At 47.4% G+C, this 56,767-nt stretch carries 63 protein-coding genes and 1 riboswitch (2 of these 64 running past the window's edge); of the genes, 49 read left to right on the top strand and 14 right to left on the bottom strand.

What is annotated here, in order from left to right; translation table 11 throughout:
- A protein-coding gene (locus AB447_RS09230; protein WP_048353253.1) for a hypothetical protein crosses the window boundary here: on the bottom strand, positions 1-186 show its 5' portion. The gene continues 30 nt to the left of window position 1, outside the view; the window shows 186 of its 216 coding nt (coding positions 1-186); its start codon is at positions 184-186; its stop codon lies beyond the left edge, outside the window.
- Between the two features lie 447 nt (positions 187-633).
- Here AB447_RS09230 and AB447_RS09220 point away from each other — a divergent pair, with 447 nt between their 5' ends.
- The 7 genes from AB447_RS09220 to liaR all read left to right on the top strand — a co-directional run bounded on the left by AB447_RS09220 (position 634) and on the right by liaR (position 6,310).
- Positions 634-1,608 carry a pectinesterase family protein gene (locus AB447_RS09220; protein WP_048353251.1) on the top strand — a complete coding sequence of 325 codons (975 nt, stop codon included), beginning with the start codon at positions 634-636 and terminating at the stop codon, positions 1,606-1,608.
- Positions 1,609-1,760: 152 nt separating this feature from the next.
- Positions 1,761-2,147 carry a protein liaI gene (locus AB447_RS09215; protein ID WP_048353250.1) on the top strand — a complete coding sequence of 129 codons (387 nt, stop codon included), beginning with the start codon at positions 1,761-1,763 and terminating at the stop codon, positions 2,145-2,147.
- A gap of 20 nt (positions 2,148-2,167) precedes the next feature.
- Positions 2,168-2,851, top strand: a complete 684-nt coding sequence (gene liaH, locus AB447_RS09210) for a stress responsive protein LiaH (RefSeq protein WP_048353249.1) — start codon at positions 2,168-2,170, stop codon at positions 2,849-2,851.
- A 144-nt stretch (positions 2,852-2,995) separates the two neighbouring features.
- Positions 2,996-3,853 carry a LiaG family protein gene (gene liaG, locus AB447_RS09205; protein ID WP_048353248.1) on the top strand — a complete coding sequence of 286 codons (858 nt, stop codon included), beginning with the start codon at positions 2,996-2,998 and terminating at the stop codon, positions 3,851-3,853.
- A 27-nt stretch (positions 3,854-3,880) separates the two neighbouring features.
- A complete protein-coding gene (gene liaF, locus AB447_RS09200) occupies positions 3,881-4,612 on the top strand; it encodes a cell wall-active antibiotics response protein LiaF (protein WP_048353247.1) in 732 nt (243 codons plus the stop codon).
- Positions 4,609-5,697: a two-component system sensor histidine kinase LiaS gene (liaS, locus tag AB447_RS09195; RefSeq protein ID WP_048353246.1), complete on the top strand. Its 1,089-nt coding sequence runs from the start codon at positions 4,609-4,611 to the stop codon at positions 5,695-5,697. Before liaF ends, liaS begins: the two co-directional genes overlap by 4 nt.
- Positions 5,675-6,310: a two-component system response regulator LiaR gene (gene liaR / locus AB447_RS09190; RefSeq protein WP_048353245.1), complete on the top strand. Its 636-nt coding sequence runs from the start codon at positions 5,675-5,677 to the stop codon at positions 6,308-6,310. The genes liaS and liaR overlap by 23 nt, the downstream gene beginning before the upstream one ends.
- Positions 6,311-6,349: 39 nt before the next feature.
- On the opposite strand, the gene AB447_RS09185 is transcribed toward liaR, so the two are convergent.
- From AB447_RS09185 to AB447_RS09170, 4 genes are read right to left on the bottom strand one after another with little or no spacing between them, the layout of a single operon-like run.
- Positions 6,350-6,748 (bottom strand): hypothetical protein, encoded by a 399-nt coding sequence (locus AB447_RS09185; RefSeq protein ID WP_231592801.1) that lies wholly within the window; start codon positions 6,746-6,748, stop codon positions 6,350-6,352.
- A 37-nt stretch (positions 6,749-6,785) separates the two neighbouring features.
- Positions 6,786-7,907, bottom strand: a complete 1,122-nt coding sequence (locus tag AB447_RS09180; RefSeq protein WP_048353243.1) for a Ger(x)C family spore germination protein — start codon at positions 7,905-7,907, stop codon at positions 6,786-6,788.
- A complete protein-coding gene (locus tag AB447_RS09175; RefSeq protein WP_048406930.1) occupies positions 7,904-9,004 on the bottom strand; it encodes a GerAB/ArcD/ProY family transporter in 1,101 nt (366 codons plus the stop codon). The genes AB447_RS09180 and AB447_RS09175 overlap by 4 nt, the downstream gene beginning before the upstream one ends.
- Positions 8,964-10,415: a spore germination protein gene (locus AB447_RS09170; RefSeq protein WP_048353241.1), complete on the bottom strand. Its 1,452-nt coding sequence runs from the start codon at positions 10,413-10,415 to the stop codon at positions 8,964-8,966. The genes AB447_RS09175 and AB447_RS09170 overlap by 41 nt, the downstream gene beginning before the upstream one ends.
- Positions 10,416-10,552: 137 nt before the next feature.
- Here AB447_RS09170 and AB447_RS25140 point away from each other — a divergent pair, with 137 nt between their 5' ends.
- Positions 10,553-10,711 carry a YvzF family protein gene (locus AB447_RS25140; RefSeq protein WP_082142515.1) on the top strand — a complete coding sequence of 53 codons (159 nt, stop codon included), beginning with the start codon at positions 10,553-10,555 and terminating at the stop codon, positions 10,709-10,711.
- A gap of 78 nt (positions 10,712-10,789) precedes the next feature.
- Positions 10,790-12,178, top strand: a complete 1,389-nt coding sequence (gene fumC, locus AB447_RS09165) for a class II fumarate hydratase (RefSeq protein ID WP_048353240.1) — start codon at positions 10,790-10,792, stop codon at positions 12,176-12,178.
- 56 nt (positions 12,179-12,234) lie between these two features.
- Here the strand turns inward: fumC and AB447_RS09160 are convergent, their stop codons facing one another.
- Positions 12,235-13,104, bottom strand: coding sequence for a TetR/AcrR family transcriptional regulator (locus tag AB447_RS09160; RefSeq protein ID WP_048353323.1), 870 nt, complete (start codon positions 13,102-13,104; stop codon positions 12,235-12,237).
- 188 nt (positions 13,105-13,292) lie between these two features.
- On the opposite strand from AB447_RS09160, the gene spxO reads away from it, so the two are divergent.
- A complete protein-coding gene (gene spxO, locus AB447_RS26225) occupies positions 13,293-13,457 on the top strand; it encodes an anti-adapter protein SpxO (protein WP_172796333.1) in 165 nt (54 codons plus the stop codon).
- Positions 13,458-13,484: 27 nt separating this feature from the next.
- On the opposite strand, the gene cssS is transcribed toward spxO, so the two are convergent.
- A complete protein-coding gene (gene cssS, locus AB447_RS09155; protein WP_048353239.1) occupies positions 13,485-14,825 on the bottom strand; it encodes a two-component system sensor histidine kinase CssS in 1,341 nt (446 codons plus the stop codon).
- Positions 14,822-15,496, bottom strand: coding sequence for a response regulator transcription factor (locus tag AB447_RS09150; RefSeq protein WP_048353238.1), 675 nt, complete (start codon positions 15,494-15,496; stop codon positions 14,822-14,824). The genes cssS and AB447_RS09150 overlap by 4 nt, the downstream gene beginning before the upstream one ends.
- 240 nt (positions 15,497-15,736) lie before the next feature.
- On the opposite strand from AB447_RS09150, the gene AB447_RS09145 reads away from it, so the two are divergent.
- Positions 15,737-17,107 carry a S1C family serine protease gene (locus AB447_RS09145; protein ID WP_048353237.1) on the top strand — a complete coding sequence of 457 codons (1,371 nt, stop codon included), beginning with the start codon at positions 15,737-15,739 and terminating at the stop codon, positions 17,105-17,107.
- A gap of 39 nt (positions 17,108-17,146) precedes the next feature.
- Here the strand turns inward: AB447_RS09145 and AB447_RS09140 are convergent, their stop codons facing one another.
- Both AB447_RS09140 and AB447_RS09135 read right to left on the bottom strand, forming a co-directional pair.
- The gene (locus AB447_RS09140; RefSeq protein ID WP_048353236.1) at positions 17,147-17,611 is read right to left on the bottom strand and encodes a Dps family protein; all 465 of its coding nucleotides are present in this window, start codon (positions 17,609-17,611) and stop codon (positions 17,147-17,149) included.
- Between the two features lie 77 nt (positions 17,612-17,688).
- A complete protein-coding gene (locus AB447_RS09135) occupies positions 17,689-18,546 on the bottom strand; it encodes an SDR family oxidoreductase (RefSeq protein WP_048353235.1) in 858 nt (285 codons plus the stop codon).
- Between the two features lie 111 nt (positions 18,547-18,657).
- Here AB447_RS09135 and AB447_RS09130 point away from each other — a divergent pair, with 111 nt between their 5' ends.
- From AB447_RS09130 to AB447_RS09120, 3 genes are all read left to right on the top strand, one after another.
- Positions 18,658-19,806 (top strand): D-alanyl-D-alanine carboxypeptidase family protein, encoded by a 1,149-nt coding sequence (locus tag AB447_RS09130; protein ID WP_048353234.1) that lies wholly within the window; start codon positions 18,658-18,660, stop codon positions 19,804-19,806.
- An 83-nt stretch (positions 19,807-19,889) separates the two neighbouring features.
- A complete protein-coding gene (locus tag AB447_RS09125) occupies positions 19,890-21,668 on the top strand; it encodes a M3 family oligoendopeptidase (protein WP_048353233.1) in 1,779 nt (592 codons plus the stop codon).
- An 81-nt stretch (positions 21,669-21,749) separates the two neighbouring features.
- Positions 21,750-22,199, top strand: a complete 450-nt coding sequence (locus AB447_RS09120) for a YusW family protein (RefSeq protein ID WP_048353232.1) — start codon at positions 21,750-21,752, stop codon at positions 22,197-22,199.
- Between the two features lie 67 nt (positions 22,200-22,266).
- Here the strand turns inward: AB447_RS09120 and AB447_RS09115 are convergent, their stop codons facing one another.
- Entirely contained in the window at positions 22,267-23,244 is a 978-nt protein-coding gene (locus tag AB447_RS09115; protein ID WP_057957528.1) for an ABC transporter substrate-binding protein, read from the bottom strand.
- A 150-nt stretch (positions 23,245-23,394) separates the two neighbouring features.
- On the opposite strand from AB447_RS09115, the gene AB447_RS09110 reads away from it, so the two are divergent.
- The 5 genes from AB447_RS09110 to AB447_RS09090 are packed head-to-tail and all read left to right on the top strand — an operon-like array spanning position 23,395 to position 27,274.
- Entirely contained in the window at positions 23,395-24,396 is a 1,002-nt protein-coding gene (locus tag AB447_RS09110; protein ID WP_048353231.1) for a FecCD family ABC transporter permease, read from the top strand.
- The gene (locus tag AB447_RS09105) at positions 24,393-25,448 is read left to right on the top strand and encodes a FecCD family ABC transporter permease (protein WP_048353230.1); all 1,056 of its coding nucleotides are present in this window, start codon (positions 24,393-24,395) and stop codon (positions 25,446-25,448) included. The genes AB447_RS09110 and AB447_RS09105 overlap by 4 nt, the downstream gene beginning before the upstream one ends.
- Before the next feature lie 17 nt (positions 25,449-25,465).
- On the top strand, positions 25,466-26,284 hold the full coding sequence (locus AB447_RS09100) for an ABC transporter ATP-binding protein (protein WP_048353229.1): 819 nt from the start codon (positions 25,466-25,468) through the stop codon (positions 26,282-26,284).
- Positions 26,277-27,023, top strand: a complete 747-nt coding sequence (locus tag AB447_RS09095; protein WP_048353228.1) for an IucA/IucC family C-terminal-domain containing protein — start codon at positions 26,277-26,279, stop codon at positions 27,021-27,023. Before AB447_RS09100 ends, AB447_RS09095 begins: the two co-directional genes overlap by 8 nt.
- A complete protein-coding gene (locus tag AB447_RS09090) occupies positions 27,023-27,274 on the top strand; it encodes a YusU family protein (protein WP_048353227.1) in 252 nt (83 codons plus the stop codon). Before AB447_RS09095 ends, AB447_RS09090 begins: the two co-directional genes overlap by 1 nt.
- Positions 27,275-27,300: 26 nt before the next feature.
- Here the strand turns inward: AB447_RS09090 and AB447_RS09085 are convergent, their stop codons facing one another.
- From AB447_RS09085 to AB447_RS25135, 3 genes are read right to left on the bottom strand one after another with little or no spacing between them, the layout of a single operon-like run.
- Positions 27,301-27,642 (bottom strand): spore coat protein, encoded by a 342-nt coding sequence (locus AB447_RS09085; RefSeq protein WP_048353226.1) that lies wholly within the window; start codon positions 27,640-27,642, stop codon positions 27,301-27,303.
- Between the two features lie 11 nt (positions 27,643-27,653).
- Positions 27,654-27,905, bottom strand: coding sequence for a hypothetical protein (locus AB447_RS09080; RefSeq protein ID WP_048353225.1), 252 nt, complete (start codon positions 27,903-27,905; stop codon positions 27,654-27,656).
- A 28-nt stretch (positions 27,906-27,933) separates the two neighbouring features.
- Positions 27,934-28,095, bottom strand: coding sequence for a YuzL family protein (locus AB447_RS25135; protein WP_082142508.1), 162 nt, complete (start codon positions 28,093-28,095; stop codon positions 27,934-27,936).
- 209 nt (positions 28,096-28,304) lie between these two features.
- Here AB447_RS25135 and AB447_RS09075 point away from each other — a divergent pair, with 209 nt between their 5' ends.
- From AB447_RS09075 to AB447_RS08935, 30 genes are all read left to right on the top strand, one after another.
- A complete protein-coding gene (locus tag AB447_RS09075; protein ID WP_048353224.1) occupies positions 28,305-30,695 on the top strand; it encodes a 3-hydroxyacyl-CoA dehydrogenase/enoyl-CoA hydratase family protein in 2,391 nt (796 codons plus the stop codon).
- Positions 30,696-30,706: 11 nt separating this feature from the next.
- Entirely contained in the window at positions 30,707-31,882 is a 1,176-nt protein-coding gene (locus AB447_RS09070) for an acetyl-CoA C-acetyltransferase (protein ID WP_048353223.1), read from the top strand.
- A gap of 16 nt (positions 31,883-31,898) precedes the next feature.
- Complete coding sequence (locus AB447_RS09065) at positions 31,899-33,683, top strand: acyl-CoA dehydrogenase family protein (protein WP_048353222.1); 1,785 nt, start codon at positions 31,899-31,901, stop codon at positions 33,681-33,683.
- Between the two features lie 115 nt (positions 33,684-33,798).
- The gene (locus tag AB447_RS09060; RefSeq protein WP_048353321.1) at positions 33,799-34,155 is read left to right on the top strand and encodes an arsenate reductase family protein; all 357 of its coding nucleotides are present in this window, start codon (positions 33,799-33,801) and stop codon (positions 34,153-34,155) included.
- Between the two features lie 60 nt (positions 34,156-34,215).
- Positions 34,216-34,599 carry a glycine cleavage system protein GcvH gene (gcvH, locus tag AB447_RS09055; RefSeq protein ID WP_046130205.1) on the top strand — a complete coding sequence of 128 codons (384 nt, stop codon included), beginning with the start codon at positions 34,216-34,218 and terminating at the stop codon, positions 34,597-34,599.
- 54 nt (positions 34,600-34,653) lie between these two features.
- Positions 34,654-34,890, top strand: coding sequence for a YusG family protein (locus AB447_RS09050; RefSeq protein WP_053075368.1), 237 nt, complete (start codon positions 34,654-34,656; stop codon positions 34,888-34,890).
- 71 nt (positions 34,891-34,961) lie between these two features.
- Entirely contained in the window at positions 34,962-35,303 is a 342-nt protein-coding gene (locus AB447_RS09045; protein WP_048353220.1) for a toprim domain-containing protein, read from the top strand.
- A 29-nt stretch (positions 35,304-35,332) separates the two neighbouring features.
- A complete protein-coding gene (locus AB447_RS09040) occupies positions 35,333-35,641 on the top strand; it encodes a thioredoxin family protein (RefSeq protein ID WP_048353219.1) in 309 nt (102 codons plus the stop codon).
- A gap of 120 nt (positions 35,642-35,761) precedes the next feature.
- Entirely contained in the window at positions 35,762-36,109 is a 348-nt protein-coding gene (locus tag AB447_RS09035; protein ID WP_048353218.1) for an SCP2 sterol-binding domain-containing protein, read from the top strand.
- A gap of 198 nt (positions 36,110-36,307) precedes the next feature.
- A riboswitch (SAM riboswitch) is annotated at positions 36,308-36,415 on the top strand.
- 105 nt (positions 36,416-36,520) lie between these two features.
- Positions 36,521-37,546: a methionine ABC transporter ATP-binding protein MetN gene (gene metN / locus AB447_RS09025; protein ID WP_048353320.1), complete on the top strand. Its 1,026-nt coding sequence runs from the start codon at positions 36,521-36,523 to the stop codon at positions 37,544-37,546.
- Complete coding sequence (locus tag AB447_RS09020) at positions 37,539-38,207, top strand: methionine ABC transporter permease (protein ID WP_048353216.1); 669 nt, start codon at positions 37,539-37,541, stop codon at positions 38,205-38,207. The genes metN and AB447_RS09020 overlap by 8 nt, the downstream gene beginning before the upstream one ends.
- Before the next feature lie 13 nt (positions 38,208-38,220).
- Positions 38,221-39,054 (top strand): methionine ABC transporter substrate-binding lipoprotein MetQ, encoded by an 834-nt coding sequence (metQ, locus tag AB447_RS09015; RefSeq protein WP_048353215.1) that lies wholly within the window; start codon positions 38,221-38,223, stop codon positions 39,052-39,054.
- Between the two features lie 85 nt (positions 39,055-39,139).
- Positions 39,140-39,523, top strand: a complete 384-nt coding sequence (locus AB447_RS09010) for a carboxymuconolactone decarboxylase family protein (protein ID WP_048353214.1) — start codon at positions 39,140-39,142, stop codon at positions 39,521-39,523.
- 141 nt (positions 39,524-39,664) lie between these two features.
- A complete protein-coding gene (locus AB447_RS26220) occupies positions 39,665-39,811 on the top strand; it encodes a YuzK family famiily protein (protein ID WP_164918177.1) in 147 nt (48 codons plus the stop codon).
- 129 nt (positions 39,812-39,940) lie between these two features.
- Positions 39,941-40,852: a cation diffusion facilitator family transporter gene (locus tag AB447_RS09005; protein WP_048353213.1), complete on the top strand. Its 912-nt coding sequence runs from the start codon at positions 39,941-39,943 to the stop codon at positions 40,850-40,852.
- 266 nt (positions 40,853-41,118) lie between these two features.
- Positions 41,119-41,904 carry a Fe-S cluster assembly ATPase SufC gene (gene sufC / locus AB447_RS09000; protein ID WP_048353212.1) on the top strand — a complete coding sequence of 262 codons (786 nt, stop codon included), beginning with the start codon at positions 41,119-41,121 and terminating at the stop codon, positions 41,902-41,904.
- A 17-nt stretch (positions 41,905-41,921) separates the two neighbouring features.
- Complete coding sequence (sufD, locus tag AB447_RS08995) at positions 41,922-43,235, top strand: Fe-S cluster assembly protein SufD (protein WP_048353211.1); 1,314 nt, start codon at positions 41,922-41,924, stop codon at positions 43,233-43,235.
- Positions 43,235-44,455, top strand: coding sequence for a cysteine desulfurase SufS (gene sufS, locus AB447_RS08990; RefSeq protein WP_048353210.1), 1,221 nt, complete (start codon positions 43,235-43,237; stop codon positions 44,453-44,455). Before sufD ends, sufS begins: the two co-directional genes overlap by 1 nt.
- Positions 44,445-44,891, top strand: a complete 447-nt coding sequence (gene sufU / locus AB447_RS08985) for a Fe-S cluster assembly sulfur transfer protein SufU (protein ID WP_046130192.1) — start codon at positions 44,445-44,447, stop codon at positions 44,889-44,891. Before sufS ends, sufU begins: the two co-directional genes overlap by 11 nt.
- A 17-nt stretch (positions 44,892-44,908) precedes the next feature.
- On the top strand, positions 44,909-46,306 hold the full coding sequence (gene sufB / locus AB447_RS08980; protein WP_046130191.1) for a Fe-S cluster assembly protein SufB: 1,398 nt from the start codon (positions 44,909-44,911) through the stop codon (positions 46,304-46,306).
- A 669-nt stretch (positions 46,307-46,975) separates the two neighbouring features.
- Complete coding sequence (locus tag AB447_RS08975; RefSeq protein ID WP_048353209.1) at positions 46,976-47,260, top strand: hypothetical protein; 285 nt, start codon at positions 46,976-46,978, stop codon at positions 47,258-47,260.
- A gap of 686 nt (positions 47,261-47,946) precedes the next feature.
- Positions 47,947-48,090 (top strand): GNAT family N-acetyltransferase, encoded by a 144-nt coding sequence (locus tag AB447_RS25130; protein WP_157769094.1) that lies wholly within the window; start codon positions 47,947-47,949, stop codon positions 48,088-48,090.
- 107 nt (positions 48,091-48,197) lie between these two features.
- The gene (locus AB447_RS08970; RefSeq protein WP_048353208.1) at positions 48,198-49,058 is read left to right on the top strand and encodes a DMT family transporter; all 861 of its coding nucleotides are present in this window, start codon (positions 48,198-48,200) and stop codon (positions 49,056-49,058) included.
- 74 nt (positions 49,059-49,132) lie between these two features.
- The gene (locus tag AB447_RS08965; protein ID WP_057957540.1) at positions 49,133-50,251 is read left to right on the top strand and encodes an NAD(P)/FAD-dependent oxidoreductase; all 1,119 of its coding nucleotides are present in this window, start codon (positions 49,133-49,135) and stop codon (positions 50,249-50,251) included.
- Positions 50,252-50,380: 129 nt separating this feature from the next.
- The gene (locus AB447_RS08960) at positions 50,381-51,385 is read left to right on the top strand and encodes an XdhC family protein (RefSeq protein WP_048353207.1); all 1,005 of its coding nucleotides are present in this window, start codon (positions 50,381-50,383) and stop codon (positions 51,383-51,385) included.
- Complete coding sequence (locus tag AB447_RS08955; RefSeq protein ID WP_057957527.1) at positions 51,382-52,032, top strand: NTP transferase domain-containing protein; 651 nt, start codon at positions 51,382-51,384, stop codon at positions 52,030-52,032. The genes AB447_RS08960 and AB447_RS08955 overlap by 4 nt, the downstream gene beginning before the upstream one ends.
- Positions 52,032-54,359: a xanthine dehydrogenase family protein molybdopterin-binding subunit gene (locus tag AB447_RS08950; protein WP_048353206.1), complete on the top strand. Its 2,328-nt coding sequence runs from the start codon at positions 52,032-52,034 to the stop codon at positions 54,357-54,359. Before AB447_RS08955 ends, AB447_RS08950 begins: the two co-directional genes overlap by 1 nt.
- Complete coding sequence (locus AB447_RS08945) at positions 54,346-55,203, top strand: FAD binding domain-containing protein (protein ID WP_048353205.1); 858 nt, start codon at positions 54,346-54,348, stop codon at positions 55,201-55,203. The genes AB447_RS08950 and AB447_RS08945 overlap by 14 nt, the downstream gene beginning before the upstream one ends.
- Positions 55,181-55,654 carry a (2Fe-2S)-binding protein gene (locus AB447_RS08940; protein WP_048407000.1) on the top strand — a complete coding sequence of 158 codons (474 nt, stop codon included), beginning with the start codon at positions 55,181-55,183 and terminating at the stop codon, positions 55,652-55,654. The genes AB447_RS08945 and AB447_RS08940 overlap by 23 nt, the downstream gene beginning before the upstream one ends.
- Before the next feature lie 121 nt (positions 55,655-55,775).
- A protein-coding gene (locus tag AB447_RS08935) for an SIS domain-containing protein (protein ID WP_048353204.1) crosses the window boundary here: on the top strand, positions 55,776-56,767 show its 5' portion. Its footprint extends 19 nt past the window's final position; only the first 992 of its 1,011 coding nucleotides appear in the window; it begins with the start codon at positions 55,776-55,778; its stop codon lies off the right edge, out of view.

Here is a 56,767-nt window from a genome sequence, read left to right as displayed (position 1 = left end):
ACATTTTAGGCTGTATTTATCAGCTGTCTGCTGATTGTCGATTTGAATGTTCAGCCATTTTTTATCGTGTGACAATAAGTTAACAGTGTGTCCTTTAGCTTCTAAACTTTTTTTCAAAATATCAATATAGCTGGACGGGCCGTTTGTGTGTGGAGAGTACCGATAATAGGCCATCAATATTTTCATATATTTTCTCCTGCCTGTTGTTAAACTTAAAGGAATTCAATCTCTTAGCATTCATTGTATGTCCGGGAATGAAAAAAGTACGCAGATAAACGAGAAGGTTTTAAAGGGGCAAAAATCATTGATGGATGCTGTATGAGGCGGCTATTCTGGTGCAAAACGCCCCCATAAAAAGCTGATGACGATCCATGACCTGCCTCACTTTATTCGAACGGGTCTGGTCATATAGAAACGAATTTATCATGGAAATAGGGGATTTAAACGCGATCATTACTTTATTCGTCATCGTCCAAAAAATGGGGAGACCGTTTTCAGGGAAATCGAAAATGCCTCATTTTTTCGTCAGAAGATATTTGGGAAAAATACTGAAATGGTATGAAACAAGGATTTCAGCCGTTTTCCGGCAGGGGAAAACGGATTTTTATCGTAAACCTTTAAGTAAGCGTTTTCATTAAAGGGAGGAATGCGAAAAAGGGCAACCGGGAAACAGCCGCCGTCCGCCTGACGGTTTCCAAAGATGGCGACGGGGCGTTCAAAACCGTGCAGGAAGCGGTTGATGCTTTACCGGAGTACAGTCGTGACAGAAAAGAAATCTTTATTAAAAAAGGCATTTATAAAGAGGTGGTTCACATTCCGGCGACAAAGCCGTTTGTGACCCTGATAGGCGAAAGCAAAACCGGAACCGTTATCACGTATGACAATTACGCCGGAAAGGAAAAGGAGGGAGGCGGAAGGTACGGAACGAGCGGAAGTGCCACGGTCTTTATCTATGCCGATCACGTTCAAGCCGAAAATATCACATTTGAAAACTCGTTCGATCGAACGAAAGTCGACACGGACGGTACGCAGGCGGTGGCCGTTTATGCCAAAGGCAGCCGAATCGTTTTCAAGGATGCGAGATTTTTAGGAAGGCAGGATACGTTATTCGCAAATGACGGGACACAGTATTTTGACCAATGCTATATTGAAGGCGATGTCGATTTTATTTTCGGCGGAGCGAGAGCGGTCTTCGAGCATTGTCATATTCATAGTGCCGACCGCGGCTCTGCCGCCAATAACGGCTATATCACGGCTGCAAGCACGCACATCACAAAACCGTTCGGCTTTTTGTTCGCTGGCTGCACCCTCACAAGCGATGCGGCGGACGGAACGGTTTATCTCGGCCGCCCGTGGCACCCCGGGGGAGACCCTGACGCCATTGCGAGCGTTTTATATCAAAACTGTTCTTTGGGCGCTCATATTAAGCCGGAGGGCTGGACAGATATGTCCGGATTTTCGGCTGCTGATGCAAGGCTTTATGAATATCGGAACACAGGTCCCGGAGCCGTGCCTCATCAGGAGAGAAGGCAGCTGTCCGATGAGGAGGCGGAAAGCTGGACGATTGAAAACGTATTAGATGGCTGGAATCCGAAAATAGAATCATAGCTTGCCAAAGAGGAGCGGAGTTTTCGCTCCTCTTTGTGCGGTCTTACAGGAATTACGACTCTGGTCTGACGATAAAATCAATCCGTGACTCGTTTTGTCGAACGCGGAATTTGACTATAGTGAATATATGATCTCGGAAAGGAGGAGCAGACATGAATATAACAGGGAAATCAGTCATCGGCTTTTTATTGATCCTGTTTGGCATCTCGCTGTTTTTCGGAGGCGGCCAAATCGGAGGATTAATTGCAGGGGCAATCGGAGCTGTGCTTTTATTCTACGGAATCAAAAAATGGAATGACGGCCGGTTTGCGAGCGTCATTTTGCTCATCATCGGCTTCATGTTTCTCGGAGGGGCGCTGCCGTTTCTGATAGGCGTGGCAGTCTCCGCTGCGCTGATTTATTTTGGCTGGAGCATGATGAAGCAGGGAGGCAAAAAAGAAGAGAACGGATTTTATTCAGAAAGCAGCAAGCCTTCCGCAGCCTCATACGACACCGGCTTTGATGCGGAGTGGGAAGACTTTTTAAAAAAGAAACAATAATGATAAGGAGGAAGCATGTAATGGCATTTAAAAGAATCAGAGACATGTTTGTCGCATCGATCAATGAAGGATTGGATAAAATCGAAAACCCGCGGGTGATGCTTAATCAATACGTTCGCGACATGGAAAACGACATTTCAAAGGCAAAACATACGATTGTCAAACAGCAAACGATCGCGCAAAGCTTTAAAGGAAAGCATGAAGAAGCTGACAAATTGGCAGCCAAACGGAAAAATCAGGCGCAGCTTGCATTTGATGCAGGGGAAGAGGAGCTTAGCAAAAAGGCTCTTTCAGAAATGAAGTATTTCGAACAAAAAGCTAGAGAATACAAAGAAGCATACGAGCATGCGCACAAGCAGCTCGCTGAATTGAAAGAACAGCTGCAGACGCTTGAGGTCAAGCTCCGCGATGTAAAGGACCGCAAACATGCTTTAATCGCGCGGGCAAACGCGGTGAAAGCAAAAGAGCATATGAACGCTTCCTTCAATAAAATCGACAGCGAAAGCGCGTACCGCGAATTTATGAGAATGGAAAACCGCATTGAAGAAATGGAGGCAAGGGTGAACAGCTATGCCGAGCTGTCAGCGTCTTCAGGCAGTCCGTACAGCCGCGTTGAATATGCGAAAGAGGTTGAAGAAGAGCTTGAAAAAATGCGCGCAAAAAAGGTCGGTCTCGAAAAACAGCCCGCAGCCGGAAATGAATAAACCGGGGCTTTAACAGCACCCTTTTAGCCTGGTGGAAGAGCGGCGCCCCCTGCCGTCTTCCCTTTTCACAATTTTTGATTTCTTTCAAGGACAACTTTCCTTATAATAAGGAGCATACACTTACTGCCGAAAGGATTTATCCGAATGAAAAAAACGGTTGGCAAACTGATGATTATAGCCGGCATCCTGATTCTCGCCGCCTTGGCGTTTAACGGCGGCCGCGGCCTTTTCTTCAGCCCGGAGAAAACGCTTGATTCAGCCAGCGCTTCGCCAAAGAAAATCAAAAGCATCGACATCCGTTCAAAAAGCGTCACGGTGACGGTTAAAGCGGAAAACCGCACTGACATAGACGCCGAACTGTCGGGGTCAAACGCGCGGCTGAAATCGTCCGAGCGGGGAGATGCGCTTGAGCTTTCCGTTCAGCAGGAGGGCTTCCGCTTCTTTTTCTTCCAAAAAAACGAACTGATTGTTAAAATTCCTAATGAATATCAAGATAATCTGTCCATTACCTCCGGCAGCGGAAATGTAAAAATAAGCGGTGACGGTTTATCGTTGCAAAAGGTATCCCTGAGCTCGGGAAGCGGCAACCAGAAGCTCGACGGTTTAGCAGCGAAGGAGCTTTCGGTAAGAGGGACATCGGGAAACATTCGGCTCGAAAACGTTGAAGCGGAGGAAGCCGATGTTCGCTCAACATCCGGGAATACAAAGCTTGATCGTGTCAAAGGAAAGTTTGCCGTCAAGCAGACGTCGGGCAGTTTGGAGGCTGCTTTTTCGGCGGTTGATGCCCCTTTACGCATCAATCAGACCTCCGGAAATGTCAAGCTTGAGCTTCCTGATGACGCGGACATCAGACTGAAAGCAACACTGACGAGCGGAAACATCAAACATTCCTACCCGTTTGATCATACAGAAGGCGACAAACGGACGCTGATTGGAACAAAAGGAAATGGCAAGAATAACATTGAGATTTCGTCCACAAGCGGGAATGTATCGATTGATTAATTGGAAAGAGAGGGGGCCGGAGTCAGCATGCGTCTTACAAAAAAACAACTGATCGGATTGTTCATCGTCCTTTTCGGGATCAGCGTATTTTTACAAAACAGCGGGCTTGGCGACGCGTTGTTCTGGCCGCTCGCCTTTCTTCTTGCCGGATATTTTTTTCATAAAAGTTCACGCCGCTGGCTCGGCTCTGTCATGTATATTTTTGCGGGCTTTTTGCTTCTGAAAGAAATTTTCAGCATTACATTCAGCCTGTTCGGCTTCTTTTTTGCCGCCTTTTTAATTTATGCGGGCTACAGGCTTGTCACAAACCAGCCCGTTTTTGACCGCGATCAGCCTAAAGCGCATGAGAAAGAAAAGCTGGACGCCGAACCGCTGCGGCAAAAAAAGAGCGCCGGCCAGCGCAGCTTTTTCTTCGGCGATGTCAAATACATGAAAAAGCCTTTTGATTTAAACGATTTGAATATTTCCGGGTTTATCGGGGACGTCAAAATCGATTTGTCCAAAGCGATCATTTCAGAGGGCGAAAATACGATCGTCATCACGGGGCTGATCGGCGATGTCGACATCTACATTCCGTCGGATCTTGACGTCTCCATCAGTTCTTCGGCGTTTATCGGCGACATCGATATCATCGGCGAGAAAAAAAGCGGCTTCGGCAACCAAATTTACACCGAGTCTAAACATTACGAGCAGTCGGCAAGACGGGTAAAGATCTCGATTTCCCTGTTTATCGGTGACGTGGATGTGCGGTTCATATGAAAACGAACAGGCTTGCAAATATTCAATGGCGTTCCGTCCGTTTGTCCATGGGTGTCAGCTTTACGATCTTTTTTGCCGTATTGGGATTCATGCTCTTTTATTATCAGCTCGACCCGCGGGTGCTCATCGCTTCGAGATGGTTCGGCATCCCGTTTATCATTTTGCTTTTGTTGATCAGCGCAGCCGTCGGGTTTGGCGCAGGGTACGTGTTTGGCAACAGGCTGAAAAAGCGTCTCGAAAAGTTGATCGAATCGATTTTAAAGTATGAAAACGGCAATTTCGCATACCGCATTCCGTCAATGGGTGAGGATGAAATCGGGCTCGCCGCCGATCAGCTCAATGAAATGGCCGAACGAATCGAACGGCAGGTCGCTTCCCTGCAAAAACTGTCAAACGAAAGGGCCGAATGGCAGGACCAGATGAAAAAATCCGTCGTATCAGAAGAGCGGCAGCGGCTTGCACGGGAACTGCACGATGCCGTGAGCCAGCAGCTTTTTGCGATTTCGATGATGACCTCCGCCATACTGGAAGGAATCGCCGCTTCGGCTGATGAAAAACTCACGCAAAGGCTGAAGATGGTCGAAAAAATGGCGGCCGACGCTCAGAGCGAAATGAGAGCCCTGCTTCTGCACCTCAGGCCCGTCACGCTTGAAGGCAAAGGCTTGAGGGAGGGGCTCAGCGAACTTTTGAACGAGTTCAAAGCGAAGCAGTCGATGGATATCGACTGGGAAATCGAGGATACAGGAAAGCTTCCAAAAGGCGTTGAAGATCATTTGTTCAGAATCGTTCAAGAAGCGCTGTCAAACGTTTTCAGGCATTCGAAGGCGACGAAAGTCTCCGTCAGGCTGCTCCTGAGAAACCGGCAGCTCCAGTTGAAGGTCATTGATAATGGGGAAGGATTTCAAATGGACTCCGTTAAAACGTCTTCGTACGGATTAAATTCGATAAAGGAGAGGGCCAGCGAGGTCGGCGGAGTGGCGGAAATTATATCTTTTTCAGGAAAAGGGACGCAGGTTGATGTGAAAGTTCCGATTTTTGATCAAGAAAAAGGAGAGAAACAAGGTGATTCGAGTACTGCTGATTGATGATCATGAAATGGTAAGAATGGGGCTTGCAGCTTTTTTGGAATCCCAGCCGGATATCGAGGTAATCGGAGAAGCTTCGGACGGCAGGCGCGGTGTTGAGCTGGCTGTTGAGATGAAGCCTGACGTCATTTTGATGGATCTTGTGATGGAGGGGATGGACGGGATTGAAGCAACAAAGGAAATCTGCAGACAGCTTTCCGGCCCGAAAATTATCGTGCTGACAAGCTTTATCGATGATGATAAAGTCTATCCGGTCATCGAAGCCGGCGCCTTCAGCTATTTGCTGAAAACGTCGAAAGCCGGCGAAATCGCAGACGCGATCAGGGCGGCCAGCAATGGAGAACCGAAGCTTGAAGCCAAGGTGGCGGGAAAAGTGTTATCAAAGCTGAGGCATTCTTCGAGTGAGACTCCGCCGCATGAATCATTGACGGCAAGAGAAATGGAAATCCTCAAACTTGTGGCAGAGGGGAAAACAAACAAGGATATTGCAGACGAATTGTTTATCACCATTAAAACGGTGAAAACCCATGTGACAAACATCCTCTCCAAGCTTGAAGTCGATGACCGGACGCAGGCCGCCGTCTACGCCCACCGAAACAAGCTTGTTCAGTAGCAAAAACGAGAAAAAACAGCTTTCGTGTGAAAGCCGTTTTCAGCCGTTCCAATATTTGCGGTCATCAGTCTTGTGAAGTGCGAAAGAATCTGATCCGAAATGTTCTCCGGTTTGTTTCGCCGGCCGGCTCAATTCAGCTTGATTCTCTTCCTCCGGCGCGGTGCCGCCTTTTTGGAAAATGGAATCGAGTTTTTCGGCCAGGACTGCATTGTTCTTTTCCTGCAATTCGATCAGTTTGCTGATGCCGAGCAAAATAAATCCGCCGATGATGCAAAAAGCCGGGGTTGAGAGGTACGAGCCAACCGTAAAAAACAGCATCGACCGGGAATCCTCCATAAATGGATCATACGCGATATCATTGATTATCAAGCCGGACAGAATGATCGCTGCCGCAATCAGGACAATGCCTGTCACCTGTAATATCCGTTTCAAGCTCATCACCCTTTCAAAAACATTCTAACAGAAAAGCGGGCGCCTATCTTTTTTTCGTCTTTCCTTTCGTGCCAAAGTCCTGAACAATTGCATCAATATGGTAGTTGATGTCGGCTTCCGAGAATTTCTCGTCCCAGCGGTATTTGTCTTTTTGCCATTCCTTCGGATAGTTGATGCGGGCGTATTCAGCAAGCTTTGTGACATCCGTTTTTAAATCGTTCTGCATACGGTGGATCACGCGGGTGACCCGCTGGTGGATGTCTCTTTCAACCGCTTGTTCAATCGCATTGACATATGTTTCATTGAAAGAATCCTCACCTCTGTACCAGTCCTCTGACAGCCTTCCTTTGATCTCCGAGTGAATGTCAAATTTGTATTTTCCGTTTTTCCTCGTTGTATGAATCCGGTGATTCATCGAAAATATTTCATACGAAAAAAGATGCCCTTTGTGCCTGGAGTCGATGACTCCGCCGTTTACTCTGCCGATCAGCAAATTCAGCGCTTCAATATCAGAGGATGATATATCGGCGTAATACCGGTTTTTTTTAATGACCGATCCGCCGTCAACCTGGATCTGACCGCCTTTTTCGACGACTCTAGGCATGATGAAAGACAGGCCCATCTGCATTCTGATTGAAATATCCCCCAATGTAACCGGCTCGAGCAGCTTGATGGTCGACGCCCTGTTTTCTGAGACATTATGGATGATTTCAGAAGCGGGGTCTCCCGAATCATCAATGTTCAAAAGCTTGCTCGGCGATCCTGGCGTAATATAGACCTCGCTGCTTCTCCGTAGGCTGTTGTCCCTGATGAACTGATTGATTAAGGCGTCAAGGGCAATATCCGACACGAGTTTTTCCGAAAAAATGATGACCTGGAGGTGCTGCGAGAAAACAGGGAAAACTTTTAAGGCTGTTGACCGGATCGTTTGATGAATCGTAGTCCCGGAAGTTGACACGACTTTGGTCGGATCCTCGCTGCCCGCATTTTGGCCGATCTTTTTCGGATCGAGGATCTGGTACGATAACTTTACCTTTTTATCTCCCTCGCCTTTATCAACGCCAAGGCCGATGGCGATGCTAAACTTTTCGATCTGCCGGCTGTCCCAGCAGCCCGTCAGCAAGAGCAGCAGGGACAGCACCGCCAATATCCCCTTTTTTTTCACGATGCTTTAAACCTCCTTTTAGCGGCGACGAGCAAAAAGATCAGGATCGGAAGCACGCAAAACACGATGAGAAAGATGTATCCCAAATAATCGCTGAACACGATAACGTAATTGCCGTCTTTCAGCAAAATCGATATAAGGAACGTAATCGCCCCGACGAATAAAACGTTTTTCTTAATGGACCATCCGAATATATTTTTAAAGCCTGACGCCGCAAAATAGGTATAGACGACATATGTTGTGTAAAATTGAATCGTCCATATGACGAGCAAAAAGGATTCGAACCTTTCGATGAAAATGCCCTGGATTTCAAACGACTGGAACAAGGAGATCGTCGGCCAGATCATCGTCATGACCTCAGACGCGGTCATCGCTCCTACGACCACACAGAACGTTAAAATATACAATATAACCGGAATGCTGAATCCGATGACAGAAGCTTTGAACAGTTTTTTCTTATTTCTGAGGTATTTGGGCAAAAACATCATTAATTCGACACCCAAAAAGGAAACAGAGACAACCGTCAAACCGTTTTTGACCGGACCGAGCCCAAGTCCGAGGACAGGTCTTAAATTATTGATTTGAAACATCTTTAAACTCAAGCCATAAACGGTAAGAAGAATGACGAGGGTGATAATGAGAAAAAACGGGAAAATTTTCGCCATGTCGCTGATCCCGCCGATGATCAAATAGATCGCGCAAATGATAAACGCAAAAATCGTCACGCCCATCGGGGTGAACTCTAGCAGAAAAAATTTCACCATCTCAGCCATCGCTCTTGCTTCAAAGCTGGCCACCCCAATGAAATATAAAGCAATCATGAGGTTAAGAATATTTCCGATCAGCACGCCGCAGCCCTCTTTTGTATAATTAAAAAAAGAATCAACATTGTGCGTTTTGACGATTTTGGCGTTAATGTAGATGATAAGTAGAAAAACAATGCCTTCAAAAATGATAACGAGCCAGCCGTCGGGGGAGAGCATTTCCCGCGTCAGCGCTCTCGGGAGCGTCAGCAGGCCGGCGCCCAGCATCGTATTTGTAATAATGGCAGCGCCTTCATACCCGCTTATCCGTTGCTGTTGATTTTTTTGAGCCATGATTGTCATTCACCTCGCATTTCTTTATTGGTAGCCGGATGATGGCTTCATCCGAACGCTTTAAGCTGAAAAAGTTATTCGGGTTAAAATACGGCATGCCGAAGCTTCTCTGCCTGACCAAATGGGTGAAAATGACGAGCATGACCAGGATGATCCCGAAGAGTCCAAGTACTGCTGCGACCAGCATGGACAAAAAGCGCAATACCCGAAACGACAGACCCATGCCGTATTGCGGAACCGTAAACGATGCAAGGGCGATGATGCTGACGATGATGACCATGACAGAGCTGACGATGTTGGCTTCGACCGCAGCCTGGCCGATGACCACACCTCCCACCAAACCGATCGTCTGCCCCAGCGGACTTGGAAGACGCAAGCCTGCTTCACGCAAAAGTTCAATCGTTACTTCCATGATCAGCGCTTCAAGGAGCGGCGGAAATGGCACGTTTTCCCGGGTGCTGGCGATGGTAACAGCCAAAGCCGTCGGCAGCATGCCCTGGTGAAACGAGACAAGAGAAATGTAAAACGCCGACAAAAACAGCGTGATAAAAATCGAACTGAAGCGCAAAAGTCTGATCAGGGACGTGGCGATCCATCTCTCATAATAATCGTCCGGAGACTGCATCACCATGCCGAAGGATGCCGGAACGATCAAGGCATATGGCGAATGGTCGATAAAGACGGCGATCCTTCCGTTTAACAGGGCGGACGACACTTTGTCCGGCCGTTCGGTGTTTTGGATCTGAGGAAAAGGCGAATATTTGTTATCTTCGATCAATTCCTCAAGGGCTCCCGAGTCTTGAATGTCATCAGGCCTCACTTTTTTCAGACGCTTTTTCAGCTCCGATAAAATCGACTCATCCGCTTTGTTGTTGAGGTATAAAATCGTTGCTTTTTTATACTTGCTTTTTCCGATCGGAAGCTTTTCAACGGTCAGATCGTGATCGGGGACGCGCTGTCTGATCAGCGCCACATTTGTATCTGTATCCTCGATAAAACCGACTTTCGGACCTCTTACGACATTTTCGGTTTTCGCCTCTGATAAGCTTCGTTTCTTTTTTTCTGCGGTCGGGAGCATAAAAACGGTATTGATCCCGTTCACGAGGAGGATGCATTGGCCGTGAAAAAGCTTATTAAGCGCAGACTCAACCTTGTAGACCGATTCGGCATTCAGCTTGTTCAGCTCTGCGGTAACGTCTTCCAATGATAGGGATTTTTCATCTTTGCAAAGCATCTTGGCGGCTTTTTGCAATTTCGCTTCGTCGCTCAATTCATTGAAATATAAAAAATAAAAAATGACTCCGTTTTTCAGCATTTTTTTATTTTGAACGAGGTCGTCGTTATGTTCGACGTGAGGAAGAAGCAATGCGAGATTTTCATGGATGTGATCCTTGAATTCCGACTGGTTCACGCTGACCACCTGCCCTGTAAGTTTCTGAATTTGGATATAGGTTATCTTATCCTGTAAAAAAAACAATATACTGTGTTACAGTAGTGTTTGGCGAAATTTTCATTACAACAGAGACGGAGTGAGGCAGTTGGCGCAAAATCAGATTAACGGGGAAGCAGGATGAAATCGAAAGCATCATCCGCTCTTTTTCCAAACATTATGACGTGTCATATGTATCAAAGGAGTACGGAAAGACAAACCCTAAATATAAATACAAAAAAGATTCGCGGGTTTATATTGAGCTAAAATTAAAATAAAGCTAAAATTTAAATAAGAGGGTTTTTAAAAGTTTTATTGAAAGTAAAGATGTAGACTAGAGAAGGAAGGGATACATAGTGGATTACAGAATTGAAAAAGATACGATGGGTGAAGTCAAGGTTCCCGCCGATAAGTTTTGGGGAGCCCAAACGCAGAGAAGCAAGGAGAACTTTAAAATCGGTTCTGAGAAAATGCCGCAGGAAATTGTGTATGCGTTTGCAATTTTAAAAAGAAGCGCAGCCATTGCGAATGAAAAGCTTGGAAATCTTGAAGCGGAAAAGGCTGAAGCGATCGCGTCCGTTTGCGACGACATTTTAAAAGGCAAATATGACAGCCACTTCCCTCTTGTTGTCTGGCAGACGGGAAGCGGTACGCAAAGCAACATGAACATGAATGAAGTCGTCGCCAACAGAGGCACGGCCTATCTAAAGGAAAAAGGCTCAAGCTTGAAAATCCACCCGAACGATGATGTCAACCGCAGCCAAAGCTCAAACGACACATTCCCGACAGCGATGCACGTCGCGGCGGTTCTGGCGATTTACGAAAAGCTTGTTCCGGCGATTGACCGCTTGAGAGACACGCTGAATGAAAAGGCTGAAAGCTTTCAAGATGTCGTCAAAATCGGCCGCACTCACTTGCAGGATGCGACGCCGCTTACGCTGGGGCAGGAAATCAGCGGCTGGGTGTACATGCTTGACCGCTCTAAGGAAATGATCCTGGAAGCGACGGAGAAAGTCCGCGATCTTGCCATCGGAGGCACGGCGGTTGGAACAGGGATCAACGCCCATCCGGAATTCGGCAGCAAGGTTGCCGAAGAAATCAGCAGCCTGACCGGGCAGTCTTTCCGAAGCTCACCGAACAAGTTCCACGCGCTGACAAGCCACGATGAACTGACACACGTTCACGGCGCACTAAAAGCGCTTGCAGCGGATCTGATGAAAATCGCCAATGATGTCAGATGGCTGGCAAGCGGGCCGCGCTGCGGCATCGGCGAGCTGACGATTCCTGAAAATGAGCCGGGAAGCTCCATTATGCCGGGTAAGGTTAACCCTACGCAAAGCGAAGCGCTGACAATGGTGGCATCACAGATCATGGGGAATGACGCGACGATCGGATTCGCGGCAAGTCAGGGCAACTTTGAATTAAACGTATTCAAGCCGGTGATCATTTACAATTTCCTTCAATCGGTGCAGCTTCTTGCTGACGGCATGAATTCGTTCCACGACAAATGTGCCGTGGGCATTGAGCCTCATCGTGAGACGATTGAAAAGAACCTGACCAATTCGCTGATGTTAGTTACGGCTTTAAACCCGCACATCGGCTACGAAAATGCAGCAAAAATCGCAAAGCTTGCCCATAAAGAAGGGCTGACGCTGAAAGAAGCCGCCCTTAAGCTCAATCTGTTGACAGAAGAGCAGTTTGACGAAGTGGTCAAACCGGAAGAAATGGTCAAGCCTAAAGCATAAACGAAAACGGCCGCACAATTGCGGCCGTTTTTCCTGTTCCGCCGGTCACACGGAATTCAGGAGGACCTTTTGACCAGGCGGTCGAGCTTGTCCGCTTCTTTACGAAGCGCTTCATATTCCTTTATATTCAGCAGCATTCCTTTGATGATCGCGTTTTTCGGCTGCCGTTTCTTCAGCTCGTCCTCCAATATGTCAAGGCTTTCCGTCAGATCGCTTGGGGGGGCACCGTCAAAGTGTTTGTCAGCCTTGATCCGCATTTCTTTGATAAGCGCTTCTTTCAGGGGATCGAACGTATAAAACGGGCCGAACCACTCGTCCGCTTTTTCGATGGAAATCAGGGATTTTTCTTTCCGTTTCATCATCCCATTCGCAAGATCATCGAGGCGGTTCAGTATATGTCCGGCAAGCGTATGCAGATCGAAAGAGTGATGCAGCAAAATCATCAATTCAAGATAGACTTCGCTCATTCCGCTGATCATAAAGCACAGCTCAGCGCTGTACGGATCGATGTCCTTTCCGTATATGTTCCGAATGTTTTCGATATGGAGCCTGAGGGTGGCCGAGCGCATTTTTTTGGCAAACGCTTCAATTTCTCCGTTCACGGGAAGCGGCCGTTCCATGAATTGCATCTGAATAAACTCTTTATGTTCGAGAATATTTTCAAAAAAAACGATGAGCTGCTTTCGGTAAGCATCGCGAGGATTGTCATTTTCCGTCTGGATTTTATGGATCCGCGTAAACACTTTGTCATAGTAATAGTGAAGCACAGAAAGGAGAAGCGCTTCCTTCGATTTGAAATAGATGTAAAAAGCGCCTTTTGAGATTTGGCATTCCTTCGCAATTTCTTGAACTGAAGTTGAATTATAGCCTTTTTTGGCAAAAAGTTTAATCGCTGTTTCAATAATGGCTTTCTCTTTTTGTTTCACGTCTTTCACCTTCCCGAAAGGTTGCCGCCCTCCGTTTTTTGCGGGCGCACGGTCTGACTGGCGGGTCAATTCTTTTGTCCCGTTATATTTTTAACTAGATTGTAACTTGTTTTTTTGTTTGATATTATTTATATTATAAAGTAAGGTGACCGAGTGGTCAAAAATATGCTAAGAAAGGGTGAAGTTTGTTGAAAGAAATCGATGAAATGATCAGCCGACTGCGCAGCCGGGGCATTAAAGTGGACAAGGTCAAATACCCTAAACACATACTGACGGAAAAGAAATGGTTAAAGCAGCCGAAGAAAACGGTCAAACCGAATTACCGAGATTTTAACGGCTATTCGTTTATTTAGAAAAAAGACTGCAGCTGAAACTACAGTCTAATTTCTTGGAACGGATATTGAGTAACATACGCCGGTTTGATCATTCCGAATGGTCATATCAGCATGATGGAGCGTCAAAATTCGTTTAACGATGCTGAGTCCGATGCCGAATTCGCCTTTCTTCCCTTTATTAAAAGGCTCGTACAGGCTCGAAAGCATCTCTTCTTCGATGTGTGGTCCATCATTTCTAATCGTGATCATGATCTGTTTTTTCGTCGATTTGACGGTGATTTCGATGAGCGTTTCCGCATAGCGGATTTGGTTTTCAAGGACGTTTTCCAACAGCTTGCTCCATTGTTCCTGATCACCCGTCATTACTGTTTCCTCTTCAAGATCAATCTTCCAGTCAAGCTCTTTTTTAGACCATCTTAAACGTTCGACCACTTCTTCAATGACCTCTTGAATATTAAACGTTCCATAATGTCTTTCCTGTTTTAATAAATAATCCAGCTTTGTCAGGTAAAGCAGATCTTTAATCTTCTTTTCAAGCTTTTCGGCTTCGCCTTCGATGACTTGAATCGTGTTTTCAAGGTCTCCTTTGGGGTAAATGCCGTCTTTGATCGACTGTGTATAGCCGCGGATGACCATGACGGGCGTTTTCAAGTCATGTGAAATGTTTTGCAGAAGCGTGCGCTCTGTTTCATCTTTTTGAATCAGTTTCTGACGCATGTCCTCAATGGTATGGCCGAGCTTTCCGATTTCGTCTTCCCTGTCGACGATGACCGGATCATCCCAGTCCTGTTTGGAAATCCGCTTGACGTGTTTTTCGAGTGTGACCAGCGGCCTTGACAAATATTTTGCCAGCCATATGGACGGAATCCAGCTCAGCAGAATGACGACGGCAAGAATGAAAAAAAGCTGTTTGAACAGCGTGTATGATAAGTCGTCCCGATAGGAATCAAGCGCATAGGACAATAAAAGAAACGTCTCGTCCTGGGTGCTGATTTTTTTCAGGACAAAGAAGATGTGCTGGCCGTTGACGGTCTCCGAATACCTTTTGGATGCTGAGTCCTGTTTTTTCGCCAGCTTCTGCACCTTTGAGATAAAGGAGTCCGGCAGAATTTGCGGATTTTGATAGACGGTCCCCTTTTCTGGCAACAGGACGTGCTGAACATAGCGGTTTGCGCTTCGCGAGTTTCCCCCAAAGCCTCTGTCAGGCGAGTCGGAAAATCCGTATTGTGTCAGGACGTGTTGTTCGTTTTCAATGTTTGTGTAGATCTCATTTGTAAAAAAATTGCGTAATGTGTTAGAAAAGAGAAACATCAGCAAAATCGAAACGGTTAATAGAATTCCGCAGATGACCGTCCAGATTTGAAAGGCGAGCGATTTATTTTTCATGCTTTCAACATCCTGTATCCAAATCCGTAAATGGTTTCTACTTTAAGGTCGGGCATTTTTTTGCGCAGCCTTCTGACCAGATCGTCAACGACGCGGTCTGTTCCGAAGTAATCCTCTCCCCAGACATGGGTCAGAATATCTTCCCTTGAGAAGGCGCGGCCCTGATTGTTCATGAAAAGGAGCAGCAGATCGAATTCCTTTGACGTCAGACTGATCTTCTTATCATCTTCATACACTTCCCTCAAGCTTTCGAACACCCGGTACTTGGCAACGGACAACCCTTTTTTATGATCCGGCGCGTCTTTCTTATAGATCAGCTTGAGCAGCTTTTGAACGCGGATGATCAGCTCCCGCGGAAGAAAAGGCTTTGATATATAATCGCTGCTGCCGAGTTCGAGACCCAGCACTCTGTCGATATCCGCATCCCGGGCTGAAATGAAGATGACCGGGACGTCGGGATCTTCATTTTTTATTTCTTTTATTAGCGCATAGCCGTCGATATCTGGTAACATAATATCGAGAATCCATAAATGAGGTGACTGGCCGATGTGCTGTCTGGCGCTTTCGCCGTTTAGAAAAGACGTGACATGCCAGCCTTCACTCTCTAAATATTTCGTCAGCAGTTCATTTAAATTCTCTTCATCTTCAACTAGATAAATGGTGTATGACAAGGGGTTCACATCCTTTCTACGTCATTATACTAGTTTTAACATAAGTCTGGTCGATTTTCATAATTTCACATATTCTTTTCATTTTTATCCCACAATGTTTGGCTAGGATGCTGATAAGGGAAGAAAGGAAAATTGTAATTGTGAAAATATAAGGCCGGGTGTCTCTTTTTTTGCGCGTGTTAAAGCTTTCTGCCATTTTCGGATAGTTGAAGATAAGAAAAACAAAGGAAGTGTACGCTTATGGATGTTAGACGCGATGACGAACGCAAAAGAGAAAATGAACAGCCATTGCAGGAAGAGGCGAAAATACCGCAAACGGCAAGTTCCGAAGAGCAAGAGCCGGAGCAGCCGATAAAGAAGCCCGAGCTGATTATGAAACAGGATACAGATGAACAGTCAGATAATATGTATAAAGAAACAGCGGCAGCTTTGGAAAATGCAAAGGAAACAAGAACGGCAAAAGAAAAGCGGCGCAAGGCTTCATGGCTGAGCCCGATTTTGGGAGGCATCATCGGGGGCGGCCTCGTCCTCGGCATTTCGCCGTATCTGCCGGTCGATAAACATAACGATGCCGTTAAAGAAAGCCAGACGGAACCGAAACAATCGCAAAATTTTTCGACAAAGCCCGTGACAGATGCCGATAATGTTCCGGATATGGTTGAGGATTTGGAGTCGACGATCGTCGGGGTTTCCAATATTCAAACGAGCTTCGGTTTTTCTGAGGATGACGTGGAAGAAAGCGGAACAGGATCAGGCGTCATCTTTAAAAAAGACGGGAAAAAAGCTTACATCATCACGAACAACCATGTTGTTGAAGGGGCCACAAAGGTGACCATCTCTTTATACAACGGGAAAACGACGGATGCGAAAATCATCGGCAGCGATGCCTTAACAGATTTGGCTGTTTTGGAGATTAGCAGCAAAGGCATTGATAAGGTTGCAAGTTTCGGAGATTCCTCAAAACTGCGCGCCGGCGAAAAAGTAATCGCGATCGGGAATCCTCTCGGCCTGCAATTTTCGCGAACGGTTACAGAAGGAATCATCAGCGGCGTCAACCGGACGATCGAAGTGTCGACGTCTGAAGGGAAGTGGGATATGAACGTTCTTCAGACAGATGCCGCGATTAATCCGGGGAACAGCGGCGGACCTTTGATCAACAGCGGCGGACAGGTCATCGGCATCAACAGCTTAAAGATCAGCCAAACCGGCGTTGAATCGCTTGGTTTTGCCATTCCGAGCAATGACGTTGAGCCGATCGTCGATCAGCTGCTGGACAAAGGAAAAGTCGTACGGCCGTTTTTAGGCGTTCAAATGATCGATATGCAGCAGGTTCCTGAGCAATATCAGCAAAATACGCTCGGTCTCTTTGGCGACCAGCTGAATAAAGGCGTTTACGTCGACAAAGTCTCGCCTGGATCGCCGGCTGCTGACGCAGGAATGAAAGCCGGTGACGTTATCGTGAAAATGAACGGCAAAAGCATTGAAACGACTTCTGATTTGAGGAAGATTTTATACACCGAAGCGAAAGCGGGAGATACAGTCTCGTTTGAGGTTCTGAGAAAAGGAAAAGAAAAAACGCTGAAAGCAAAGCTTACGGAAAGCAAATCATAACATTGAAAGCCATGGCAGCTGTGTGCCATGGCTTTTTTGTTACTCACCCAAAAATGAAGAAAGCATCCAAATTTGTTTATCAATTTCCTCAGTCAAGCCGATATAAAGGTCAGCGGTGGCATTGTCTGATTTTTCTTCCGCAAGCTCGATAATATGTTCGATTTCCTTGCGGATTTGGCGGTAATCGCTGACAAGCGCGGAAACCATGTCAGACGCCGTTTTTTCAGTGCTTGCCTCTGAGATGGTGCCGTGATCAAGGTATTCTTTCATCGATGCGAGCGGCTGTCCGCCGATAGCTAATAATCGTTCAGCGACAACATCGGCCGTTTCTGCAGCATGGTTGTAAAGCTCTTCGAATTTTTCGTGAAGTGTGAAGAACTGCGGTCCTTTTACATACCAGTGAAAGCGGTGAAGCTTCGTATAGAGGATGAACCAGTTTGACAAATTCGTGTTAATTGAGTTTTCAAGTACCGGATTTTGCTGTTTTAATTGTTGAGAGATCATGTGATTTCCTCCTCGTGTTTTTCATTTGTTAATTATATTATAACAAATATAAAATTAAAATCAATACTAAATTATAATTATTTTAAATAACGTTTTTGATCGAGCTTTTTGCTGACGGCCCGCTCCCAAAAACGCCACGGAAGGAATGAATGCAAAAAGATCAGCAGGCGGACGCCTTTGCCGATCGGATAACGGAGTTTTTTCAGCCGTTTTTTCAACGCGAGCCTGCCGATCAGCTCTGCCACTTCTTCCGGGTTTCCGTAATTGCTCCGGCTGTCGGCGATGTAGGCTGAGATTCGTTCAAAGTATGGGCCGTATTCCGAATCAGGCTTAGGAAAAGCGACGTGCTCCGTAAAGGAGGTATCCCAAATTCCCGTCCTGTATGAGCCTGGCTCAACGACGGCAACGTCAATGCCGAAAGGTCTGAGCTCAAGGCGAAGGCTTTCGGAAAATCCTTCAACCGCGTGTTTTGAAGAAGCGTAAGGCGAGAAAGCCGGAAAAGCGATCTGTCCGCTTATGCTGCTGACATTGATGATTTTTGCCCCGGCGTTTTTTTTCATATGAGGGAGGACGGCTTTGGTCACTGCGATGAGGCCGAACACATTTGTTTCATATTGGTTGCGGTAATCGGACAATGACAAATCTTCGGTAAATCCACCGAAAGCCGTTCCCGCATTGTTAACGAGAAGATCAACCGCTCCGTACTCCTTCAGCTTGTCTGAGAATGATGCGACCGATTCTTCTTTTGTTACATCCAGCTCCATCACCGCGATTGAAGTTTCGGCATTGCAGGCCGCAATCTGTTGTTTTAATGCTTCGGCTTTTTCGGGATGTCTCACCGCCGCAATGACAAAATGCGTGCCGGCGAGCTTCAAAGCGGTCAGCAGTCCGATTCCGCTGCTTGCCCCTGTTACAATTGCAGTTTTATTTTTCAATGAATTTCCTCCGTTCGAATGCTTATTGACTAATAACCCTTGCAGGGGGAAATAAATCGTTGCTAAAATTTTAAAGACCTATTTTTCAAAAAAGTAAAGCAAGGTGAGACGATGGACGGCAAATTAACCTTCCTGCTTCTTATTGTACTATGCCCGGCGCTGTTTTTTCATGGTTCGGCAAAAGCCGCCGAAAAGCACATGAAAAGCGTTTCCGCTATTTTGATCGATGAGAAGTCGGGACAGGCCATTTATGAAAAAAACAGCAGCAAAAAAATGTATCCGGCCAGCATCACAAAAATCGCCACGGCGATTTATGCCATTGAGAAAGGAAATTTGAAGGACGATGTTAAAATCAGCAAAAAAGCTGCTGAAACGGAAGGGACAAGCGTTTATTTGGAGAAAGGGGAAATCGTTCCGCTCAGGAAGCTGCTTCAGGGGCTGCTGATGAATTCCGGAAACGATGCCGGAACGGCGATCGCTGAACATATGAGCGGAAGCGTTGAACGGTTTGCCGGCGATTTGAACGCGTTTGTCGCTGACCGGGCCGGCGCGGTCGATACACATTTCACCAATCCTCACGGGCTGTTTGACAAAAATCATTACACGACAGCCGCAGACATGGCGAAAATCACGGCATATGCCATGAAAAACGAGACGTTTCGGGTGCTTTTTTCAGAAAAGGAGACAGCCTGGCACGGCAAGACGTGGGATACAACGCTGAAAAACCATCACCGGATGCTCATCGGAGAAATTCCGTACAAAGGGATTACAGGGGGGAAAAACGGATTTGTGAATGAATCAAAGCATACGCTTGTGACGACGGCCGCGCGCGGTCAGCTTCACTTGATCGCCGTTGTGATGAAGGCCGATGATCAAAAGACGATGTACGATGACACAAAAACGCTGCTGGATAAAGGATTCAACGGCTTTGAAACCGTTACATACGAAAAGGGCAGACAGTTCACAGATCAAGACGGCGTACGGCATAAGCTGACGGAGCCATTATTTGTTACGAAAAAGAAGGGGGAAGCGCTGAAGGAAAAGCTGGGAAGCGACGGGGCCCTAAAGATTGAAGGTGAAGACGGCAGACTGATTCGTTCCCTGCAAATCGCTGAAAAACCTGAAGGCGATGACCAAACCAGCGGCATCGCAGGCGCACGGAATGAACAGCAGCTAAGCGGCGGGTTGTTCCTGTTTCTGCTCGGCTTATTTGGGCTTATCACAACAAGCTATGCGGTAAAACGGCTGCGGCAGCTTTAGAAGCTGGAGCCGTCTTTTTTTTTTAACCCGGACAGGTAAATTTATCTTATAATGGAATCATTACGAAAAAAGGGGGACTGGTCATGGCTTTACAGCATCTGAAGGATACGTGGGATCTCGACGTCTTTTTTAAAGGGGGAAGCGATTCCCCGGCTTTTCAAGCATATTTAAAGGAGATTAAAACCTTGATTTCTTCTTTTAAGGAGAAAGCCGATGCCCTTGACGGAGCGAAAGCGGAGTCCGGCGGACTAAAAGACGCGATCGAACTTTTTGAGACAATCGATGTGAAAATCAGGCAGTCAGACGCATATGTCGGCTGTCTGCAAGCACAGAACATGACAGATTTAAAAGCGAACGCCCTCAATTTTGAAGTAACCCGGCTGAATGCGGATTTCCAAAAGGTTCTGGTCATTTTCGACAACAAGCTTGCCGATATAAATGAAGCCCTTTGGGAAAAGGTTCTCAATGAATGTTCAGACATCGCTTTTATATTAAATGAGAGAAGATCGAGGGTGAAAGAAAAGCTCGGAGCAAATCAGGAATCGCTGATCGAAGGCCTTGCCGTCGACGGGTATCATGCGTGGGGAGATTTATACAACAGCATCATCGGTCAAATCCAGATTCCTTATGAAGAAGACGGAGAAACGAAAATCCTCTCGGTCGGACAGGCGAACAACCTGACATCCAAGCCGGACAGGAAGATCCGCAAATCCGTATCCAAAAATCTTGACCATGCATGGGAGCAGCACGCAGACCTTTTCAGCAGCACGCTCAATCATCTGGCGGGTTTCAGGCTGAACGTTTACGAGGCGAGAGGCTGGGAAGATGTGCTGAAGGAGCCGCTTGAAATCAACCGGATGAAACGGGAAACCCTTGATGCGATGTGGCAGGTCATTATCGACCATAAACAGCCGTTTGTCGATTATCTCAAGCGTAAGGCTTCCCTTCTCGGTTTGGAGAAGCTGGACTGGTTTGATGTCGATGCACCGCCAGGTTCGGCTGCAAAGGAATATTCATATGACGAGGCGGCCAATTTCATTACCGAGCAGTTTGAAACGTTTGGCAAAAAGCTTTCTTCATTTGCAGAAAAAGCGTTCAAAGACAGATGGATTGAGGCGGAAAACAGAGGCGGCAAACGGCCTGGCGGCTTTTGCGCCAACTTTCCGGACAGCCGCCAATCGAGAATTTTTATGACTTATTCCGGAAGCGCCTCTAACGTGTCAACCCTCGCCCATGAGCTTGGCCATGCTTTTCATCAGGAAGTCATAATGGACGTAAGGCCGATGAACAGGGCGTATGCGATGAATGTGGCGGAAACCGCTTCAACCTTTGCGGAGATGATCACAGCCGATGCCGCTTTGCAACAGGCTGATTCAGATGAAGAAAAGCTCGTCCTCCTTGAGGATAAAATTCAGCGCAGCGTCGCCTTTTTCATGAATATACACGCAAGGTTTTTATTTGAAACCCGATTTTATGAAGAGCGCAAAAACGGCGTCGTTTCCGCCGGCAGGCTGAACGAGCTCATGGAAGAGGCCCAAAGGGAAGCATTCTGCGGGGCGCTTGGCGAGTACCATCCGTATTTTTGGGCTTCAAAGCTGCATTTTTATATTACGTCGATCCCGTTTTATAATTTTCCGTATACGTTCGGCTATCTGTTCTCGCTCGGCATCTATTCAAGAGCGCTGAAAGAAGGGCAGGCGTTTGAAGAAAAATATATCGCGCTTTTAAAGGATACGGCTTCCATGACGGTTGAAGATCTGGCAATGAAACATCTCGGCGCCGATTTGACAAAGCGCAATTTCTGGGAAGAAGCCATCGCCCTTGCCGTCCGGGATGCAGAACAATTTTTGGCGCTGACGTAAAAAGAGTCATCCTCTTATTGAATGAGTTACAGCAAACGTGGATATACCTAAGAATAATGTGCATATAGGAGATGAAACTGTATGAACGTATGTCGGATGGCCTCGATTGCTGTGCTCATCGTTTTGCTAAACGGCTGCCAGGCGGCGCCCGGGACATATCCGGAAGGCCGGAAGGCGGCTATAGAGGATGCGCCCGTTTCAGATGTAAAAAGCGTACCGTTCGATTTGTTTGCGCTGAAGGTAAACTATGGGGACGGAAAACACAATACATTTGAAGCAAGATACCAGAAAAAGGAGCATGAAGAAGCTGAAATCAAAGACAAATTGAATGATGCGGACCGTGAAGGGGAAGAAGCGTTAAATGAAATGAAAATGGTGTTAAGCGAACTCCCGGTGTCCAAATCTGAAAAAGAATCGGCAGTCATTTGCAATGTACTTGAGGCATTTAATCTAGATAAAGGATACGACCGGTTTCAGCTGAGGGTGACATGGCCAGATGGAACGTCAAAAGTATATATCGGTAAATCGTAAAGGAGCACCCTCTCTTATGAGGGATGCTCCTTTTTAGTTTGCATTCGCAGTTTGGCAGTGAGTGTCTTTATGATTTGAGAAAATATGTTTCGATGTCATTGAGAAACAGGTTTGCCGCTTTTACGCCGCCGGCCGTCGTCCAGATGGCGTCATCGACTTCGTGCGCATTTCCGGATTTAACGGCATTCAGCTTTTTCCAAAGCGGATCGCTTGTCCAATCGTGTTGCCATGTGAGCGCATCTTTTTTGCTTTCAGCCGGCTGATATGTGAAGTAAAACAGGACATCCCCGTCCATTTCCGGAATCGATTCTTTGCTTTCCGTCATAAAAGCAAATTTGTCTTTTTGCTTTTCAAACAGCTTTTTCTGCTTGTCCGGGAAATCGAAGCCAAGCTGTTTCAAAATGATTCCCGGGAATGAGTCTTCATAATAAATCCTCGATTGGCCGGCCATAAATCTGATGACGGAAACCCGTTTCTTTTTCTTGTCGCCGAGCTTTTCGCTTAAGTCGCTGACGCGTTTATCAAAGTCCTGTAACACTTCTTTTCCTTTAGCCTCTTTGTTGACCGCTTTCGCATAGAGCGAGAAGTTGTCTTTCCATTCGCCGCGGAGCGTTTCGGAGAAAACCGTAGGTGCGATTTGGCTCAGCTTGTCATATATTTTTTCCTGCCTCATTTTATTCCCGATGATTAAATCAGGCTTCAGTTCGGCGATCGCTTCGATATTCGGCTCGCCTTCGAGTCCGACTTCTTTAACGCCTTTCATCTCATCTTTGATATGGCTGTACCATGGATCGCCCGTCCACGATTTGACCGCGCCGACCGGCTTAATCCCGAGTTCCAGCAGCGCTTCCGTTCCTTCGTTTGTCAGTACGACGACCCTTTTGGGATTAGCCGGAACTTTAGTCTCAGTGCCCATCGCGTGTTTTACGGTTATCGTATCCTTGCTTTTACCGCCTGACGAGCCGTTTTGATTGCCGCCGCTGCATGCAGCAAGGGTTGAAAGCGTTAACATAGAGATGAATCCAATCATTAACCACTTTTTCATGTGCGTCCTCCTTAGAGTGAAAATCATTTTCATTCTGATCTTAATTTTGTCCAAGAATTTTGTCAATTGTTAATTGAAAATGATTTTCAAGATCAGTGTAATCTGATACAATAATGAGTAGATGTGGAGTTAAAGTAGGAGAATTGAAATATGCTCTTTACGACAAATAGATATAGAACGATCGCACTACTAGCTTTCATTTTGATTTTAATTGCCGCCGTTTGCTTAAGCATCGTCTACGGCTATACCAATACGTCCTGGACGACGGCCTACAAAGCGTTCACCGATTTTAACGGTTCAAACGAGCACCTTGTTATACAAAACGTGCGTTTGCCGCGCGCCCTGATCGCCGCAGTTGTAGGCGCTTCTCTCGGCGTTGCCGGGGCTTTGATGCAGGCGATGACGAAAAATCCCCTTGCATCTCCCGGGATATTCGGCATAAACGGCGGAGCCGGCTTTTTCGTGGTCGGCGCTCTGTTTTTCTTTCATGTCGGTTCGCTTCAGGCGATAGCGTGGATTTCGTTTTTTGGCGCCGCTTTTGCTGCTTCAGCCGTCTATTTTATCGGCTCACTCGGAAGGGAAGGATTGACTCCTGTGAAGCTGACCCTTGCCGGAGCGGCAATGACGGCATTGTTTTCTTCATTGACGCAGGGAATGCTGTCCGTCAATGAAGCGGCTTTAGAACAGGCGATCTTTTGGCTCGCGGGATCTGTGCAAGGACGCAGCCTCAGTCTGCTGACCTCTGTCCTGCCGTATATCGTGCCGGCGTTCATGATCAGTTTTTTGCTGGGTTCCAAGATTAATATTTTGACGATGGGAGAGGACGTGGCCAAAAGCCTCGGGCAAAAGACGTGGCTGGTCAAAGCGCTGATGGCGCTGTCCGTCATTCTGCTTGCCGGCGGATCGGTGGCGGTTGCCGGACCGATCGGCTTTATCGGCATTGTGATTCCGCATTTTGCGAAATACATCGTCGGCCAGGACCATCGCTGGGTGCTTCCTTATTGCGCCGTGCTGGGTGCGATTTTGCTCGTCGCCGCCGATATCGGCGCGAGGTATCTGATCATGCCTGAAGAGGTGCCGGTCGGTGTCATGACTTCAATCATTGGAATCCCCATTTTTGTGTACATAGCGAGAAGGGGGTTCCAACATTGAAAAATTATCGTACACTTCGGATCGGAAAAGGCGGCGTTTCCTTTTTGATCGGCCAAAAAGCGCTGTTTTCACTCATCGTCTTATTGCTGGTTACCGTGTTTGCCGTCGTAGTCAGCGCAGGTGTCGGCGAACGGTTTATATCACCGGGCACCGTCATGCGGACGTTTTTTGGCATCGGTGATCCTGCGGATGAGCTGATTATTATGTCATTCAGGATGCCGAGGATTTTGGTCGCCTTGTTTGCGGGAATCTGTCTGGCTGCATCCGGTGCCGTCCTTCAAGGGCTGATCCGCAACCCGCTCGCGTCGCCCGACGTTATCGGCGTGACCGGCGGAGCAGCTGTTGCCGTTGTCTTGTTTCTCATGCTGTTTTCCGACGGCACTGGCGCGCTGACCGTCAGCATCGGCTGGCTTCCTGTCGCCGCGTTTATCGGGGCGGCTTTGGCGGGAATGCTCGTTTATTTTCTGTCTTATAAAAACGGCGCCTCGACTTTTCGGCTTATATTGATCGGCATCGGTTTTTCGATGCTGGCCCAGTCTTTGACGACGCTGTTTATGATGAAAGGTCCGATATACAGAATATCGCAGGCAAATGTTTGGATTACCGGATCAGTATATGGATCGAACTGGCAGGATGTGTACATTTTAATCCCGACGGCGTTCATTCTTTTGCTGGTGTGCGCCGCAGCTTCCAGAAGCGTCAACATTCAGACGCTCGGGGAAGAATTGGCGACGGGTGCGGGGAGCTCCGTTCAGCGGAACCGCTTCCTGCTCCTTCTACTCAGCACCGCTCTTGCCGGAATTGCTGTCGCTTTTGCCGGAACCGTCGGATTTGTCGGCCTGATGGCGCCTCATATCGCAAGACGGCTTGTCGGCTCTTCATTCGGCGCCCTCCTGCCGGTCGCATCGCTGATCGGCGGATTGCTCGTGCTGACGGCTGATATCATCGGCAGAACGCTGTTTTCTCCCGTTGAAGTCCCAGCCGGCGTATTCACAGCCGCGATCGGCGCCCCTTACTTTATCTACTTGCTGTATAAAAGCAGAAACCAATAAAAGGAGAGATTTCATTTATGAGTGCCATTTCGACAGAAACGTTAAGCTTAGGTTATGGAGAAACGATCATTATTGATGAGTTAAACTTAACGATCCCAAAAGGTGAAATCACTGTATTTATCGGCAGCAACGGCTGCGGTAAATCAACTCTCCTTCGGTCTCTCGCGCGTTTGATGAAGCCAAAAGGCGGTTCCGTGCTGCTGGAGGGAAAATCGATCGCCAAGCTTCCGACAAAAGAGGTCGCGAAAGAGCTGGCCATTCTTCCTCAAGGACCCGCCGCTCCGGAAGGCTTGACGGTTCTCCAGCTCGTCAAACAGGGAAGATATCCTTACCAAAACTGGCTGAAGCAATGGTCGGCAGAAGATGAAGAAGCCGTTAATAAAGCCTTAAAAGCGACAAGAATGGAAGAGCTCGCAGAGCGCACGGTCGATTCGTTGTCAGGCGGCCAGCGCCAGCGCGCCTGGATCGCGATGACGCTCGCCCAGGAGACGGACATCATTTTGCTGGACGAACCGACGACATATCTGGATATGACCCATCAAATCGAAATTCTTGACCTGCTTTTTGAATTAAATGAAACCGAAAAGCGCACAATTGTGATGGTGCTCCATGATTTGAACCTCGCCTGCCGCTATGCTCATCATTTGGTGGCCATCAAGAATAAGCAGATCTACGCGGAAGGCAGGCCTGAATCGATCATCAACTGCCAGCTTGTGCAGGATGTATTTGAAATGGACTGCGAAGTGACGAGAGACCCGCTTTTCGGAACGCCGCACTGCATTCCGTACGGCAGGGGAAGATGCATCGTCCAGCGGGTGGTTGAGTCCCATGCTTAATTTAACAGAAAAGGAGCTTGAGTCTTTGCTTCGTTTCGGCCTCGGAACGAAGCGGACCGGCTCCTTATTGTCTGTAAAAGGCGCACAGCTTTTACATGCCGGTTTTTTAAAGCGGTATCTGGGGGAGATTAAAGGCGGGCTCAACGCTCCGAATGAGAAAGTCGCCGCTTCTTTAATGATGAGACGCTGCGGGATGATGACGGCGCTTCATTTTTACCTTTTTACCGCTTGCGGAAAACGTTTGCCGGCTGATCCTTCCTTGATGTCATGGGAAATTGACGACGGCGGCCAAGGATGGGCGCCGTCGTTTTATTTTGAACAGGAAGCGGAAGTCGTTCAAGAAAACCGCAGGCAGGAGTTTGAAAAACTGACGGAAGACGTTTTCAAACATCATGTGGATAAGCTGATAACCGCCTGTTTTCAGGCATGCTCGATTTCAAAAAAGATTCTCTGGGAAAATATTGCGGTTTATCTGTTTTGGATGTATGAAACATTGCAGACGGAGATAACGGATCCGGCGCTGAAAAAACAGGCGGAACAGGATTTTTGTTACATATTGTATGAAGCAGAGCCGGACCTTTTTGGAGCAGACGTATGTGAAAATCCGCTTGCTAAGTTTTATCAGGGGCAAGACGCGGAACAGACCCGCTCAACCTGCTGCTTGTATTATGTAACGGACAAAAGCGGCGTAACCTGCAGTACATGCCCGAGAAAAAAGCAAAAAGAAAGGGTGTCATGATGGAGCAGAAGCTTCAGGAGCAGCTTGACGGACTGGTCGAAAAATATACGGAGCTGCTTTTAGGAGAGACGGATGAAGAGCTTCAGGAGCAGGTGAAGATGTGGATCATTTATACGCATATCGCAAAAAGCATGCCCCCGCTTGCAAAGCATTGGAATCAAGCATATCCGGATGCAAAGCAGGGGATAAAAGAAGTAATCCAAAGCATCAAAAACATGAATGAAGCGCATCGCGCCAATCGGGAAAAATAAGCAGAGAAATCTCCCGGGATCTCTGCTTATTGGCTTTGCTGATAAGGCGACTGGCTTTGCAGATCTGCTTGAAACTGCTGGTATGTCTGCTGGATCTTTTGCCCGTCTTCCGCCTCCACTTTGTACCAGCCGTTTTGAAACATGACCTCGTATAATCTCCGCTGCGCGTTTTGCGCTTCATTGAAAAGGGTCTGGATTCCCTTATAAAGCGACTCATGGCTAAGCTCATTCAACGCTGTGGAGTATGCGGAAGTGATATATTTTTCGGTTGTCAACAACTCATTGACAAAATCCCTGTCATTCATTGCACTCGTTTTTGGAACCGGTGTTTCCTGGTTGCCGATTTTCTGCTGGTTTTGCTGGTTCATGTTTGCCCCTCCTATTGCATATACCCTGACGGATTCTCGTTTTGCCCTTGACGAAGGTGGTTCAGGATCGCGTTGTAGTGGCTGTGGTGCATTTGACCGACACGATCAAGCTCTGCTTTGAGCGACTGATCCTGACACTGCCCCGCCATAAAATGAGCTTTTTTCATCGCAAGCAAGTTCCAGTTCAGCATGTCCTGCAAATACAAATGATCCTTCGTCGAAATTACGGGCGGCGGTGCTGCCGTTCCCTGCTGATTCTGCATATTGAAGCCTCCTTTTAAAATATCGATTTTAATGTTCTTCCGGACCATCCATATGATGTTTTTTGTACTGCTGGTTCTGACTCGTCCGTTTGCCGCCCGCGTCTTCTTTTTTGTAATCGGGTCCTGCGCTTCCTTTCATGCTGGCGGCGCTGACTGCGGCAGAAGAAGGATTCTTTCTTTCGCGTACCATGCCTTCACCTCCTCTGTATAAGCGTGTCCTAAAAGCGGTAAAACATGTAAGGCACTGAGTTACCCTCACTATAAAAAATTTCTGACATTTTCCATCAAGACTATTGAACTCATTTCCAAAATCTTTTAAGATGGAAGGAGACAGGGGAATTTATTTTTTTGGAGCAAAAATGAATGAATATTCATTCAAAAGGTGAGGGAGGATCATTCATGGTCAAGCATATTCGAAAAGCCGCAGTTTTAGGGTCAGGGGTCATGGGATCGGGAATCGCGGCTCATTTAGCCAACATTGGCATTCCTGTGTTAATGCTCGATATGGTTCCGCGTAATTTAACCGAAGAAGAAGCGAAAAAAGGCCGCACCCTTCAAGACCCGGACGTCCGCAACCGGCTGGCGAGAACGGCCGCCGAAAGGCTGCTGAAGCAAAAGCCGGCTCCGCTGACTTCCAATAAAAACATCGGCTATATCCGTACGGGAAACATGGAAGACGATTTTGAAATGATAAAAGAGGCTGACTGGATTATCGAAGTCGTTGTTGAAAACCTGGACGTCAAAAAACAGGTGTTTGCCAAAGTCGATCAGCACAGAAAACAAGGAAGCATCGTCAGCAGCAACACCTCGGGAATTTCAGTCAAGCAAATGGCGGAGGGAAGGTCAGACGATTTCAAAAAGCACTTTCTGGGCACCCACTTTTTCAATCCGGCCCGTTATTTAAAGCTGCTTGAGATCATTCCGATAGAAGAAACCGATCCTGACGTCCTTTCGTTTATGAAAACGTTCGGGGAAAACGTGCTTGGCAAAGGGGTCGTTGAAGCGAAAGACACGCCGAATTTTATCGCTAACCGCATCGGAACGTACGGACTTCTTGTGACGGTTCAGGAGATGCTGAAAGGCGGCTATTCGGTAGGCGAAGTGGACTCCATAACAGGCCCTCTCATCGGACGGCCGAAAAGCGCGACATTCAGAACGCTGGATGTCGTCGGTCTTGATACGTTTTCACACGTAGCCAAAAACGTGTACGAACAGGTTGAAGGAGAAGAACAAGAGGTTTTCCGGCTGCCGGAGTTCGTTGAAAAAATGCTTGAAAACGGCTGGATCGGCAGCAAAGCAAAACAAGGCTTTTATAAAAAAGAAGGAAAAGACATTTTTGAGCTCGATCCGCTGACGATGACATACGGAAAACGCAAAAAATTAAAAACGTCTGGACTTGAAGCGGCAAAGCAAATCAAAGGATACGGGGCAAGAATGAAAGCGCTTGTTTACTCTGATGACCGGGCCGGGGCCCTGCTGTGGAATATAACGGCGCCCACCCTTGTGTATTCGGCAGCCCTGACAGGCGAAATCGCCGACAGCATAACGGCTGTCGATCAGGCGATGAAATGGGGGTTCGGCTGGTCTGAAGGCCCTTTTGAAATGTGGGACAGCATCGGTGTGAAAGCTTCGGTGCAGAAGCTTGAGGCCGGCGGCTGGCAGATCGCGGATTGGGTCAAAGAGATGCTCGATAAAGGGCATGAGTCATTTTATCTTCGGGAAAATGGAAAAACGTTTTTCTATGATATGAAGAGCGGCGAATATCGGGCGTTTCACGAAAATAGGAAAAACATCCATCTGTCTGCCATCAAGGAGACAAAGGGCGTTATCAAGAAAAACAGCGGCGCCAGTTTAATAGATTTGGGCGATGATGTCGCACTGCTGGAATTCCATTCAAAAAGCAATGCGATCGGCTTTGATATTATCCAAATGCTGAATGCTGCTCTCGATGAAGTGGATGCCAATTATAAAGGGCTTATCATCGGCAATCAAGGCAAAAATTTCTGCGTCGGGGCCAATCTGGCGATGATGCTTATGGAAGCCCAGGATGAAAATTATGTTGAAATTGATATGATCATCCGCAAGTTTCAGGAAACGATGATGAAAGTAAAATACAGCTCCAAGCCGGTTGTCGCCGCTCCGTTCGGCATGACGCTCGGCGGAGGAACGGAGCTGTGCCTGCCGGCTGCGCGAGTACAGGCATCGAGCGAAACGTATATGGGCCTTGTAGAAACAGGAGTCGGCCTGATCCCGGGGGGAGGCGGCAACAAAGAGCTTTACTTGAACCATTTCAAAGGGGTTCCTAAAGGAGCAGCGGCTGACATACAGCAGGCGGCAAATCACACGTTCGAAACGATCGCGCTGGCGAAAACGTCGACATCCGCTCAAGAAGCAAAGGAATTAAATATATTGACGGTGCAGGATCAAATCAGCATGAACCAGGATCATCTTTTATATGATGCAAAATCGCTTGTCCTGACGCTCTATGAAAACGGCTATCGTCCTCCGGTCAAGGAAAACGTCCGGGTCGTCGGAGAAACCGGCTACGCCGCGCTCCTGCTCGGTGCGGAAGCATTGAAGCTGTCCGGGGCGATATCGGATCATGATATGAAAATCGCGAAAAAGCTGGCGTTCGTCATTGCCGGCGGAAGGGTCCCATTTGGCGCGGAAGTTTCCGAAGAATATTTGCTCGATCTGGAAAGAGAAGCTTTTCTGAGTCTTGTGGGTGAACCGATGTCCCAGGCGAGAATGCAGCATATGCTTGTAAAAGGCAAACCTTTGCGTAATTAGGAGGGAGAAAAATGAAAGAGGCAGTTATTGTGTCGGGAGCGAGAACCCCGGTCGGAAAAGCAAAAAAAGGTTCATTGAAAACGGTCCGCCCGGATGATTTAGGAGCGCACGCCGTCAAAGAAACATTGAAAAGAGCCGGCGGGTATGATGGGAATATTGATGATTTAATAATCGGCTGCGCCACCCCGGAAGCCGAGCAAGGATTGAACATGGCCCGCAATATCGGCGCGCTTGCCGGCCTTCCACATACCGTCCCGGCCGTAACGGTCAACAGGTATTGTTCTTCAGGTCTTCAATCGATCGCATACGGGGCCGAAAAGATCATGCTCGGCGGAGCGGACACGGTTATTGCCGGCGGAGCGGAATCGATGAGCATCGTGCCGATGATGGGCCATATCGTCAGACCGAACGCGGCTCTGGCCGAAACGGCTCCTGAGTACTATATGGGGATGGGGCATACAGCAGAGCAGGTTGCAGCGAAATACGGCGTGTCCCGGGAGGATCAGGACGCCTTTGCCGTCAGGAGCCACCAAAAAGCGGCAAAAGCGATAGCTGAAGGAAAATTCGCGGAAGAAATCGCCCCGATGGAGATCACCGTCAGAGAAGTGGACGAAAATCATCAATTACAGGAAAGAACGTTTACATTTTCCGTCGATGAAGGCGTACGTCCGCAGACGACGGCGGAAGTACTCTCAACATTAAAGCCGGCATTTTCCGCAAGAGGCACGGTCACCGCGGGGAATTCTTCGCAAACGAGCGATGGAGCTGCCGCCGTCATGCTGATGGACAAAGGGAAAGCGGATGCACTCGGCCTTCAGCCGCTTGCCAAATTCCGCGCCTTTGCCGTCGGGGGCGTTCCGCCAGAAGTGATGGGGATCGGCCCTATTGAAGCGGTACCGCGGGCGCTGAAGATGGCTGGGCTTGAACTGAAAGACATCGGCTTATTTGAATTGAATGAAGCCTTTGCCTCACAGGCCATTCAAGTCATCAGAGCGCTTGGAATTGATGAAGAGAAAGTCAACGTTAACGGCGGAGCGATCGCACTCGGACATCCGCTCGGCTGTACCGGTACAAAGCTGACGCTTACGCTCATTCACGAAATGCGCAGAAGAAACGCCCAATTCGGCGTTGTGACGATGTGCATCGGCGGCGGCATGGGAGCGGCGGGCGTATTCGAATTAGTCTAAAAAAGGGGATGGGAACATGGAACAAACAAAGGAACTTATGAAAAAAGGCGGCGCTTTTCTGGTGGAAGACGTAACCGCTGATCAGATGTTCACACCGGAAGATTTCACAGACGAACATAAAATGATCGCCAAAACGACGGAGGACTATATTCTCGGCGATGTACTTCCATATATCGACGACATTGAAAACCACCATTTCGAGCACTCTGTCAGGCTCCTGAAAAAAGCCGGCGAGCTCGGGCTGCTCGGCGCCGATGTCCCGGAAGAGTTCGGCGGACTCGGCCTTGATAAAATCAGCTCAGCTTTGATTACTGAAAAATTTTCGCGGGCCGGAAGCTTTTCGCTGTCCTACGGCGCCCATGTCGGAATCGGGACGCTGCCGATTGTCTTCTTCGGGACGCAGGAGCAAAAAGAAAAGTACCTTCCGTCGCTTGCCTCAGGGGAAAAGGTTGCCGCTTATGCATTAACAGAGCCGGGTTCGGGGTCTGATGCGCTCGGGGCGAAAACGACGGCCGTGCTGAATGAAGCGGGGACTCATTATATATTAAACGGTGAAAAGCAATGGATCACCAACTCCGCCTTCGCCGACGTGTTTATCGTGTATGCGAAAATAGACGGGGAGCATTTTTCGGCATTCATCGTTGAAAAAGACTACGAAGGCGTTTCAACAGGCCCGGAAGAGAAAAAAATGGGCATTAAGGGATCTTCGACTCGCACGCTGATTTTAGACCAGGTGCACGTTCCGAAAGAGAACCTATTAGGCGAAGCGGGAAAAGGGCACGTTATCGCGTTCAACATCTTAAATATCGGCCGCTACAAGCTTGCAGTCGGAACAATCGGCGCCTCAAAACGGGTGATCGAGCTGTCGGCCGCTTATGCAAATCAGCGCCGCCAGTTTCAGAAGCCAATCTCAAGCTTTAGTCTGATCGGCGAAAAAATCGCGAACATGTCAACAAAACTGTATGCAATGGAAAGCTCCGTATACCGGACAGTCGGACTTTTTGAAGACAAAATGGGTACCTTGAGCGAAGAGGATCAAAAAGACGGCCGCCAGGTTGCAAAATCGATTGCCGAATATGCGATCGAGTGCTCGTTAAATAAAGTGTTCGGTTCTGAGACTCTTGACTATATTGCCGACGAAGGCGTACAAATCCACGGCGGATATGGATTTATGCAGGAATACGAAGTCGAGCGGGCATACCGCGATTCCCGGATTAACCGGATTTTCGAAGGAACGAATGAAATCAACCGCCTTATCGTCCCTGGCACATATATGAAAAAAGCGCTGAAAGGCGAGCTCCCGCTTTTCGAAAAAGCTAAAGCGCTTCAAGAGGAACTGATGATGCTCATGCCTGAAGAACCGGGCGGCGGCGTTTTGGAACAGGAAAAATACATCCTGAAAAACGCCAAAAAAATCGCGCTTCTCATCGCAGGGCTTGCCGCGCAGAAATACGGGAAAACCGTCGATAACGAGCAGGAAATTCTCGTGAACATCGCCGATATTGCCAGCCAGGTGTACGCCATGGAATCGGCTATCTTAAGAACAGAAAAAGCGGTTCTCAAAGACGGTGAGGAAAAACATCCGCAGAAAATCCTCTACACGCAAATTTTCGCGCAGGAAGCTTTCCAGGAAATCGAAAGCCATGCAAAGGAATCGTTAATCGCGATGGAATCCGGAGATTCGCTGCGGATGATGCTTGCCGCTCTCCGCAAGCTGACCCGCTTTACACCTGTCAATGTCATTAAGAAAAAACGCCTGGCAGCCAAGGCAGTCTTTGAAGCGGAGAAATTCATCGTGTAAATCAAAAACGCCCCGTTCACACAGCGGGGCATTTGTCTTGGCGAAACAATTGTTTTAGGCTTTTAAAACAATCTGTGTTAAAATAGCCTCGGATAAATGAAGAGGGGTGTATATGATGGCTTTAGACTTTTATTGGTACCCGAAATGCGGAACGTGCAGAAAAGCGAAAAAGTGGCTCGAGGACCACGGCAAAGAGGTAAATAGGATACATATCGCAGAACAGCCGCCGACTAAGGACAAGCTGAAAGAGCTTTATGAAAAGAGCGGCCTTGAGTTAAAAAAATTCTTCAACACAAGCGGGCAGAAGTACCGGGAACTTGGCTTAAAGGACAAGCTTCAAGGCATGTCAGAAGACGAGCAGCTTGAGCTTCTGGCTTCCGACGGAATGCTGATCAAACGCCCGATCACGGCTGACGGAAAAAAGGTAACGGTCGGTTTTAACGAAGATCAGTTTAAGAGATACTGGTTATAGTACGTGAAAATATGATATCTTCAATGTAAGACGACTAAAACAATTCTTGGAGGGATTAGCATGAGCACACCGAAAGAACTGCGCTATTCAGAAGAGCATGAATGGGTCAAAACAGAGGGGGACAAAGTAAGAATCGGTATCACCGATTTCGCGCAATCCGAGCTTGGAGACATCGTCTTTGTCGAGCTGCCTGAAGTAGGAGCCGAAATTAAAGCGGACGAGCCTTTCGGCAGCGTCGAGTCTGTTAAAACCGTTTCTGAATTGTATGCGCCGATCAACGGGAAAGTTGTCGAAGTGAACGGGGAGCTGGAAGACAGCCCGGAATTCGTCAATGAGTCTCCGTATGAGAAAGCATGGATGATTGTCGTTGAACCGGCTGACGCTTCAGAAATCGACAGCCTGATGACAGCAGAACAATACGAAGAGATGACAAAAGAAGACTGATAAAGGATAATGCCCTGTCATTTGGATACTCTAAAGCAGGAGGGGGTATCCAAATTGACGCTGGGAAAAGAGAAAATTGATATTACAGAGCATGTTCAAGGCCGTTTTAAAGCCGGCGGCATGCAGCTGTATTATGACAATGAACCGATCGGCCGCATGACCGGGATGGATCAATACGATTTAAAGTCCGGATACTCTTTCCAGGATCAAAAATTTTACAAAGTGGCTGATACTGTAAAGAAACCGGACGCAAAATATGTAGATTGTGATGATCATCAAGGCTGGTGCTGACCGGCTTAGGCGGTGAGTATTCACTGCCTTTTTTTGGAATGAATCTATTTTTCTCTTAAAAGGTGATCCAAATGCCGGAAACTGAAAAAGTCGTAATCGTAGAGGGCAAAACCGATAAGCTTAAAGTGAAGCATGTCAGCGGAGAGCCGCTTGACATCATCTGTACAAACGGTACGATCAGTCTCTCCAGACTAGATGAGTTTGCCGAAACGCTGTATGACAAAGACGTATATATACTGGTCGATGCCGATGAATCCGGAGAAAAGCTGCGCCGGCAGCTGAAAAGGGAACTGCCGGAAGCTTCCCATCTTTACATTGACAAGGTCTACAAGGAAGTTGCTGCAGCTCCGAATCACCACGTCGCAGAGGTTCTTTTCAGGGCGAATATCCAAGTGGATACGAAATATTTATGATTAAAAAGTATTGAGGTGCGGTTCAACTTATGCAGGAACTCCAGGAAAGAGATTTAAAACAGCTTAGCAAAGAAACCTGTCTTTTGTATTTATATACCCCGTTCTGCGGAACATGTCAGCTTGCCGGCAGGATGCTGGAAGTCGTTGATGAAATGCTTGCAGATGTTCCATTCTACAAAAATAATCTCAACTATTCCCCGACGTTTGCCAAAGAAAATGAAATTGAAAGTGTGCCATGCTTCATTCTTTATAAAAATGGCCGAATCGTCAAAAAAGAATACGCTTTTCACTCCGTTTCCTATTTATATGATACGATTAAACAAAATGTTGTTGATTAAGGCGCTTTTTGACATATTTCTCGGGAAATATTTCTCAAAAACTTGTCGAGCAAATCATAAAGGACTCCAGCTGTATAAAGAGAATCTGTAAGTATGACCAATTGACAGGAGGTTATACAGTTGGAGAAAATAGGATTGGTAGAAAGAGAGGAACGAGCTCCTTTTTTAAAACCTCTATTATCAACAACAGCTTTGCTGATCACCTTTCAAGGAGAAAAAGAAGCTTTTACGGTAACGATCAATGAACAGGGGGAAATGGAAAAATCTTCTCCTGTTGAAAAAGCTCATTTGACTTTTTTTGGAGAGCAAAGCGAGATCATTGACCTTCTTCATGGAGACATTTCATTGCAAAATCTCGTTCAGCGCGGCACGATCAAAGTAAAAGGCTCTTTCAGGGCTTTATTAAAGCTTGAAGCGATTTTGTGGCTGACTGACGGATTTTTCAAAAACAGCGACCTTTATTCATAGACATTTTTTGAAAAATTGACACATGATACAACATATGACCGGGACGGCGGGCTGTCGGTATGCCCGTCTTTTTTTTCGCTTTTGCCGCACGAACGGATAGGACATTTGTCTTACGAAAAATAGTTGACAACTATTTTTCTGCATGATATTCTACTTGAAGAATTCCGATCATCATTATCAAAAAATAAATATACGATTCTCTTATCAAGAGAGGTGGAGGGAAGTGCCCTATGAAACCCGGCAACCATCAACAACCGTTGAAGTGGTGCCAATTCACGCGAAGCGTTATGCTTTGAAAGATGAGAGAAAGGCCGCGACTTTTAATAGCCTTTCTGCTCATGTGTGCAGAAAGGCTTTTTTCATGAACATGATTGGACCTCGAAGAATAGAGCAAGAAAGCAGGTGATGGCTTTGATAAATCTTCAAAACGTTTCAAAGGTTTATCGGTCAAAACATGGAGATGTCAATGCTGTCCAAGATGTCACCCTCAGAATAGGAAAAGGTGAAATCTTCGGAATTATTGGATATAGCGGAGCCGGAAAAAGCTCCTTGATCCGTCTGTTGAACGGACTTGAAAAGCCGACTTCAGGCACTGTTGAAGTAGCGGGCAGGGTAATCAGCCGAATCAAAGGGAAAAGCTTGAGGGAAGCGCGGCAGGAAATCAGCATGATCTTCCAGCATTTCAACCTTTTATGGTCGAGGACGGTCCGCGACAATATCGCGTTTCCGCTCGAAATCGCCGGCGTTGGCAAAGAGCAGCGCTTAAAAAGAGTCGCTGAACTGATCAAGCTCGTCGGTCTTGAAGGAAAGGAGAACGCCTATCCTTCCCAGCTAAGCGGAGGACAGAAGCAGCGGGTGGGCATCGCAAGGGCGCTCGCCAACAATCCGAAAGTTCTCCTTTGCGATGAAGCGACATCAGCGCTTGATCCGCAGACGACTGACTCGATCCTGGGCCTTCTGTCTGATATCAACGAAAGGCTGGGGCTGACCATCGTCCTGATCACCCATGAGATGCACGTCATCAGGAAAATCTGTCACAGAGTAGCCGTTATGGAAAACGGCAGGGTTGTGGAAGAAGGCGACGTGCTGAACGTCTTCAGAAAGCCGAAGGAAGACATGACAAAGCGCTTTGTCCAGCAGGTGACAGAACCGGAAGAAACAAAGGAAACCTTGCAGCATTTCCTTGAGGAAACGAAAACCGGTCAGACGATCCAGCTTACATTTGTCGGCGAAGCGGCCGAAACACCGCTCATCACGCAGATCATCCGGAAATTTGACGTTGAAGTCAACATCCTTCAAGGGAAAATTTCGCAAACACAAGACGGCGCTTACGGATCTTTATTCATTCATGTGGACGGGAATGACAGTGAAGTCAGCCGGGTGGTCGATTTCATTAAGAGCCGCCAGGTAGAAGCAGAGGTGATTAAAAATGTTTGAGAAACTGTTTCCTAATGTGAATCTTGATAACCTGTGGAATGCGACATACGAAACGGTTTATATGACAGGCATATCGCTTTTGTTTGCGTTTATCATCGGAATCATTCTCGGATTGCTGCTGTATTTGACATCGAAAGGAAACATTTGGGAAAACAAGGTGATTAATGCTGTGATCTCAGCTATTGTCAACGTTTTCCGGTCGATTCCGTTTATTATATTAATTATTATTTTGCTAAGTTTCACAAAATTTATCATGGGAACGATTTTGGGGCCGAATGCGGCTTTGCCGGCGTTGATTATCGCATCCGCACCGTTTTATGCCCGCCTTGTTGAAATCGCGCTGCGCGAAGTCGATAAAGGCGTGATCGAAGCGGCGAAATCGATGGGTGCAAAAACGTCGACGATCATTTTCAAGGTTCTCCTGCCGGAATCAATGCCTGCACTCATTTCAGGTATTACGGTTACGGCGATCGCGCTCATCGGATCAACAGCCATGGCCGGTGCGATCGGTTCCGGAGGGCTCGGAAACCTCGCATATGTCGACGGTTTTCAGATGAATTGCAACGATATTATTGTCATTGCCACGATTTTTATTTTGGCCATCGTATTCATCATCCAGTTAATTGGGGATTTTATAACAAATAAACTAGACAAACGTTAGGGAGGCTATTCAAATGAAAAAGAGTTTATTGATTGCTGCTTTGCTCATCGTTTTTGCCGGCATTTTGTCAGCATGCGGTTCTTCCAGCAGCGAAGGCGATAAAGACAGCAAAGTCATCGTCATCGGAGCGACGCCGACACCGCATGCGGAAATTCTTGAGGAAGCTAAACCGCTTTTGAAGGAAAAAGGCTATGATCTTCAAATCAAGAAGTTCACTGACTACAAACTGATTAACAAGGCGCTTGCATCCAAGGATCTTGACGCAAACTACTTCCAGCACGTTCCTTATCTTGAACAGGAAATGAAAGAAAACAAAGACTATGACTTAGTAAATGTCGGCGCGGTTCACCTTGAGCCATTCGGGATCTATTCCAAAAAGTACAAATCTCTAAAAGATCTTCCTGACGGTGCGACGATCATCATGAGCAATAACGCCGCAGAGCAGGGCCGTATGCTGTCAATGCTTGAAAAAGCCGGTTTGATCAAATTAAAATCCGGTGTCAAAAAAATCGATGCTACAGTTAAAGACATTACAGAAAACAAGAAGAACCTGAAAATCAAAAACAATGTCGCGCCTGAAATGACGGCAAAAGCTTATGAAACCAATGAAGCAGACGCTGTATTCATCAATGTGAACTACGCGATCCAAAACAAGCTGAACCCGAAAACAGACTCCATCATGCTTGAGTCACCAAAAGACAATCCTTATGCAAACATCATCGCAGTGCGCAAAGGCGACGAAGACTCAGCGAAAATCAAAGCGCTGATGGACGTATTGCATTCAGACAAAATCAAAGATTTCATCGACAAAAAATATGAAGGTTCAGTGCTTTCTGTATCTGAATAAAAGCGAACCCCGGTTTAGCCAAACCGGGGTTTTTTCGCGTATTTTCCGAAAAGTTGTCCATAATAAAGAAAAAATCTAAACACAAATGGAGGAAGTACGCGTGAATCAGCAACAACCAGACAATATCATCGAAACGGCACTGCACGAATATAAGGCGGGAATCGGCATCTTTTCCGAGAAAATGCCCGGAATTGCTGCAAAGTACAATGAATTTACACAGGAATGCTTTAAAAAAGGCGTGCTCGGCGAAAAGGAGAAACAGCTGATTGCACTGGGCATCAGCATCAGCTCTCAGGACGAATATTGCATCATCTACCATATAAAGGGGTGTCTCGACAGCGGAGCGACAGAGGAAGAAATTCTTGAAGCCGTCGGCGTTACCGCCGCATTTGGCGGAGGAGCGGCGATGAGTCAGTCCGTCACGCTCGTCTTGCAGGCGATAGAAGAATTCAAGCAAATGAAGCACTGACTACAGCCTTCGGGCATATGCGCAGCACATTCACCTTTGTCTATTGTGTGCATCAGCTGCTACCATGTAGAAAAGCAGCTGAAAGGATGATTCATTATTTGCTCAGTCAGGGAGCAGCTTGACCTTGAATTTACGGCGGACATGGAAAAAGCGATGCACACGTCGCACGGCCTCGGCTACGGGGAATATGCGAGAAGCCGCGCAGTGCGTTTGGAAGTAGAGAAAAAGCGTGAAGCAGAGTACGAAAAAAGCAAGCAAATCGTCTTGCAAATAAATGTGACAGGGTAATGGGAGGACGGATATCATTCCGTCCTTTCGCATGTCCGGTTCCCGAAAAAAAACCGGTTGACGAACACAAGAGACAAAGATAAAATTAATATATGAACATATGATCATATATAAAAGGAGGGGTTTATTATGAGTCATTCCCACGACCATGGAAGCCACAGCCATCATCATGCCCACAACGCAAACAGAAAGGCGCTGTTTATCAGCTTCGGCCTGATTTTCACCTTTATGGTGGTCGAATTCATCGGCGGAATGCTGACAAACAGCCTTGCTCTTTTGTCCGATGCCGGACATATGCTCAGTGATGCAGCAGCGCTTGGATTGAGCCTCTTTGCCCTGACGTTTGGAAAAAAAGCGGCAAACGCCCGCAAAACGTACGGATACAAGCGATTTGAGATATTGGCCGCCTTTATAAACGGTATTGCATTGCTTGCGATCTCATTTTATATTTTTTGGGAAGCGTACCATCGCTTTTTCAGCCCGCCTGAAGTTGCAAGCGCAGGCATGCTGGGGATTGCGGCCATTGGCTTGCTCATCAATATAGCGGCTGCCTGGATGTTAATGAAAGGCGATACGAGCGGAAACTTAAACTTGCGCAGCGCCTTCCTGCATGTACTCGGGGATCTGCTCGGCTCTGTCGGCGCGATCATTGCCGGCCTGTTGATGCTGTTCTTCAATTGGAATATCGCTGATCCGATTGCAAGCGTCATTGCGGCTCTCCTTGTACTTGGAAGCGGCTGGCGTGTCACGAAAGATTCGGTTCATGTGTTAATGGAAGGAAAGCCGGAGCATATCGATATCGAGCGGCTCAAAAACGGCCTTCTGTCAATCCCGTCCGTAAAAGATATACATGACCTTCACATTTGGTCAATTACGTCCGATTTTCCGTCTTTAAGCTGCCATGTGGTCGTCAGTGAGGACGGTGACAGGGATAGAATCTTGCATCAAGTATCAGACTATCTAAAGAAAGAATTTAAACTCGGACATGTGACACTGCAGATTGAAGGAGAAAACCATTCCCATTATCATCCGTGCAATTGAGAACGCACCGCCCCCTTCAAGGGGGCGGCTTTAAAGACTTCGCCCCGCATTTCTCCTTTTTTAAAACGATCCCATTATTGGATGAATCTGTATTCATAAAGTTTCTTTCCGTAATCTCTTTAAGAAAAAAGCAATTTTTGTTACACTTTAGAACATGTACACGAAAAAGGTCAAAAAGACTTTTGTTGTATTCACTTTTCATTTGTTATAAAATTAGAATGAGAATAAATTGAGAATGATGATTATCTATATTGGAGGTATATTTCATGGCTGCTTCGACTTTAACAATCAAAGATCTTCACGTTGAGATTGAAGGGAAAGAGATTTTAAAAGGTGTAAACCTTGAAATAAAAGGCGGGGAGTTCCACGCTGTCATGGGACCGAACGGTACAGGTAAATCGACTTTATCTGCGGCGATCATGGGACACCCGAAATATGAAGTAACGAAAGGCAGCATCCTGCTTGACGGCGAGGATGTACTTGAGATGGAAGTGGACGAGCGCGCCCGCGCCGGCCTGTTTTTGGCAATGCAGTATCCGAGCGAAATCAGCGGTGTAACGAACGCTGACTTTCTTCGCTCTTCCATCAATGCGCGCAGAGAAGAAGGCGATGAAATTTCATTAATGAAATTTATCCGCAAAATGGATGAGAACATGGAGTTTCTTGAAATGGACCCTGACATGGCGCAGCGCTATCTGAACGAAGGATTTTCAGGCGGGGAGAAAAAACGCAACGAAATTCTTCAGCTGATGATGATTGAGCCTAAAATCGCGATCCTTGACGAGATCGACTCAGGATTGGACATCGACGCCCTTAAAGTCGTTTCAAAAGGCATCAACAAAATGCGCGGCGAAGACTTCGGCTGCCTGATCATCACGCACTATCAGCGTCTCTTGAACTACATCACGCCTGACCACGTGCACGTCATGATGCAAGGCCGCGTCGTTAAATCAGGCGGACCTGAGCTTGCACAGCGTTTGGAAGCTGAAGGATACGACTGGATTAAGCATGAGCTTGGAATCGAAGACGAAACTGTCGGTCAAGAAGCGTAAGCGTTAGGGGGATAAACATGACACTCGAAACAAAACTATCTGTAGACCGGGAATATGTCAAAAGCTTCTCTGAGAAGCAACAGGAACCGGCTTGGCTGCAGGACCTGCGCTTAGAAGCGCTTGAAAAAGCTGAAGAGCTGCCGCTGCCTAAGCCTGACAAAACAAAAATTACAAATTGGAATTTCACGCAGTTTAACAAGCATACTGTAGAAAATAAACCGCTTGATTCCTTGGATGATCTTTCAGATGAAGTGAAATCGCTGATCGATCTTGACAACGAAGACAAGACGCTTTACGTTCAGCGGGATCAAACGCCGGCGTATTTGTCGCTCTCCAAAGAGCTGAAGGACAAAGGGGTGATCTTCACAGATATTCATACAGCATTCCGCGAGCACAGCGACCTTGTCAAAAAGTATTTTATGAAAGACGGCGTAAAAGTCGATGAACATAAATTAACAGCGCTGCACGCGGCGCTTGTGAACGGCGGAGCGTTCCTTTATGTTCCGAAAAACGTTGAGCTCGAAGCCCCCGTTCAAGCCGTTTATGTCCATGAAAGCAATGACACGGCGCTTTTCAACCATGTGCTTGTCGTAGCTGAAGACAACAGCTCTGTGACATATGTAGAAAACTACATCAGTACGGTCAACCCTAAAAAAGCGGTGTTTAACATCGTCTCAGAAGTGATCACAGGCGCAAACGCCCGCGTACAATACGGCGCGGTAGACAATCTGTCTGCAGGCGTGACGGCGTATGTAAGCCGCCGCGGCGCAGCCCTCGGACGCGACAGCAAAATCGAGTGGGCGCTCGGTCTGATGAATGACGGAGACACCGTTTCAGAAAACACGACAAATCTGCACGGAGACGGCACGTTCGGCGATACGAAAACGGTTGTCGTCGGCAGAGGAGAGCAGACTCAAAACTTTACGACGCAAATCATTCACCACGGAAAGCATTCAGAAGGCTATATCTTAAAGCACGGCGTCATGAAGGATTCCGCATCTTCGATCTTCAACGGCATCGGAAAAATCGAACACGGCGCGTCAAAATCAAATGCGGAGCAGGAATCACGCGTCCTTATGCTGAGTGAAAAAGCGCGCGGTGACGCGAACCCGATTCTTTTAATCGATGAAGATGACGTAACCGCCGGCCACGCTGCATCTGTCGGCCGCGTCGATCCGGTTCAGCTCTACTATTTAATGAGCCGCGGGATTCCGAAAGAAGAAGCAGAGCGCCTCGTCATCTACGGATTCCTTGCACCGGTCGTCAACGAACTTCCGATCGAAGGCGTGAAGAAACAGCTCGTCTCCGTGATTGAAAGGAAAGTAAAATAATGAATGTCAAAGATATTCGCGAACAGTTTCCGATTCTCCACCAACAAGTCAATGGGCACGACCTCGTCTATCTGGACAGCGCGGCTACATCGCAAAAGCCGCGTGTCGTCATAGACGCGCTCGATCAGTATTACAAATCTTATAATTCTAATGTCCATCGCGGCGTTCATACACTGGGTACGAGAGCAACCGATGGATATGAAGGAGCACGTGAGAAGGTCAGGAAGTTTATCAACGCGAAATCGATGCAGGAAATTATTTTTACGCGGGGCACGACAACAGGCCTGAATACGATTGCGCTAAGCTATGCCCGCGTCAATCTCAAGCCGGGCGACGAGATCGTGATTACGCCGATGGAGCATCATGCCAACATCATTCCTTGGCAGCAGGCGGCGAAAGCGACCGGCGCAGAACTGAAGTACATTCCGCTTCAGGAAGACGGCACCATTTCATTGGACGATGTCAGAAAAACGGTGACCGCCAACACGAAAATCGTATCTGCCGCACACGTGTCAAACGTTCTCGGAACGATTAACCCGATTAAGGAAATCGCAAAGATCGCCCATGAAAACGGTGCGGTAATGGTCGTTGACGGCGCGCAGAGCACGCCGCACCTGAAAATCGACGTACAGGATCTGGACTGCGATTTCTTCACCTTTTCCGCCCACAAAATGTGTGGTCCGACCGGAATTGGGGTACTGTATGGAAAGAAAGCTTTGCTCGAAAACATGGAACCGGCGGAATTCGGCGGAGAGATGATCGATTTTGTCGATCTTTACGAATCAACCTGGAAGGAGCTCCCTTGGAAATTCGAAGCGGGCACACCGATTATCGCGGGTGCGATCGGATTGGGAGCGGCGATTGACTTCCTGGAAGAAATCGGGCTTGACGCCATTTCAGAACACGAACACCGCCTGGCTTCATATGCGCTTGATCGCTTTAAAGAGCTGGAAGGCGCGACTGTCTATGGACCCGAACACCGCGCAGGCCTTGTGACATTCAACATCGAAGACGTCCATCCGCACGATGTCGCAACCGTTTTGGATGCGGAAGGAGTCGCCGTCAGAGCCGGCCACCATTGCGCACAGCCTTTGATGAAATGGCTGAATGTTTCCGCTACTGCAAGAGCAAGCTTTTATCTGTATAATACAGAAGAAGATATCGACAAACTGATTGCAGCTCTTCAGAAGACAAAGGAGTATTTCACAAATGTCTTTTAATGTGAACTTGGATACACTGTACCGGCAGGTGATTATGGATCACTACAAAAACCCGAGAAATAAAGGGGTTTTAAACGACAGCATCGTCGTTGACATGAACAATCCGACATGCGGTGACCGAATCAGGCTGACGATGAAGATTACGGACGATAAAGTAGAAGATGCAAAATTTGAAGGTGAAGGCTGCTCCATTTCCATGGCGTCCGCTTCAATGATGACGCAGGCGATCAAAGGAAAAGACGTGGAGACCGCCCTTCAGATGTCGCATATCTTTTCAGACATGATGCAGGGCAAAGACTATGACGATTCGATCGATCTGGGCGACATCGAAGCCCTTCAAGGCGTCTCAAAGTTTCCAGCCCGAATCAAATGCGCAACCCTTTCATGGAAAGCCCTCGAAAAAGGCGTTGCCAAAGATGAAAGCGATAATGAATAAGATTGGAGTGAAAATGGATGGCTAAAAAAATGCCGGATATCGGTGAATATAAATACGGCTTTGCCGACAAAGACGTTTCCATTTTCCGTTCAGAGCGGGGACTGACAAAAGAAATCGTTGAAGAAATTTCACGCATGAAAGAAGAGCCGGAGTGGATGCTCGATTTCCGCCTGAAATCTCTTGAACATTTCTATAACATGCCAATGCCTCAATGGGGCGGAGATTTAAACTCTTTGAACTTTGACGAAATTACGTACTATGTAAAACCTTCCGAGCGTTCAGAAAGATCATGGGACGAAGTGCCGGCAGAAATCAAAGAAACGTTTGACAAGCTGGGAATCCCTGAAGCTGAACAAAAGTATTTGGCCGGGGTTTCCGCGCAATACGAATCAGAAGTCGTGTACCACAACATGAAAGAAGACCTTGAGTCTCAAGGAATCATCTTTAAAGATACGGACAGCGCCCTCAAGGAAAACGAAGACATTTTCCGCGAGCACTGGGCAAAAGTCATTCCGCCGACAGACAACAAATTTGCGGCGCTTAACTCAGCAGTTTGGTCAGGAGGATCATTCATTTACGTGCCGAAAGGCGTAAAAGTGGATACTCCGCTGCAAGCGTATTTCCGGATCAACTCTGAAAACATGGGGCAGTTCGAACGGACGCTGATCATCGTCGACGAAGGCGCGCACGTTCATTATGTCGAAGGATGTACTGCACCTGTCTACACGACGAACTCGCTTCACAGCGCGGTCGTTGAAATTATCGTCAAAGAAGGCGGCTACTGCCGTTATACGACGATCCAAAACTGGGCGAACAACGTCTTTAACCTCGTTACAAAACGCGCTGTTTGTGAAGCAAACGCGACGATGGAATGGATCGACGGAAACATCGGTTCCAAGCTGACGATGAAATACCCTGCCGTCATCCTGAAAGGCGAAGGCGCGCGCGGTATGACGCTTTCAATCGCTCTTGCAGGCAAAGGCCAGCATCAGGACGCGGGTGCGAAAATGATCCATCTTGCGCCGAATACGTCATCAACGATCGTGTCAAAATCGATCTCAAAACAAGGCGGAAAAGTCACATACCGCGGAATCGTCCACTTCGGACGCAAAGCGGAAGGCGCCCGCTCAAACATCGAATGCGACACGCTGATCATGGATAACAAATCAACTTCAGATACGATTCCTTACAATGAAATCTTAAACGATAACATTTCATTGGAGCACGAAGCAAAAGTATCAAAAGTATCTGAAGAGCAGCTCTTCTACTTGATGAGTCGCGGCATTTCCGAAGAAGAAGCGACGGAAATGATCGTCATGGGCTTCATCGAGCCATTCACAAAAGAACTGCCGATGGAATACGCGGTTGAGATGAACCGGTTGATTAAGTTCGAGATGGAAGGGTCTATTGGTTAATGAAATTAACGGAGTGTTAATGATTAAACGGTTTATCGATTGGTTATGATCCCGATTTGATACCGTTTAATCAACACGTGCATTGCATCGTAGTTTTTCTTTATTATAAAAATGTGTATTAATTTATGTGTTATTTTCCTTACCACGGATAGAACTGTTGGATAAGCGAATGAGATTCTGAAAAAACACTTTTGTTTAAAGCAGCTCCCGGTATTTGACCGGGGGTTGTTTATTTACTTTTATCTGTAGCAGTTCGTTGTTATAATAAGAAGTATATTCTCCTACAATCTCAATGATTTTAAGTACATAATATTAAAATACAAGGTTTTTTCTTGTAAAATTAAAAGAATGAGTCGATTTGAACATTATCGTAGGCTTCCTTATAGGACATGCTTTGGATAATGTTTTTTACTTTTAACTATACATAAAACGTAGAAGAGAGGTTCCTTGTTCAGACTTTGCTTTCCAACTGTTTCTCTCTTCATTTTAAGAATGCGACTGATAATTTTCGACTCTTTTTTGAAAGTTATCTTATTTTTCCTTACGTTGTTCAAAAATCGTTGTGCACGTACACAAGTCTCTATCCTCTCTCTTGCTTCTTATTTACTGCTTTCCACTTTCTTCAAGGTTTATTGGGAAATATTGTTATAAGGGTGGTTTGAATAACTCATGAACAGTATTGAAAAAGAAACAGAAAAGAAAAATGTATCTAGGGATTGGAAAATCTATATTATAGTGTCTACTGTTTTTATATTATGTGTGTTAGGGGTTAGTTTTTTTGAACCCAAATTCGATTTTAATCTAATGGTTCAACGTTTGTTTGATGCTTTAATCAGCTGCGTATTAATTGTAAATGGAATGTATTTCTTGCAGAAAAATAAAGGAATTGCGTATGTCTCCCTTTTTTTGGGTATAATCAATTTAGGGATATTAGGTACTCTCTTGCTTAAATAATATACATACTAAAATTGATTTTTGCGTAAGAGCTCAACCCAGATGTTATATGCTTCCCCTAAGGATAGATGAAATGAAAATCTGCCTTGGGGGATTTTTTTGACAACAAAATAGTTTAGAAGAAAAATTGAACATTCTTTCAGAGAATGATTTGATTAAGGTATTGCTGCTTTTTCCTTTTAAAGCATTTTCAAGGAGGTGATACATTCGCCGTTTTTAAACTCCTTGAGAACTTATCTAATTGTTCCAGCGTTTGTTCAGGTTCAGTTGAGCAACGACAACGCCCGAACATTCGGGAATCGTTGTTTTGGTGCTTTAAAAAAGACTTCTATTTCTTTGCCTATAACTAGATTTTCCGATCAATGGTTCATTAAGAGTGCACGGTATAGCTAATAGTGTGCTTTGGAATGAACCGTTTATCTCCAAAGATATGGGGCAAGCACAAGAAGTCTTTAAAGTCCGGGATAATCAAGCTGTAATTCAGAGATTCTCGTCAAGCTGGACGTAACTTTAATTCACGTCTTTTTCGTTATACAAGCATGCATTTAAACATAAAAAGGCGTTAGAGGACAAAGACATCCTGCACCTTATCATTGAAGAGCGATTGAGTCATGAACCGGTCGGATATATGATCATCGCCGGTCTAAAAAACCTGAATAAGAGCCTTGAATTGCGAAGAATTACGATTGCCGAAAAATGGCTATGGAAAAGAAGCATTCAGAATCATCAAGAATTGGGCATTTCATGTGTACAACGCCAATCGTTTATGGCTTGATGTAAAAGAAGACAATGTGCGCGCATTCCATCTTTATCAAAAGCAGGCCTTGTAGGGACATTGAGAGAATGTATCAAAAATGGAGATGGACGATTCGCTTCATGTCATGTCTATTTTAAGAAGAGAGTATACCGAATGAAACCGGATTAGGGGGAGTGTCTCATGACGGCAGCAGGGCTATCCTTGTTATTATTATCAGCCTTCATCCACGCTTCTTGGAACTACCTTTCTAAAAAAGCCGATGGCGGGGTTCCGTTTATATGGCTGTTTACTGCTATCGCAGCCGTTTTTTACAGTCCTTTGGCGATAGGGGTCATCTTATATGAAAAACCTGAAATCGGATTGTGGCAAACGGTTTTGATCATGGCAAGCGTGTTTAGTCATCTGGCGTTTTTTCTCGTCCTCCAAAAGGGATACAGTATCGGCGATCTATCCCTGGTTTACCCGATTGCAAGAGGCACAGGACCGCTTCTTACGTGTGCGCTGGCGGTGATCATCTTTCATGAGAAAATGACACATGTTACGCTCATAGGCATCCTGCTGATTGTGACGAGCATTCTCTTTTTTACGGGAGGAATGAAAAATTTAAAGGAGGCGGGGGCGCTCATCCCGATCCTTTACGGATTGGCCGTCGGGGCAATCATCGCAGGCTATACGATCCTTGATAAAGCGGCGGTCAGCCATTTTCTCATTCCGCCGCTGCTGTTGGATTATTTTAATACGATCGGCCGGCTGATCATCTTGACGCCTTTTGCGGTGAAGAATTGGAATGGCGTCCGGTCTGAATGGAAGAATCATCGGCTGGAAGCGGCCGGGGTGGGAATTTTTAATTCATTGGCGTATATTTTAGCTTTGAGCGTGCTGGTTTTTGCCCCTGTCAGTCAAGTCGCCCCGATCCGCGAGATCAGTATTTTAATCGGAACGATTATGGGATCTGTGCTGCTTTCTGAAGGCTTTGGGAGAGTTCGCGTCATCGCCGCGGTTTTGATGGTGCTGGGGGTGATTTCGGTGGCCGCCGGTTAACGTCCGGGTTGTATTCAGCCGCTTTTATCCGGTATATTTGTACAATAATCAGAAATGAAAAAGGTGTTTTAAAGATGAAGAAATTGATCGTTGTCGGCGCAGGAATACTCGGCGCAACAGCCGCGTATCACCTCGCAAAAGAAGGTGCCGATGTGACTTTGATTGACCGCCGAGATCAGGGCCGGGCTACGGACGCCGCGGCGGGGATCGTCTGCCCCTGGCTGTCGCAGCGCCGGAATCAGGCGTGGTACAAGCTGGCCAAAGGCGGGGCGAAATACTATGCGGATTTAATTCAACAATTGAAAGACGATGGCGAAACGGATACGGGATACAAACGAACGGGCGCGATCAGCCTCCATACAGACGAACGGAAATTGGAGCAGATGGTCGAGCGGGCGCATAAAAGGCGTCAGGATGCGCCGGAAATCGGCGAGATCACCCGCTTGACGCCGGACGAAACAAAACGCTTATTTCCGCCTTTGGCGGAAGGGTACGGTTCGGTACATATCAGCGGGGCGGCGCGGGTGAACGGAAAGGCGCTGCGCCGTTCGCTTGTGAGCGCGGCAAAAAAGCACGGAGCCGCCGTGATCGACGGACATGCCGAGCTGCTGTATGAGAAAGGTCGTGTCACAGGGGTTAAAACAGGCGAAAGGAAGCTATTCGCCGATCAGGTGCTTGTCACAGGGGGCGCCTGGGCCAATGAACTGCTGAAGCCGCTTGGCGTCAATTTTTTGGTCTCTTATCAAAAGGCGCAAATCGTTCATCTCCGTTTGTCCGGCTTTGATACGGGAAGCTGGCCGGTCGTGATGCCGCCGAGTGACCAGTATATCCTTTCGTTTGAAGACGGGAGGGTTGTCGCCGGAGCGACCCATGAAAATGATCCCGAACTTGGCGACTGCCGGGTAACAGCCGGAGGGCTCCACGAAATTTTTGCAAAGGCGCTGTCTGTCGCCCCGGGTCTCGAACATGGGGAAATGCTTGAAGCGCGGGTCGGTTTCAGGCCGTTCACCCCGGGATTCCTTCCTGTGATCGGTTCCCTGCCGGGGATGGAAGGTTTATTGGTCGCCAACGGGCTTGGTGCTTCAGGGCTGACGTCAGGACCGTTTTTAGGATCAGAGCTGGCAAAGCTCGCCCTCGAGGAGCAAGTGGAGATCGATATCAGCCTGTATGACCCGGCCGGCGCGCTCATATAGCATGATCAAAAGCGTTCACTCTTTAAAAGGAGTGAACGTTTTTCTTTTTCTATGAAAATAAAGTTTTAAAACACAGGTTCTGCCAATATAAATGAAAAAGAAAGCAGTGCATACTCGGGAGGTGCCTTCATGGAAAGCATTCACAGCATCCTCAAAGCGATACAGGGATCAGCCCAGAAAAGCGTCCTTGCAACGATCATCCATGTGGAAGGATCCGCGTATTTGAAAGAAGGAACCGTGATGCTTTTTCAGGAAGACGGCACCCGGATCGGGATGCTGAGTGCCGGATGCCTCGAGGACGACCTTGCGTTGCGGGCGGTCAACGTGCTGAATAAAAGAGAAGCCGAAACCTTTACATATGATATGAAAGCTGAAGACGATCTGACATGGGGGCAGGGGGCTGGCTGCCGCGGCGTGCTGTATATTTTGCTGGAACCGGTTGATGAAAAGCTCAAAAAGTACCTCGGTGTTGTGAAGGAATTTCTTGACAGCGGGATACCCGTCCAGCATGTGAAGGAATTAACAAATGATTTCAAACAGACGGGATACGGTTTTTTTACAGCGACGGGTCAGACGTTTGGGAACATTGACGAACACCAGATCAAAATGCCGGAAAATAAGAGGGCAAGCGGAATCCAGCTAGTCGGAGATGCACCGATGTGCACCTATTTCCATTTGTACCGGCCAAAACCGCGCCTCATCGTTTTCGGGGCGGGTCCTGATGCAAGGCCGCTCGTTTCATTTGCCGCGGAAATCGGCTTTTCTGTTACCGTATGCGATTGGAGACCGGCGTTTTGCCGCGAGGAATATTTTTCCTCAGCAGACAAATTAACCGTCGGTTTTCCTGAAGACATCGTGCCAAAGCTCGAATTGAACAGCGATGATTATGTCGTTATCATGACTCACCATTTTCAAAGGGATCAGGAGATTCTTTCCCTTTTGAAGAACCGTCCTTTGCGCTATGCCGGGATTTTAGGACCCCGGAAAAGAACGACGCGGCTTCTGCAGACAGAGGAAATTCCCGAGTGGCTTCATTCACCGGTCGGGCTGCCCATCGGCGCACGCGGGCCGCAGGAAATCGCGATCAGCATTGCCGGGGAACTCATCCAGGAAGCCGCGAAGATGAAAGGATGAGAAAGGCGAAAATTGCAGGCGTTTATTTGGCTGCCGGTACAAGCGAACGAATGGACCGCAACAAGCTTTTATTGCCGTTTGGAGGGGAGTGTCTCGGAAACAAGGCTTTAAAGGCAGCCCTGCATTCAAAATTGGACCACATTTTCGTTGTCACAAAACCGGGCGACCCTTTGGCATGGATCAGTCCGCCCTTTTTCTTAAGGCCGTATGCCGAAAAATGGAGCCATGTTCCGTGCCGTCATCAAAGTGAGGGGCAGGCCGGCTCTTTGCGGTGCGGTTTGCAAAGAGCCGAAGCCTTTGATGCCGATGGGGCGATGATTCTCCTTGCTGACCAGCCGTTCATCACAGCGGAGATGATCGATGAGCTGCTCTCTTTATTCCGTAAAAAGCCGTTTTTATACTTTGTTGCGTCGTGCTATGAAGATATTCCGAGGCCTCCTGTCATCTTTTCAAGGAAAGCATTCCATATGCTGATGAAGCTCCGCGGTGATGAAGGGGCCAGGCAAATCATCAGGAACAAGGACCTTAACGCGGGGGAGCTTAAATCATACAGCAATCCCCTGTACTTTATGGATGTCGATACACCTGGGGATTATGATCTTGCCCGCTGCCATGCTGCAAAAATGAACGAGGAGGAGGGACGGTAGTGACAGTCATCGGCAAAAGTGTTCTGCGCAAAGATGCTTCTGAAAAAGTGAACGGTAAAGCGAAATATACAAATGATTTTGCCTCACCCGGCATGCTTTACGCCCGGATGGTGGTCAGTCCGTACGGACATGCCAAGATCACAGCGATTGACACTTCCGCCGCCCGGACGATGTCCGGAGTGCGCGCCGTTCTGACAGGCGGCCGTTACCCGCTCGTCGGGGAAGAAATCCGCGACCGTCCTCCGATTGCGGCTGATAAGGTCAGGTATCACGGGGAGCCTGTAGCCGTTGTTGTCGCAGATACTCCCGCACAGGCCAAGCGGGCGGCGGACATGATCAAGGTGTCATATCAGCCTCTGCCCGTCGTCAACTCTCCTACTCAGGCGCTTTTGAGAAATGCACCGCTCGTTCATGAAAACGTCGAACAATATCAATTGCAGGTCAACGTGTACCCTGAACCCGGCACGAATATCGCCAACCGGACAAAAATCCGAAAAGGGAATCTAGAAAAAGGCTGGGCCGAAAGCGATGTGACTGTAGTAGCGTCTTTTTCGTTTCCCCCTTCAGACCATGCGGCGATGGAAACGAGGTGTTCACAATGTGAAATCCGCTCAGATGGAACGGTCGTGATCTGGTCGTCTTCCCAGGCGCCGTATATGATTAAAAAATTAATCAGTTTATATTTTGGCGAAGAAGTCGGGAAAGTGATCGTTCACACTCCCCTTGTAGGCGGCGGATACGGCGGAAAGGCTTCCGTTCAGCAGGAATTTCTCGCCTATTTGGCGTCAAAAGCGGTTGGCGGGCGGCTTGTGAAGCTTCTGAATACACGGGAAGAGGATATTCTGACGTCGCCTTGCCATATCGGAATGGATGCAAAAATCAAGCTCGGCTGCTCAAGGGACGGAATCATAAAAGTGGCGGAATTGCTTTATTTATTCGACGGCGGGGCGTATGCCGATAAGTCGCCCGATTTAAGCCGGGCGGCAGCAGTCGATTGTACCGGACCGTACAGGATCGACAATTTGTGGTGTGATTCATTGTGCGTGTATACGAACCATCCGTATGCAGGGCCTTTCAGAGGATTCAGCCATTCCGAGCTGCTGTTTGCGCTCGAACGGACGATGGATATTCTCGCGCGAAAGCTCGGGATAGACGTGTTGGAGTTCCGTCGTAAAAATGCGATTCTTCCAGGGCATACGACACCTACACGCGTGCTGCTGAATTCAAGCAATATCGGAAATCTGCCGAAATGCCTTGACCGCCTGAAAGAATTAATGAACTGGAAAGATGGCGAGAGAATCGAATTGGAGGGTCACAAGGTCAGGGCAAAAGGGATCAGCTGCGGCTGGAAGACGTCAACGATTGATCTGAATGCCAGTTCAGGCGTTGTCCTGACATTTAATCCTGACGGCAGCGTCAATGTGATGTCGGGAATTGTGGAAATCGGAACGGGAACAAAAACGATATTGACGCAGCTCTTGGCTGAACGCTTAAAAATGGACCCGGGTCAAATTCATGTCAGAATGGAAGTCGATACACAGACGACGCCGGAGCATTGGAAGACGGTCGCCAGCCGGGGAACGTTTATGGCGGGCAGGGCGCTGTTGGAAGCGGCTGATGACGTCATCCGTCAATTGAAAGAAAGAGCCGCATGCGCATTAAGAGCGCCGCAGTCGGATATCGAGGTTGCATACGGCCGGGTGTTTTTAAGAGATGATCCGAAAATAGGCCTGAATTTTGAAGATATTGTATACGGTTATCAACATCCGAACGGCAATTCCGTCGGGGGGCAGATCATCGGGCGCGGCAATTACATGCTGAGGCATTTAACGTTTCTGGATCCTGAAACAGGGGCCGGGAAACCGGGTCCCGAATGGTCGGTCTGCGCTCACGGAGTAGAGGTGGAATTTGATAAAAGAACGTACAGGTACCGTATTTTAAAAGCGGTAACAGTTGTTGACATCGGGAGAGTCTTGAATGAAACAATGGCGAGAGGCCAGGTTATGGGTGCGATGAGCATGGGGCTTTCGTTCGCCGGACGGGAAACGTTTTGGTTTGACGGATTTGGAAGGGTGTTAAATCATCAGCTCAGAACATACAGGCCGATTCGCTATGGCGAGCATCCGGAATATGTCGTTGATTTTGTTGAGACGCCTCAGCTTGACGCACCGTATGGGGCGAGGGGAGCCGGAGAACACGGAATCCTCGGCATGCCGGCGGCTTTGGCGAATAGTTTGACGATAGCTGCGGGCGTTCCCTTAAATGAGCTGCCTCTCATTCCGGAGCTGATTTGGAAGATGAAGGAGGGCAAACATGATTCCGTTTGATTTTGAATATTACCGGCCTGAATCGGCAGAGGAAGCGGCCCGGCTGTTTCAAAGACTTGACCGGGAGGAGAAGCAGCCTTCCTATTTCTCGGGAGGCACGGAGCACATCACGCTCGGCCGTTTAGACTTGATGCATTCGAAGGCGGTCATCGATATTAAAGAAATACCCGAATGCAGGGCCATGCAATATGAGCAGAACCACCTTGTGCTGGGCGCTGCCCTGACGTTGACGGAAGTTGCGGAAAGCGGCGTTTTTCCTTTGTTAGGCAAAGCCGCGAGGGAAGTCGCAGATCGCACCGCGCGCAACAAAATTACGTTGGGCGGCAACATTTGCGGGCAGATTTTTTACCGTGAAGCCGTTTTGCCGTTTTTGTTAACTGACAGCAAAATCATGACATTGGGCGGTGACGGGATGAACGTCTATCCGATTCATGAGGTGTTCAACAAAGAGCTGCAGTTGAAAAAAGGGGAATTGCTCGTTTTTCTCCTGACCGAAAAACGGTATATCAACCTGCCGTATGCCAGCATCAAAGTGCGTCAGCAATGGGAAACGGGCTATCCTTTAGTAACCGCTTCAGCCATTCGGGTGGAAGATCGGGTCCGCGTCGCATTCAGCGGCGTTAGTCCGTTTCCTTTTCGGTCAAAGCAGGTTGAAGCGGCTTTAAATGATCCGAATATGCCGGTTGAGGACAGAATTCAGCAGGCGATCCGCCATTTGCCTGAACCGGTTTTGGATGATACCGAAGGGTCTGCTGAGTATCGCAAATTCGTAATCAAACATACGCTGTTTGATATTTTCAGCATATTAAAAGGTGATGAATATGACAAATGGCAAAAGAACTGATATCACGCTTCACGTAAACGGAGAGGAAAGAGAGGTCATGATCAGGCCTGCCGACACTCTTTTATACGTTCTCAGAGAAAGGCTCGGATTAACCGGGGCAAAGCCCGGCTGTTTGAACGGAGACTGCGGGGCCTGCACGGTCTCACTCGACGGACGTCCGATGAAGTCGTGTCTCATGCTTGCGGCCGAATGCACCGACAAAACGATCGTCACGGTCGAAGGCTTGGAGGGGACGCCCATTCAGCAGGCGTTTGTACGTCATTTCGCTTTTCAATGCGGCTATTGTACACCGGGGTTTATCATGAATTGCCATTTGCTTGCGGAAACCCATCCTGATGCAGATGACGAAACGATCAGAGAGTGGCTCGATTCAAACATTTGCAGATGCACCGGATATAAGGAAATCGAACAAGCGGTAAAATCGGTTTTGACGAAAAAATCGGAGATTTGAAGAAAAGGCACTACATACAGTGCTTTTTATTTATTTTTTAAAATTTCAGAAAACTATATTGACAGGCGTATTTCTGTGCCGCTAATATAACAATATATAATGTTATATAACGTTATATAATATGAGAATAGGAGTGAAGGAATTGAGCAGTCAGGCCACAGCAAAAGTAAACCCGGAAGTTCAAGCTTTTTTGCACGATTTGAAAGGAAAAACGATCGATCACGTATTTTTTGTCGCATGCGGCGGTTCTTCCGCGATTATGTATCCGAGCAAATACGTGTTTGACAGAGAGTCAAAAGCGATCAGCTCCGACCTTTACAGCTCAAACGAATTTATTCAGCGCAATCCCATCCAGCTCGGGGAAAAATCGCTCGTCATTTTGTGCTCTCAATCCGGAAACACGCCGGAAACCGTAAAAGCCGCAAGTTTTGCAAAAAGCAAAGGGGCGCTGACGATCGCCATGACGTTTAAGCCGGAATCTCCTTTGGCTGAGGCGGCAGAGTATGCCGTTCAATACGATTGGGGGGAAGAAGCCCTCGCGATCAATACGAATTACGGCGTCTTATACCAAATTGTTTTCGGGGTGCTGCAAGTATTGGAAAACCATCCGAAATTTGAACAGGCGATCGACGGGTTGGACAAGCTTCAGGCAGTCTATGAACAGGCTTTGGAAAAAGAAGACGGAAACGCGCGGCAGTTTGCCGAAGCCCATCAGAAGGAGCAGGTCATTTATACGATGGCAAGCGGTGCAAACTATGGCGTCGCTTATTCGTACAGCATCTGCATCCTCATGGAAATGCAATGGATTCATTCGCAGGCCATTCATGCAGGCGAATATTTTCACGGTCCGTTTGAAATCATCGACGAGTCGGTGCCGTTCATCATTCTGCTCGGTTTGGATGAAACGAGGCCGCTCGAAGAACGGGCGCTCGCTTTCTCAAAACGATACGGCAAAAAGCTGACGGTTCTCGATGCCAAAGCTTACGATTTTGACGGAATCAGCGATGACGTAAAAGGCTATCTCGCCCCGCTCGTGCTGAACCGCGTCTTGCGCCTGTATGCCGACGCTTTGGCTGAAGCGCGGAACCATCCGCTGACGACAAGACGGTATAT

The organism is Bacillus glycinifermentans (genome assembly GCF_001042475.2).
In the GTDB taxonomy this organism is placed as follows: domain Bacteria; phylum Bacillota; class Bacilli; order Bacillales; family Bacillaceae; genus Bacillus; species Bacillus glycinifermentans.
Note: the sequence above shows the minus strand (reverse complement) of the source record. Positions and strands in the feature narration are given on the sequence as shown.

Bases quoted from the DNA above. Each gene is read 5' to 3' on its own strand.
- AB447_RS09215 (WP_048353250.1), top strand. From the start codon at position 1,761: ATGAATATAACAGGGAAATCAGTCATCGGCTTTTTATTGATCCTGTTT.
- liaH (WP_048353249.1), top strand. From the start codon at position 2,168: ATGGCATTTAAAAGAATCAGAGACATGTTTGTCGCATCGATCAATGAA.
- liaG (WP_048353248.1), top strand. From the start codon at position 2,996: ATGAAAAAAACGGTTGGCAAACTGATGATTATAGCCGGCATCCTGATT.
- liaF (WP_048353247.1), top strand. From the start codon at position 3,881: ATGCGTCTTACAAAAAAACAACTGATCGGATTGTTCATCGTCCTTTTC.
- liaS (WP_048353246.1), top strand. From the start codon at position 4,609: ATGAAAACGAACAGGCTTGCAAATATTCAATGGCGTTCCGTCCGTTTG.
- AB447_RS09185 (WP_231592801.1), bottom strand. From the start codon at position 6,748: ATGAGCTTGAAACGGATATTACAGGTGACAGGCATTGTCCTGATTGCG.
- AB447_RS09175 (WP_048406930.1), bottom strand. From the start codon at position 9,004: ATGGCTCAAAAAAATCAACAGCAACGGATAAGCGGGTATGAAGGCGCT.
- cssS (WP_048353239.1), bottom strand. From the start codon at position 14,825: ATGAAAAATAAATCGCTCGCCTTTCAAATCTGGACGGTCATCTGCGGA.
- AB447_RS09145 (WP_048353237.1), top strand. From the start codon at position 15,737: ATGGATGTTAGACGCGATGACGAACGCAAAAGAGAAAATGAACAGCCA.
- AB447_RS09140 (WP_048353236.1), bottom strand. From the start codon at position 17,611: ATGATCTCTCAACAATTAAAACAGCAAAATCCGGTACTTGAAAACTCA.
- AB447_RS09130 (WP_048353234.1), top strand. From the start codon at position 18,658: ATGGACGGCAAATTAACCTTCCTGCTTCTTATTGTACTATGCCCGGCG.
- AB447_RS09125 (WP_048353233.1), top strand. From the start codon at position 19,890: ATGGCTTTACAGCATCTGAAGGATACGTGGGATCTCGACGTCTTTTTT.
- AB447_RS09120 (WP_048353232.1), top strand. From the start codon at position 21,750: ATGAACGTATGTCGGATGGCCTCGATTGCTGTGCTCATCGTTTTGCTA.
- AB447_RS09115 (WP_057957528.1), bottom strand. From the start codon at position 23,244: ATGAAAAAGTGGTTAATGATTGGATTCATCTCTATGTTAACGCTTTCA.
- AB447_RS09110 (WP_048353231.1), top strand. From the start codon at position 23,395: ATGCTCTTTACGACAAATAGATATAGAACGATCGCACTACTAGCTTTC.
- AB447_RS09100 (WP_048353229.1), top strand. From the start codon at position 25,466: ATGAGTGCCATTTCGACAGAAACGTTAAGCTTAGGTTATGGAGAAACG.
- AB447_RS09095 (WP_048353228.1), top strand. From the start codon at position 26,277: ATGCTTAATTTAACAGAAAAGGAGCTTGAGTCTTTGCTTCGTTTCGGC.
- AB447_RS09090 (WP_048353227.1), top strand. From the start codon at position 27,023: ATGGAGCAGAAGCTTCAGGAGCAGCTTGACGGACTGGTCGAAAAATAT.
- AB447_RS09085 (WP_048353226.1), bottom strand. From the start codon at position 27,642: ATGAACCAGCAAAACCAGCAGAAAATCGGCAACCAGGAAACACCGGTT.
- AB447_RS09080 (WP_048353225.1), bottom strand. From the start codon at position 27,905: ATGCAGAATCAGCAGGGAACGGCAGCACCGCCGCCCGTAATTTCGACG.
- AB447_RS25135 (WP_082142508.1), bottom strand. From the start codon at position 28,095: ATGGTACGCGAAAGAAAGAATCCTTCTTCTGCCGCAGTCAGCGCCGCC.
- AB447_RS09075 (WP_048353224.1), top strand. From the start codon at position 28,305: ATGGTCAAGCATATTCGAAAAGCCGCAGTTTTAGGGTCAGGGGTCATG.
- AB447_RS09070 (WP_048353223.1), top strand. From the start codon at position 30,707: ATGAAAGAGGCAGTTATTGTGTCGGGAGCGAGAACCCCGGTCGGAAAA.
- AB447_RS09065 (WP_048353222.1), top strand. From the start codon at position 31,899: ATGGAACAAACAAAGGAACTTATGAAAAAAGGCGGCGCTTTTCTGGTG.
- AB447_RS09060 (WP_048353321.1), top strand. From the start codon at position 33,799: ATGGCTTTAGACTTTTATTGGTACCCGAAATGCGGAACGTGCAGAAAA.
- gcvH (WP_046130205.1), top strand. From the start codon at position 34,216: ATGAGCACACCGAAAGAACTGCGCTATTCAGAAGAGCATGAATGGGTC.
- AB447_RS09045 (WP_048353220.1), top strand. From the start codon at position 34,962: ATGCCGGAAACTGAAAAAGTCGTAATCGTAGAGGGCAAAACCGATAAG.
- AB447_RS09040 (WP_048353219.1), top strand. From the start codon at position 35,333: ATGCAGGAACTCCAGGAAAGAGATTTAAAACAGCTTAGCAAAGAAACC.
- AB447_RS09020 (WP_048353216.1), top strand. From the start codon at position 37,539: ATGTTTGAGAAACTGTTTCCTAATGTGAATCTTGATAACCTGTGGAAT.
- metQ (WP_048353215.1), top strand. From the start codon at position 38,221: ATGAAAAAGAGTTTATTGATTGCTGCTTTGCTCATCGTTTTTGCCGGC.
- AB447_RS09010 (WP_048353214.1), top strand. From the start codon at position 39,140: ATGGAGGAAGTACGCGTGAATCAGCAACAACCAGACAATATCATCGAA.
- AB447_RS26220 (WP_164918177.1), top strand. From the start codon at position 39,665: ATGGAAAAAGCGATGCACACGTCGCACGGCCTCGGCTACGGGGAATAT.
- AB447_RS09005 (WP_048353213.1), top strand. From the start codon at position 39,941: ATGAGTCATTCCCACGACCATGGAAGCCACAGCCATCATCATGCCCAC.
- sufC (WP_048353212.1), top strand. From the start codon at position 41,119: ATGGCTGCTTCGACTTTAACAATCAAAGATCTTCACGTTGAGATTGAA.
- sufD (WP_048353211.1), top strand. From the start codon at position 41,922: ATGACACTCGAAACAAAACTATCTGTAGACCGGGAATATGTCAAAAGC.
- sufS (WP_048353210.1), top strand. From the start codon at position 43,235: ATGAATGTCAAAGATATTCGCGAACAGTTTCCGATTCTCCACCAACAA.
- sufU (WP_046130192.1), top strand. From the start codon at position 44,445: ATGTCTTTTAATGTGAACTTGGATACACTGTACCGGCAGGTGATTATG.
- sufB (WP_046130191.1), top strand. From the start codon at position 44,909: ATGGCTAAAAAAATGCCGGATATCGGTGAATATAAATACGGCTTTGCC.
- AB447_RS08975 (WP_048353209.1), top strand. From the start codon at position 46,976: ATGAACAGTATTGAAAAAGAAACAGAAAAGAAAAATGTATCTAGGGAT.
- AB447_RS08970 (WP_048353208.1), top strand. From the start codon at position 48,198: ATGACGGCAGCAGGGCTATCCTTGTTATTATTATCAGCCTTCATCCAC.
- AB447_RS08965 (WP_057957540.1), top strand. From the start codon at position 49,133: ATGAAGAAATTGATCGTTGTCGGCGCAGGAATACTCGGCGCAACAGCC.
- AB447_RS08960 (WP_048353207.1), top strand. From the start codon at position 50,381: ATGGAAAGCATTCACAGCATCCTCAAAGCGATACAGGGATCAGCCCAG.
- AB447_RS08955 (WP_057957527.1), top strand. From the start codon at position 51,382: ATGAGAAAGGCGAAAATTGCAGGCGTTTATTTGGCTGCCGGTACAAGC.
- AB447_RS08945 (WP_048353205.1), top strand. From the start codon at position 54,346: ATGATTCCGTTTGATTTTGAATATTACCGGCCTGAATCGGCAGAGGAA.
- AB447_RS08940 (WP_048407000.1), top strand. From the start codon at position 55,181: ATGACAAATGGCAAAAGAACTGATATCACGCTTCACGTAAACGGAGAG.